We start from the raw sequence: 43,107 nt of genomic DNA on the forward strand, positions 1-43,107 counted from the left end.
TGATCATCGTGATATCGACGGTCCCGCCCGCCACACCGAGTTCGTCGAGCCGCCGGGCCGCCGCGAGCGCCGCCCACAGACCCGCGAACCCGGACCCGAGGACCACGACACGCGACGGATCGGTCACTGCAGCGCGCTGCACATCGTCATTCTAAACTTCGTGATCGTTGCTGCCGCTGGTCAGGACGCTGGACGTCCCGAGGTGACGGAGGCGCCCGAGCAGGCGGCGCAACGACTGGTCGGGTCCCTCGCCAGCCGTGTCGAGGATGATGTGGTCCCGATCCCACGGCTGATATTCGCGGTCGAGCACCTGCTGCCATTCCGGCAGCGGCAGGTCAGCGATGTCGACCGATCGCGAAACGACACGGTGCCGATGCTCGGCCGGATCCGAGCAGATCACCTCGATTTCCACCGCGGCGACACCGGCATCTCGGGCAGCGCCCAGCCAGCTGTCGCGAGTGATCGGCAGTGGGTTCACGGATTCGGCGATCACGGTCAACCCCTGCCGAAGATGCTCCCCGGCCAGCGCGTACCCCACTACATAACCGGCAGGCCCCACGGGATGCTCGGCCAGACCTGATCGAACGATCGCCTGCTCGATGGTGTCGACCCGCAGATGCACGCCACCGATCCGCGCCGCCAATAGGCGCGCCAACGTGGTCTTACCTGCCCCCGGAAGTCCGCCGATGACGATGAGCATGCGACCTATCCTGCCAGCGCCCCACAGCCGACCAGAGCTGCCGGCAATCGCTGCCGATCCACACTCGGGAGAACCCCGATCAATCGAGGAACGGTATCGGTTGTGCGGCGGATCGGTGGAGATGCTGGTCGTCGGTCTCACGGGCGGCGCGTAGCTGTCGCATGCTGGCGGACAGAGGTCGGCCCCAGCACCCCGGAGAAGGGAGATAGACGGTGGCATTGGGACGTCGTCGGCTGTTGATCGGCTTCGCCGGTGCGGGTGGTCTCGCCTTGGCCGGATGGGGGTGGGCGCGAGAACTCGCGCCGCCACCCACACCTGCCACAATCCGCTTCGACCCCACCCCCGGCACCCAGGATGTCGAACCGCGCAGTCTCGGCACGGTCACCGTCACCGACGGGACGCTGCGATCGGTCGAATGGATCGATGAAACGGGCAGATCGCTGCCGGGCGTATCGGCACCCGATCATCGAACCTGGACCAGTGCCGAACCACTCGGCTACGGACACACCTACACCGCGAAAGCCGTCGCTCAGGGCGAAACCGGCGACGTCGCCGCGACGACAACCTGCGCCACGGTGCGACCGCAACAGATCATCGACGTCTCACTACGCTCGTCCAATCTCGTCGAGCTGGCCGAAAACGACACCTACGGAGTAGGTTTCGTGCTCGTCGCCCATTTCGACGAACCCGTGGACCGGACCGCCGCGGAACGCTACCTGAAGGTCACCACCCAGCCTGCCGTCGCCGGCGCCTGGTACTGGCTCGACGATCAGAACGCACACTGGCGGCCGGAGCACTATCACGCACCGGGAACCAGGATCACGATCGCGGCCGAGTTCTTCGGCCGCGCGCTCGGCGACGGCCGTTACGGCTCGCGTGACCAACAAGTTTCAGTGACCATCGGACCTGCGCACGTCGCGGTCGCCGACGACGACACCAAACAGATCGAGGTCTTCGACAACGGAAACCTCGTGCGCACCATGCCCACATCGATGGGCATGGGCGGCACCGCGGTCGTCGGCGGCAGAGTCATGTCGTTCTGGACTCGCCCCGGCATCTACACCGTGCTGGACCGAAACGATCCGGTGATCATGGACTCCGCTACCTACGGCCTGCCCACCAACTCCGCGCTCGGCTACCGCACGAGCATCAACCACGCGGTCCGCATCAGCCACGACGGAATCTTCGTGCACGAATTGGCCGCGAGCATGTGGGCGCAAGGAAACACCAACGTCTCACACGGCTGCCTGAACCTCTCCCCCGCCGACGCCACATGGTTCTACGACTTCGTCATCCCCGGCGACGTGGTCGAGGTCCGCAACACCGGCGGCGAACCCCTCGATATCTGGCACAACGGCGATTGGAGCATCCCGTGGACCGACTGGCTCCGCGGTGGCGGCCACACGTGACCCGAACGAGAAAAGGCGGCTGATCCAGCGCACGACACTCGAGCAGGTGTCCCGGCCGGATCGCCGACGGTGATTCATCCGATGCGGACGACACTCTTGCCGCGGGTCACTCCGCCGGCCAGGTTCGCGATCGCGGTCTCGACGTCGGCGAGGGCGTATTCGGCGGTGATATCGATGCGCACCGACCCGTCGGCGACCAGCGCCATCGCGCGAGTGGCGCTGTCGGCGAGTCGCTGCGGGTGGGTGTGGCTGCCCAGATTGCTGTTGTAGGTCATCAGCGACTGGCCGTGCATCAGCAGGTCGTTGGCCGAGACGGTGACCGGTTCGAAGGTGGCGATGTTGCCGTAGACCACGATCCGGCCATGGGCAGCCAGCCGGGCCAGGCTCGCGACCCGCGTCGCTCCTCCGATCGGGTCGAGGATCACGTCGAAGGTTTCCGCACCGATGCCATCGGGGAACTGTTCTCGCGTCAGCACCTCGTGGTAACCGAACTGACGCGCGTAATCGAGCTGACCGGAGTTGCCGACCACGCCGACTATCCGTTCCGCGCCGGCGGCAGCGGCGAACTGCCCGGCCAGTGATCCGACACCACCGGCTGCGGCGTGGATCAGCACACGGTCCCCGGCCCGGACCCCGCCGACGGAATCGATCAGGTCGTAGGCGGTCGGAGTCACCCATCCGAACCCTGCCGCGGTGCGTGCGTCGACGCGCGAGGCATTGATCGCCAGCACCGAAGGCGCGGTCGCGACCTCGGCGTAACCGCCCCCGCCGACCAGCGCGACGACCTGCTCACCGATCCGGCCTTCGTCCACGCCCTCGCCCACCGCGATGATCTGGCCTGCGGCTTCGAAGCCCGGCACGAACGGGCGCGGCACCGGAAAGTGCCCGCCACGCACCAGCACGTCACCGTACTGCACCCCCGCATAGGCGACGCGGATCGCGACCTCGCCCGGCCCGGCCACGGGCTCGTCGATCTCCGAGATCCGGAAGGTGTCATCGGTGTCCAGCACAACAGCCTTCATCACATACAACTTTCTGTGTTGACTCAGTATCCTGATACAGAGCACTTAAGCAGTATCAGGATGCTGAGTCAACTTAGGGAGTTGTGACATGGTCGACGTGCCCGTCGAGGAATACGTGTGCACGCGCATTCGCCGAGCCGAGCAGGCGCTCATGGCCCACCATGAGGCGGTGCTACGCGGTTACGGACTGACCATGACCCAATACACGGTGTTGCTGATCTTGTCCCGCGACGACGCCATGTCCGGTGCCCAACTGGCCCGCGCGTGCGGGGTCACGCAGCAGAGCATGGCGACTGTCTTGACCGGCATGCAGAACAAAGAGCTCATCGACCGGCAACCGTCGCCCGTCCACGCCAAAGTCATGATCGCCACCCTCACCCCGACCGGCCGCGACCTGCTCGACCGCGCCTATCAGGAAGTCATCGTGCTCGAACGCGCCCTCACCGATCGATTCACCCCCGACGAGCACAAACAGTTCTGCGAATTCCTCGACCGCGCCACCGCGACCCTCATCGAGCAGACCCACACCACCTGAACATCCGCTCCCGCCGCCCCTGGAGGGACTGCGGATCCAACGTGCGAGATAGACCAAGAATCCGGACCCGGCCATGGATGTCGGTGGCTCATGGCAGCGTCAGCCGCTATGACTGCTTCAGCTGATGACGACGCCTGGGTTGATGATCATGGACTGCGTTTCCCGACCTCGATCGGGATCAACGAACCGGGGGCGTCGTGAACGCCATGACCGGTGGCCTTGGGTGGATGTACGGCCGGGATCTGCCGCTGCTCAGCATCACCTTCGCGCGTCAGATCAACGCCCGGGAGCTATTGGAGCGGATGGGCGTCGACCAGAACACCGTGGCAGTGCGCGAGCAGGATGACTTCCACTACGAGCTGGGCGGCCATCTCTACGCATCCGACGGATATGTGGTCAGCGCAGGGCATTACGGAAGCTGGGCCTGGGTGTGGGAGCACGGTAGTTGGAAATGCATCGAAGACCGAGGACTGGTGCTGCGCGCCTCAGTCGGAACCGCGGCATTGGTGCTGAACGCCAGCGAGAAACCGGGAGTGGTGTTCCGGTACGCCGAGAACGGCCGCCTCATCACCGGACTCGACACCATGACCAGCCTCGTCCCAGCCGACCGGACAGGCAGCGACATGCACCGCTTCGACACCGAGATGCAGGCCCTCGGCGCCCGACCCGAAGAACACGAATACGGTCCCTTGGGGTCCCGCGGAATGTTCTACAGGCTGGCAGAGAACCTCGGCGTCGGGGTGCCTCTGGACGACCTCAACGAACGTCCCGTTCTCAGCGGCCGGCTCCTGTCCCCAGCCTCGCGGTAGCTGCCGAGTCGCTCAACACGCGCGCCGCCGTTCCTCGCCTCGGAAGCACAGGACGGTCAGCAGGCGCCGATGACCAGGTCCCACAGGTCACCGATCGTGATCTTGGCGGGAATCCCATTGCCGCCGACCGGCATGTCGGCGGGCAAGCGATCACTGTTTGCGCACAACCAATTCCAGCGCGATGTTGTCCGGATCGCGGAATTCCAGAATGTACATGGGGCCCAGGTCTTTCACTCCCGCGTGCGCGATACCGAGTTCGTCGAGCAAGGCAGCCGCCGAATCGAGATCCGACCGAGTGGCGAGGGCGAAGGCGAGGTGGTCGAGTCCTACTCGATCTTCGTCGAACTCGTCACTGGCGACCGGGCGAAGTCCGAGCAGTGCATCACCCATCTGGTAGATCACACCGCCGAAGAGGAACCCATATCGTGCACGGGTGGCCTCGTCCGCGTCCGCGGGACACTCCCAAGCGATCGGCCATCCGAAGACAGCGTCATAGAAGGCCCGGGATCTGTCGATGTCGGTCACTGTCAAGCGGACATGGTCGAACGAACTGGTGGAGATCGGCATGATCGAGATCATGTCATGATCACCCGGCTCGGTTCAGGCGACCAGACCGCGCGATCTTGTCACTCCGCCGCTGGCGATCTCGCGCATCCACCGTGACGCCCCGAGCGAGGTCCGCAGCCGGCAGGCGAGCGGTCTACGGCTGAGGTATCGGCAGCCGGCTCGCGCCCGGCCGCCGATACCTGTCCCGTCAGGCCGGTGACGTGTCGACCTGGCCGAGATGCCGCGCGAAGAACCGTGCCGCGCTGTCGACCTCGAACCTCGGTACCTCGAAATGACCGCCCGCGTTGGCGTGCAACGTCTTTTCCTTCGAGGCGAAGGCGTCGAACAACGCGAGACCGGATCGACGGTCGAGCAGCTCATCGTCCCACTGGAGCAGGAACTCGATCGGGACGGTGATCTGTGCCGCCGCCTCGACCAGGGATTCATGCCCCAGGCAGCCGAAGACCGCCGCGATGATCCTGGGTTCGACGGCCGTCAACGGCACCCCGATCCCGGTGCCCTGCATGATGCCCCAGAACCCGACCCGCCCGTCCGCGCCGATCTGCGGCAGTTCCTGCAGGGCGTCCAGCGTCACCTGCCATTCCGGCACGGCGCGCTCGGCCAGGTAGGTGTGCAATTCGACGATGATAGGGCCGATCGGCTCGCCCGCAGCCTGAGCACGCCGGAGGACTGCGATCCGCTGCTCGTCCTCCGTCGTTCGCGGCCGGTCGCCGTGTCCGGGTGCGTCGATGGCGGCGGCGTGGAAACCGTAGCCGGTCACGAAGTGGTGCGCCCGGCCCACGATGCCCGGCGCCCTCTTATGCTGGCCGCCGCTGTGCGCCATGAGCACCAAGGGTGCGGGGCCGGAGCCGGATCGGGGCGAGAAGAGCACGCCGGGTACCTCACCCACAGTGAAGTCGCGTTCGATGACACCGTTCAACGATGTCTCCGCAGTGAAATTCACAGAACGCATAGGTTATTGCCTTTCGGGATTGCCATGTTCGCGGCGCTCCCGGCGACACCTACGTCAAATCGCCCAACCGTGAAGAAGATGTGGAGCACCCACTGGATACAGCGTTGATGGGTCTCACCTCCTCATGCGATGTCACGGGCTCCCGGACGCTATCAGCTCGAGAGTCATGTCGGCCAACCCATTTCCAGTACCGCGAGGCCGGTCTCCCCGCGGCGACGCCACTCACCGGCGTGGGCTGAGAAGGACCAAGGGTATCTGGCGGGTGGTCCGCTTCTGGTAGGTCTGGTACCCCGGGTACGCTGCGACGACCTCTGGCCACCGCCGGTCGCGTTCCTGCGGGGGGAGCACGCGGGCAGTCATCGGTTGCTTCGGGCCGTGCTGGAACGACACCTCGACCGCGGGATCGGCACACAGGTTGTGGAACCAATCCGGGGAGATGTCGTCTCCGCCCCGCGAAGCGACGATCAGATAACTGTCGTCGCCCTCCACGACGGGAACGGTGAGGATCACGATGCGCGGCATCCCTGTTCGCCGTCCGGTCGTGGTGAGAGCCAGGGTGGGCATCTTCTTGAATCGAGTGCCGGCACGGCCGCCGCTGATGTCGAGCAGCTTGCGGTGCGCGGTGGTCACGGTCTTGAGGTACAGATCGGTGGCCGCGCGAAAGCGGCGGGTATTCGGCATCGGGGTACTCCTCGGTCGGTCCGGATCGTCGGGAACGATGGTCCGGGTCCGACTTGTGAGCGACCAGTGAAGCGTCAGCGCTCGATGCGTTCGGCCGCGGCCGCGATCCAAGTGGGGTTGCCGCAGCGTTGGGCGACGTGGAGCGCGGCCCGGTAGTGCGCGGCGGCGAGTTCGGCATCGCCGCGCCGGGCCGCCAGGTCACCGAGAACGGTGTCGACCGGACCGACCGCGTAGGAACCGGTGTCGGCGCCACCGAGCCGGTCACGGTAGGGAAGCAGATCGCGGTAGAGCGCGGCGGCCTCGGTGGGCGTGCCCAGTGTCGCGACCGCCATGCCGCGCAGTGTGAGGAACAGCGATCGGAACACGTCGTCGCGGATCGGCCGGGCCCGGCGCCGGATCCGCGCCGCTTCCGCCCGATCGCCGGCCGAGAGCAGGGCCAGCACCATGAAATCCACCATGGCGTCGACGGTCGCGGGGACGGCGCTATCGGCGAATGCGCCGGCCATCTCGGCCAGTTCACCGGCGCGGCCCTGGTGCAGCCGCACCACGAACAGCGCCATGGCCAGGATTCCGCCCGCATTGAAAATGCCCGCGCGGGTCAGCAGTTCGTTGGCTCGCAGATAGTGCTGCTCGGCCGTGTCGGGATCACCGGTCATGAGCGCCACCAGCCCGCACGCCATCGCGTTCGCCACCTGCGCCTGCCGCCACTGATAGCGGTCTGCCAGCGCGGTGGCCGCCTGGAGATGCTCCCGGACGGCGGCGATGTCAGCCGCGGACGCGGCGGCCTGAACCGCGACCGTGTGGCCGAGGAGCAGGTAATCGCTCCGGTCGGTGCGTCGCCCGACCTCGATCAACTCGGCTCCGAGCGGGCCGCGCTCCGGCGAGTCGTACAGCGAGGCCTGGGCTTGCAGCGCGGGAGCGAGCAGGGCGTCGTCGCCGAGCTCGCGGGCCAGAGTTTCGGCCTCGGCGGCGGCCACCGCCGCGCGTTCGCCGGCCTCGCCGCCGATCTCGTCGACAAGCGTCACCAGCAGTCGGCACCGGTCGGCGGGAGCGAGGCCGGGGGAATGCAGTGCGTCCTCTATCCAACCGACGACCCGGTGCTCGACCACGCCGTACTGTCGATTCATCCACGGGGTGGGTGTGTCCCACGCGGTGAACGCCCGTACCAGCAGATCGACTCGGCCGGCCTCCTCGGCCAGCGCCGCGGCCCGGTGCCGAGCGGTTCGAGCGGCGAGCCCGGCGCCACCGGCGAGATGACTGCGACCCGCCCGGCACAGCATCGCGACCCGTTCCTCGACGGTGTCGGCGCCGGTGTGACGCTCGAGCGCGGCGGCCGCGCGTTCATACCCGGCCGCGGCGACGTCGTGGGCGTAGCGCCGCTCGGCCCGTTCGGCTGCCGCCACGGCGTAGTCGGCGGCCCGTCGTGCCGTCTCCGGGTTCACCGACTCGCCGTAGTGGTGGGCCAAAGCCGCGAGATCGCCCGGATCGATCTCCTCGATCGCGGCGGCGACCCGCCGATGCCATCGGTCACGGCGGATCCGGGAGAGGTCGCCGAGCAGCGTGTCCCGCACCAAAACGTGCGTGAAACGCGCTCGGCCGCTGGCCGGTTCATCCAGGAGCCCGGAGAGCACCCCCGCTTCCACCGCGTCGAGCACGTCGTCCTCGGGCACCTCGGCCGCGCGCACCAGCACCGCGACATCGAACTCCCGGCCGATCACCGCAGCCAGACGCAGCAGCGCCACCCCGGTCTCGGGAAGCCGGGAAAGCCTGCGGCGCAGTACGTCCCGCACACCCTCCGGAACGTCCGACGCGGCGACCAGCTCGCCCTCGCTCTGCAGCAGACGTGCGACCTCGATGAGATAGAACGGATTCCCGCCGGTGCGCTCGTGCAACGTCCGGACCACAGCGGCCGCCGGTGTGCTGCCGGTCAGGGCGGTGATCAGGCGACCGCTGTCCTCGACGCCGAGGCCGCGCAGGCGAACCCGAGCGCGCACGGTGGTGGCAAAGGCCGCGAGCGCGTCTGCCAACGCAGGCGGCACCTCGTCGGGGCGGTAGCCGATCACGACGAGCCCGGGTACCTGCGTCGCCACCGCGGTGAGCAGCGCCGCTGTCTCGGTGTCGCCCCGATGTACGTCATCGAGCAGGATCGCCAACGGGGCGACGGCGGCGACGGCGCTCAGGTAGCCGCACACCGCCCGATGTAGCAGGAAACGGCCATGGTCGCGGTCGGCGTCCTGTGCACCGGCACCGTCGGTGAGCAGCGGCGCCAGGGCGGGCGCGAAGCCGCCGGGATCGTGCTCGCGGGCCAGGGCGCGCAGGATCTCGACCCATGGCCAAGCCGACGGAGCGGCGTCGTCCTCCGGGCAGCGTCCGATCACCACCCGGTGCCCGTTCGCGCGCAAAGCGGCGCCGAAGTGCTGCAGCAGAGTCGATTTCCCACTGCCGGCTTCACCCGCCACAGTCGCCGATCGAGGGCCGGCACCGGCGGCCGCGTCGCGCAGCGCGGCGAGTTCTCCGGTTCGGCCGAACAATCCCGGATTCGGCTCGGCCTGCGGTGCGCTCGCGGCCGCTGCGGACGTGGACGGTGTCTGCGGGAGTGGAATCGCCCGCTCGCGCAGCGGGATTCGTTGCGCGAGGATGTCCGCCTCCAGCCGGGTCAAAGCCGGACCCGGATCGATTCCGAGCTCGTCCGCGAGAACGTTGCGGGCCTGGCGCAGGGCGCTCAGCGCGTCGGCTTGGCGGCCCGCCCGATATCGAGCCAGCGCTGTCAGCCGCCACGCCTCTTCCCGCAGCGGGTGCTCCCTGCTCAAGACCTCGGCCTCGGCAGCGGCGAGCGCCGGCTCGTCGAGCTCGAGCAGGGCTGCCGCGAGTTGCTCGCGTGCGCCCAGCCGTAATTCCTCCAGCCGCGCCGCTTCCGCGGTCGCCCACGGCTCCGCCGCGTAGGCGGCGTAGGCGGGGCCCTGCCAGCGGGCGAGCGCGCGGTCCAGCGTGCGCCGTCGCTCGCGCGGATCGCCCTGCTGCCCAGCGGCGTCGAGTTCCGCGCCGAAGCGCCACGCGTCCACGTCCTCGGTGGCGAATCGGACCGCGTAGCCGGGGGTCCGGCTGATCAGAACGGTGGCGGGTGTGCGCGGCGCCCGCTGCGGCTCCAGCAACCGCCGCAGGTTGGAGACGTAGGCCTGCAGTGCGCCGAGTGCCCGCGGCGGCGGTTCACCCCGCCACAGGTCATCGATGAGCCGATCGACCGGCACGACCTCGCCCCGTGCGACCAGCAGCCGCGCCAGCACGCCACGTTGCCGCGGACCGCCGAGATCGAGTTCGCCCTGCTCGTCCGCCGCGGTCAGCGCGCCGAGCACCCGGATCCGAACCATGACGCGCCAAGTCTAAGACCGACCCCCATGCAGTGCCTTACAAGTGGGCTGCAAGCGGCGGGCCGCACAGTCGCTACAGTTCACCACTGCGACAGGAGCACCGCATGAACACCACCCGCACCGCGCCCGGCCGCCCCGACACCTACGACATGGTCGTCCTGCACAACGCCTTCCGCAGACACTTCAGCGCTCTGCCCGGCCTCGTCGCTGCGGTGGCGCCCGGAGACGTCGAGCGCGCCCGGCGCCTGATCACCTTCCTCGGCGAACTCGGCGACGGCCTGCACCACCATCACACCGGCGAGGACGAGCTCATGTGGCCGATCCTGCTCGAGCGCGCCTCCGCGGACGCCGCTCTGGTGCTGCGCATGGAGGAACAGCACGAGCGGATCGCCGAACTCACCGAGCGCGCCCACCGCGACGGGACCGAGTTCGCCACCGCCGCCGACCCGTCGGTTCGGGACCGGCTCGCGGCCACGCTGCGGGCGCTGTCCGATACCCTCGACGAGCACATGGCCGAGGAGGAGCGGCACATCCTGCCCGTGGTCGAGAACGTCATGACCGCGCTCGAATGGCAGGCTCTCGGCGAACGCGGACGCGAGCACATGCCGAAGGACCGCCAGCTGGTCTTCCTCGGCTTCATTCTGCAGGGCGTCTCCGACGACGACCGCCGGAAAACTCTCGCCGAGATGCCACTTCCCGCCCGGCTCGCGTGGCGTCTGCTCGGCCGCCGCGTCTTCGCCAAGGAATACCGCGAGATCTACCACGCCGATCCGGAGTGGTGACCGCGAAACGACAATCGAAGTCGCTGCACCTCGTCGCGGAAATGCCCAGCCGCCGAGATTCGGCGCATTCGCATGCCGCACACAGCGTCATGAGTGACAGAAATGGTGCTTCGTCACCTGGGCAGTGAGATGATCAGTGGTGCGACACGGTCGGTCACGTGCGCGTTGACTGAGCACCGACGTAATCGTGTTCCGGAATGCGGGGAGGGAAAGAATGTTCGCTCGGCGAATGATGGTCGTGGGTGGGGCGGCGCTCGCGTTATCGGCATGCGCCACGTCGATACCCGACCCGCAAGCGGGCACTGCGACGACGACCCAACTGTTGTCCGGAACCGATGCCCCGCCGGGTGATGAAGCGCCGGGGCGACCAGGCAAAACCGATGCCGGTAAGGCGGCCGGGGCGCCCTTCCGGATTCCGGCGTTCACCGAACTCCAGGGCGCACCAATCGTCGCGGTCAAAGAGTTGGCAGTGCAGCGCATAGCCGCGGCGTGCGGCGGCTGCGCGAGCGTTGCCGTCGCACAAGACAAGGCCGACACCTACCGCAGCATTTGCCAGTACTCCGGATTCTCCGGCGCGAAGCAGGATTCGACCCCGACCGGAGAGTCGGTGAACGGGTCGTTGATTCTGATGTCCGGCTCGACACTGACGCTGCTCACGGGAACACTGTCCCCGCAGAAACTTCCCTGCGGCACAGAAGGCTTCGAACCGAAGACATCCGACACCACCTCCCCCACGAGAACCGTCTCCCCTACCGGAACCGACTCGACCACCCGAACCCAAACGCCCACCGAGACGGCGACGAGCAAGCCACGTGTCACCACCACCAGATGAGCAGGCGTCGACACCCGCAACGGGTTCGGCGTTCGACGGGTTCGGTCACGTCGCACGATCCATCGGGCAACTGGTCGCGCCGACTACGTTGCTCACCGCCGTCCTGTTCTACTTCGGATGGGCGCATGTCTACTGGTACTTCAACTACTTCGGTGTCGACTCGACGACGCTGAATCCGAGCATCCGTGAGTACCTGATGCGCACCGTCGACGCACTGTTCGTGCCGCTGACACTCGTCGGTCTCATCGGTATGGCGGTGCTGTGGGGATACGTCGCGCTTCCGGATTCGATCCGCACCCGTCGACCGGGGCGGTGGGCCACCGCCGCGATCGTGCTGATCGCCGGGGCGGTCCTCGTCAACGGGCTGTCCCGGATATACGTAGTGACCCCGATCAACAAGGGTTTGTGCGTGGCACCGGTGTCGATCATCGCTGGGGTGCTGGTGTTCTGGCTGCTGGTCGTGCTGCGTCGTAAGCGTCTGCGTGAAAGCCTGCCTGCGACAGTGCCGCCACCGTCGCAGGCGGCAGCGGTCGCGGAGTGGGTGATCCTGTTTCTCATGGTCGGCATCAATTTGTTCTGGATCGCCACCGATTACTCGGTCGCGGTCGGTCAGACCCGAGCTCGGGAATGGGCCGCGCAACTGCCCACCAGTTCCCAAGTCATCATCTACAGCGAAAAGGAATTGCACCTTTCCGGGCCGGATGTCCGAACGACGCCCTGCGACCCCGACCCCGACACCGGATCCGCCTACCGGTTCCGCTACGACGGGCTGGCGCCACTGAGCCGCATCGGTGACCACTACGTCCTGGTCCCCCGGACCTGGAGGCCCGGGCACGGCGCGGCCATCGTCCTGCCCGCGCAGAGCCCGGGCGCGATCCGGTTCGAGTTCCGCCTGGCGGGCGACACGGTACCGGCCAAATGCTGAATATGAGGCTGCGGTCGAGGGGAGGGTGGATCGCGGCGGGGGTTGTCGTGGTGGTGGCGGTGGGCGTGGCGGTTTGGGTGTGGTGGCCGGCTCAACGTTCGAACCGGGACATGTGGGGCTGGGCGGCGCAAACCGAGCTGCCGATGCCGGTTTCGGGGCCGAGTGGCATCGCGGTCTCCGCGAGCGGAGACGTCTACGTGTCCGAGAACGAGGGCATCCAGCGGCTGCCCTCCGGGCGATACACTCCGGAGCGCATCGGTCTGCCGGATCTGCACTGGCCCTCGGGTTTCGCCATCGGACAGGACGCTCAGCTCTATGTCTGCGACTATCAGCACGGTCAGGTGCTTAAGGTGGCGGCCGACACGAAAAATGTCGCGCTGTTGCCGCTAGTGGGGTTCGGCGCGGCCGACCTGAATAGTTCCGAACGTGCGAACGGAGCCGGCGTCGCGGTCGACCGTACGGGGAATGTGTACATCACCGACCCGGACAACGCCCGAATCCTGAAGTTCCCGGCAGGCTCCAGTACGCAGGTTGTGCTGTTGACGGTCGATCACCTCGGTGCGCCGATCACGGTTTCCGACGCCGGCGAGTTGGTGGTGACGAGCACCGCCCCGGTCAATCGACTGCTGCGTATCCCGCCGGGTTCGGTGACGCCCACCGAAACTCCGCTGCCTGCCGGCGAAGCGGTCGCCGCGCTCGCCTTCGATCACGACGGAGCGCTGCTGCTGGCCGACAACGCCTGGATTCCGGACACGGCCAGTATGGTCGGCGCGTCCACACAGGACGGGAGATTGTGGCGGATTCCGGCCGGATCGACGACGCCGATTCGGTTGCCGTACGCCGAACTCGGCGCGATCAGCGGAATCGCCGTCGAACCGCACGGCGAGATCCTCATCACCGACGAAAGCGGGGGCCGAGCGGTACGGCTGACGCGCAAGCCGTGAACGTCACGGGCAGGTCCGGCGGTATTCGATCGTCGGGATGTATTGCTGCCAGCCAGCGAGATCGAGTCCCGTACCCACTGTCGCGCACGCGATTTCGACGGTCCGCCGACGTAATTCGTTCAGCGCGCTCAAATCCCAGATGACCGCTGGGCCGTCGCTGTACACCGCGACCAGTGTGTCACCGTCGGTGCTCAATTGAGCACCGGCCACCGCATCGGCCCTGGCGTCGATCGGGTCGCCGACTTGTACTGGACGTGCTGGATCAGTGATATCCCACAGAAGGATCCTTCCATCCAACCCCAGTTCCGCGAGCAGGCGGCCGGTCTGATCGAAGATCACGTCGACATCGCCGCCCATGGTGTCCCGCAGCGGGTCGCCGAGCCGACGCGGATGTGCGAGATCCTGCATGTCCCAGAGCTGTATGGTCTTGTCCGTGCTGCTCGTGACCAGGACTCGTGCGGCGGGCGAGTATGCGAGCCTACCGACCATCACTCTGGTGGGTGCCGTGCCGGCCAACGACGGTTCATCGGGATTCGTGAGGTCCCATAACGCGGCATCCCCGCCGTTCCAGCCGAGGGCGAGTAGGCGGCCATCGGTAAATGTCAGTCCTGTTATCTGACGGTCGCGCAAGCCGCGTCCGATCCGGCGCGGCGTTTCCCGCTTGCTGATGTCCCACACCAGTGAGTTCTTGTCGGAGCCCGCGGCGAGGCGATTGCCGTCAGGTGTGAACACGATCGCCCGCACGATTCCGCCGAGCCCGGTCAGAGGTGGTCCGAGACGACGAGGATGGGCGCGATCGCTGATGTCCCACAGCGATACCGTCCGGTCCGGCCCGCCTGTGGCCACCGTCTTGCCGTCAGCGGACAAGGCGACCGCCGACAGTCGGTGATCGTTCCTCGAGAAATCGACGTGCTCGGCATTCCAGGTGGCGAGTCGGAGCGGGACTCGCGAGTTCGAGATATCCCAGAGGTCGACGTTGCCGTTGGCGCCGCCGATCGCCATCAAGTCACCGACCGTGGTGACACAGCAGGGTGGCCTCTTCCTATCGAAACTTCCGTACAACGACGGACCGGCAGGCTTGGGCTGAACGCGAAATTCGCTGTCCCACAGCGTGACGCGACCATCCCGAGCACCGGTGGCAACTCGGCCGGTGCTGGCGACCCCTACGGCGCTGACATCGCTCGGCTGGCCGACCCACGCCCCGCGCCACTGTCGCGGGTTTGCTGGATCGTCGAGATCGTAAAGGTATGCCGCGTTGCCATACGCTACGGCGAGTCGACCCGTCGCCGGTGCGAATGCGAAATGGCGGGTCGCTCGCATAGCCGCACCCAGCTGTTGCGGGCGGGTGGGATCGCCCACGTCCCAGCGGGTGAGCCCGGCGAGGTCCAGATAAACCGCCAAGATTCCCCCGCCTGGTGAGAAGGCAAGTGCGTCGGGGCCGAGTGGCGATCGTCCGGGCAGTTGGGCTTCGATTCTCCCGATCTGGTGTGGTGTGCCGAGGTCCGAAACGTCCCATAGGAATACACCTCCGGGAACACCGGTGGCGATTGTCCGCCGATCGGGCGAAATCGCGACCGCATCGGCGTGTTGTTCCTGCGGCGCCAGCGTTACCGCTCGCGGCGGACCAGTGAAGTCCCACAGCCGCGTCGGCTGGGTCCAGCCGAAAGTGACTGCGAAGGCCCCACCGGAGTCGAGCACCATTTGCGTCTTCTCGTCGATATCCGGCAGCAGGCGTTTGCCGACCAGCCGATGGCTCGGATCGCTGACATCCCACTCCAGCACGCCTTCCAGGCCGTTTCCGTCGAAGGTGTGATCGTGCGAGACCATACCGAGTCTGGCGTTCCTGGCATCGATATCGATCCCCGCACCGGTCAGTAGTCGGCGTCCGTCCGGTGAAAACACAGGCTCCGCGAGGGTACTCGGGCCGGTCAACGGATCGCCGTACCGGCGCGGTCCGCGCGGATCTGTGAGATCCCACAGCGCGATGACGCCGTCATAGGTCTGTACCGCGAGCATGTGACCGTCCGGGGAGAACACGGTATGGCTCACCTCTCGTCCGTTGCCGTCGAGCGTTCCGCCGTAGTCGGTGGTGGCGAGCCAGTCCACAAGCCAGTTGCGGGTTTCGACACTTGGGTGAATAGTGTCGGCCGCCAGCGCGAGACGGATCGAGGTGCGCGGTTCGGCTTGAAACAGGCCTTGCGCATCCGTGAGCAGCGCGCGTGCGACAGTTGTGCGTTGCTGGTCGACAGCCTTGCGCTGCTGGATCACCGCGATTGTCGCGGCGACCAGCGCCGCGACGAGCAGAGTGGACAGCACGGCCGTCGCGCGCCCACGCCGGAAGCGATCTCTGCGATAGCTACGCTCGAGAAATTCCTTCGCGCTGGAGCTGAGGTCGACACGGTTGGTCGCCAGTCGACGTAGGCGCGGTGGCCACGTGCGCAGATTCGGCCTCCGTTGGACGCGCATGCGTGCGCCGGTGTCGTCCATCGCCGACTCCAGTCGTCCACGCTCCCAGAGCCTGGTCGCCGCGCGGTCCTGCTTCCAGTCAGCGGCGGCTTCCTCGATCGCGCGGCGGGCGCGCAGCGCCTTGCCCTCCTTCTCGATCGCGTCTCGCAGTAGCGGCCAGTGTTGCAGAAACGCTTCGTGTGCCGCCGAGACGACGATTCGTCTGTCTTCTTCATCGATGGTGAGCAGTCGTTGCGTGACGAACGCGTCGACGACCGTGGCGTCGGTTTCGGTCAGCTCGTCGCGCGGTATCCGGGCGCGGGTGGGCACACCCCGTTCGTCGACGGTCACCAGGCGCAGCATCACGTCGATGATCTGGTTGTCGGTGAGGGTGGTGGCCGCGCGGGCTTCCGCCAGCGCCACTTCGGCCTGACGTACCAGCGCGCCTCGTACACCGCCGGTTTCGTCGTAGCGTTGTAATGAGAGCGTCCCACCGCGGTGCACACCGTCGGCCAGTCGCTCCAGTGCGAATGCCAGCAAGGGCAGCGCCTCACCGCTGTCGGTGTCGGCGAGCAGCTCGGTGACGAGGCCGTCGTCGATGCGGAAACCGGCCACCCGCGCAGGTCGTTCGATGACCTCGCGAAGTCCGCCTTTCCGCAGTGGGCGCAAAGGATACGTTTCGGTCGACAATGAGCTCATCGCAGGATCGACGATCATTTGGTCGAGGAATTCCGTCCGCAAGGTGGCCAGCACTTGCACGGGCCCGCCGATCGCCGGGGCGAGCAGTTCGGTGAACTCCGCGCGCTGCGCGGGCTCGGCGCGTCGGAACAATTCCTCGAATTGGTCGACCACCAACAGCAGTTTGCGCCGGCGGCTCGACTCGTCCGCGATCAATATCTCATCCGAGACTTCTCGCAAGCCGTCTTTCGCCAGGCGGTCGCGCACCGATGACAGTTGCCAATCGAGTCCGGTCCGTCGTCTGGCGATCGCCAGCGTCCGGGCAAGCGCACCCACAGGGTCCACGCCGGGCGTCATCGGTTCCATTGGCAGCCAGTAGTTTTCCTCCGCGATCAACGGGATGACACCGGCGCGCACCAGGGAGGATTTGCCGCATCCTGATGGTCCGATGACCAGCAAGACCGAGGGGGTGGATCGGAAGGCGGGGGCGCGCAATCGCTCAGCGATCGCGCTCGCCTCCCGTGCGCGCCCGAAGAAGACCCGGTGCTGGGCGGTCTCGAACGACGCCAAGCCGGGGTACGGCGACTGGTCGTCCGGCCAGCCCGATCCTCCGCCCGCGTCCAGCGCGCGCAACGATCGCGCCAGTCCAGCCCGCGCCGCGTCGGCATCGGCCACGGCGTCGGGCTGCTGGATCGATTTCAGCAGCGGATGTGTCGCGCCCGCCGCCGCACGCACTGGAAGCAATCTGCTGCCGAGGGTTTTCGCGATGCCGATTTCGATTGCGCACCAGGTAGATCGAAGGTAGGTCGGGGTGATGACGCAGACCACCGCGTCGGCCCATCGCAAACGCTCGTAGAGCCGCTGCTCCCATTCCTCCCCTGCGGCAAGGCCGTCGACCGGATGCTGGTCCAGGAACACCTCGTGCCGCTCCGCGACCAGCCAACCGTGGATCTCGTCGGCCCACGCCCGGTCTGTGCCGGCGTGGCTGATGAATACCCGGGCCACCACTCCTCCAGCGATCGCCATACCGTCGTCCCGGCGAAAGCCGGACGCAGACACAAAGCCGAGTGCTGGAACAACGCTACCGGTCCAGCTGAGCCGCACAGCGGTTTTACCGGTTCGTCACCGGATCCGATCAGCGCACCCTTCGGGCCCGCGACAAGAGCGAAGCGAGTCGACCTCCCTCAGACGAAACCGGGCGGCGGGCTGAATCCGCCGAACTCCTGCTCGATCAACTCCGCGAACCGCAACGTGGTGTGGTCTTCGAGATAGGGGCCGATGATCTGCATGCCGTAGGGCAGCCCCTCGGGCGAGCGCCCGATCGGCGTTGCGGTAGACGGTAGCCCGAGCAGTGTCGCGATACTCGCCCACACCAGGTGGTAGTTATAGGGGTGCGTGGTGCCGTCGATATCGATAGTGCGAGTGTCCATGTCCGAATGGTCATGCGGGAAGGCAGGCGTCGGCGTGATCGGGCACAGCACCACGTCGAATTCGTCGAACAGGCGTCGCCACTGGTCGGCCAGGACCATACGGACACGGTCCGCCCTGATCCAGTCGCCGTGGCCGGCCACGAACGCGCGGCGGATGACATCCTCCGGACGGTCGGAGTTCGGCGGAATGTCGGCAACGGCGGCTTGGAGCGCTCGGTAGGTATCGACCGGCGCATCCGCGCCGAACTGCGACATCAGCAGTGTCAGATAGGTGTTCGCCGTCAATGTGAGGTCGGGCAGCAGCGCGCTGTGCCGGGCGACCGCGGCACCAGCCTTTTCGAGCCCTCGAGCGATCCGGTCGAACCCGTCGCGGATGACGGTCGACGTCGGCAACAACGGATGAGTGTCGATGACCAGCACCCGGAAGTCGTCGAACTCGGCGCTGCGCGGCGGTGGCAGCGCGAGCTTGTATGCGACCGCCTCCACCTCGTCGGGACCGGCGAGCAACAGGGTCGCCAACGTCAGGTCGGCGGCACTGCGCGTCATGGGCCCGACCACGGCGAGGTCTTGCGGGGCCGGCAGCGCAGGCGTCCGAGGCGGCGTATTCCCCCGACCCGGCAGCAGCGTCCGAGACGGCTTGTGGGCGTATATGCCGCAGAAATGCGCTGGTACCCGCAGCGAGCCGCCGATGTCGGAGCCGAGTGCCAGCGAGACATACCCTGCCGCGAGCGCGGCGGACGAGCCGCCCGAGGAGCCGCCGGGCGAGCGTGTCAGGTCCCACGGGTTGTTGGTGGTGCCATAGATGTCGTTGTAGGACTGCCAGTCGTGCAGGGCGCGCGGCACATTGGTCTTGCCGATGACAACACCGCCCACACCCTTCACCCGCGTCACCAACGCCGCGTCCTCGGCAGGCTGCCAATCCTTCGCATCGGGAAATCCCCACGTCGTCGGCAGACCCGCGACATTGAACGATTCCTTCACCGCCACCGGCACGCCCAGTAACGGTGCGTACTCACCGCGCGCCAGCGCCGCGTCCGCCTGCTTCGCTGCGGCGCGGGCGCGGTCGAAATCCCGCACCACAACGGCGTTGACCTTGTCGTCGAACTTTTCGATCCGCGCGATGGTCAGCTCGAGCAGTTCGGTGGCCGAGATGGTTTTCGTCCGCAGCGCGGCCACCTGATCACGGAGAGTCGCGAACTCCAGTCCGGACATGCTGTCTCCTTTTCACCCCTAGGGTTCGCGCTCGGTGGTTCCTCACCGAAGTTCAGCCGGGACTCGCTGTACCGGATCGGATTCTATACATGCTTCGGCGAGGTTCGAAAATCGTTCCGACAGAAGGTGATTCATGCACGAAGCAGGCCAAATCGGGCAACTTTCGCCAACAGGACGCAATGTCGAAACACCATGAATCAAGATGGCAATGGATGGTCCACACGACGCAGCCAGACCCGCCATGTCGGGGGGGCATGACAGTGACCATCGTGGGCACTCCTACGACGGGACTACGCAAGGACGTCGTGCTGAGCACGGCGGGTGAGCCACGCATCCAGTGACCAGCGGCCGGGCCCAGCCCAGATCAGGAAGATCAACCCGAGCAACATCGCGACATCGGTGCGCGCGTCGTGGACCATTCCCCAGAAGCCTTCCACTCCCTGGAACCCGCCCGGGCGCAGCTCACGCAACTTCGTGAAGACGATCGCCAAGCTGATATCCACCAGCAACGGCAGCGCGGCGAAGCGGGTCAGCAGTCCGATGACGATCAAGACGCCGCAGACGATTTCGATGACACCGTCGAAGTTCGCGAAGAACGTCGGTGCGGGGATGCCGATCTTCTCGAACCGGCCCGGCCCCAGTTTGTCCGGATACAGGTACTTCTGAATCCCCTCACTGAGGAACACCAGCCCCACCGCCAACCGGATACAGATCACTGCCGCCGGGCCGTCCGCGCCGAGGATGCGCGGCCACGACCACCGATCCGTCGCCGCCATCGGCACTCGCCTCCCGATATCACATGGTCCGCCGACGAGCAGCACCGTGGCGGCTACCGCCGCGTACGTCGAAGTTACACCGCCCTGTGCCCGATCTCGGTCATCACGGGTGGACGACCATGACCGGGCACGAGGCATGCTGTACCAGAGTGTTCGCGGTGGAACCGAGCAACATGCCCGCGAAACCGCCCCGCCCGCGACTGCCAACGACCAGCAACTGCGCCACGTTCGACCAGGACAGCAGGTGCGACGCCGGCGCGGAAACCTCGACTTTCCGTGCGACGCGAACCTCGGGGAACTTCTCCTGCCACCCCGCGACACGCTCGGCGAGAACCGCCCGCTCGATGTTGTCGAGTTCGGCCTCGGCCCGGTGGGCGTGACCGGCGAAGCGCCCGGAGTCCCAGTCGCTCCACACATGGACAGCGACGAGTTCGACATCGCGTTCGGCCGCTTCCGTGAAGGCTGCCTCGATAGCCGCGTCGCCGACGGGGCTACCGTCCACGCCGACCACCACCGGGCCGGATGTGTGGACCGCGCCGTCGGCATCAGGGTCGGGGCGCACGACGACCACGGCGCCGCGCGCGTGGGCGGTCACGGCCAGCAGCGTGGAGCCCAGATGGGTGAACGTCCCCGAGTTTCCGGTCGCACCGAGCACGACCGCGTACGCCTCCGCGCTGTGCTCGATCAGCAATTGCTTCCCGGTATCGGTGGTCGCGCGAGACGAGATGCGCAACTCGGGTGCGACCGATCGGGCCACGCGTTCGGCCCGGGCGACCACATCCTGTCCCTGTTGCCGGATGACGTCGAGGACCGAGGGAATCACGACCTCGTAGTCGCCGAGTACCCAGTCGTTGCCCACCGCGTCCATGCCGTGGAGGATCTCGAGTTCGCGTCCGCGATCGGCCGCGAACCGCGCCGCCCACCGGAGGGCGGTCCACGACCCGTCCGAACCATCCACGCCGACAACGATTTTCGCCGTGGCGAGGTGATGCGGGTCGTCGAATCGCTGCTCTGTCATGGGGACCTCCCGAGCCTGTGGTCGCGTAGCACCCAGCCGGGTGCCGACCTCAACGGTATGAGCCGCGGCACAGGCTCGAATGCGGCTGATCGTCCCCGGGAGAAGTGACCAAAGACCACTCGAGCGAGGCAGGCCGGTCCTCTGGACCGTCGCCGCTGGGCCCGATGCCGTCGGCAATCGCGATTCGGGACCTTGGTCCCTCGCGGCGCATCTCCCGGTTGACCGGACTGGACGATCCGCGGCGCGTCGTCTCCGACCACCTCGACCTCGATGACGCCGCGCTGGCCACGATGTGCGAACGCGCGGTCCGGAACTACGATCCGTGCATACCCTGCTCGGCCCACTTCCTGGACCGCGACATGGTGTGCGCCGATGACCGCGCCGTGGGCCGTGGCCGTCGGCGTGGGCAATGAATACCGCGGAGACGACGGGAGCCGTCGTAGTGGCGGTGGATGTGGTGCGCCTCGAGCCGGGCGTCGGTCTGTCCGGGGTTCCGGTAGAAACGGCGCGTAAACAACGGATTTGGCGTAACACCCTGGTGGGAGCGAGTTTTCGCGTTCTGGGTGCGGGTGTGCGTGGTTGATGCTCGGCTTGGCTGCCGATGATGTTGGTCGGCGCGGGTGGAGGTTGAGGGTTCGTGGCGACGCGGGTGTTCGCGGACGAGGAGTTGGAGCGTCTGCGGGGGTTCCCGGAGATCAGTCGCGAGGAGTTGTTCCGGTATTTCACGTTGACTCCGGCAGATCTGGCGTTTGTTGACCCGGGCCGGGGCCGGGGTCCGGCGGATCGGTTGGGTCTGGCGATTGCGTTGTGCACGTTGCCGTGGCTGGGCTTCGTGCCGCATCGGGTGGTGACTGCGCCGCCGGTGGCGGTGGCACGACTGGCCGAGCAGTTGAAGGTGGATGCGACCCATATCGGTTCCTACGGCCGGCGGGCGCAGACCCGGCCGGATGAGTCGGTGTCCTCGATCGCGCGGCTGCTGGGGATATCGCGGACCACGCTCTATAAGTACCTTCCGGAACTGACCGCGAAGAACCAACCGCGGCACCGCGCCGCGGATCCCGGTCCGAGCCCCACCATGTCGCCGACCTGGGGTTCGCGCTTACCCCGGGACTCGCGCAAACCCCTCTGGTGTCACTTATAGGACTCGTGCATAACTGCTGTGTGGCGTGGTCTAGGCTGCTGTCCGCTCGACGGATCTTTTCCACCACCTACCGACACCGAAAGGCGCACATAGTGGTTCGTGGAAGACTTTTCGCTTCGATACTCGCGTTGACCGCCGCTGTACTGGTCAACGCGGCCGGACCGGCCAGCGCAACGACCAGCATATGGATCGGGAGAGCGTTCCCAGACGCACACGGCGACTACAGCTGGTGGGTCGTCGCCGAGATCACCTACGTCTGCGAACCCGGCCAGGCCAACGCCCTGTGGGTCAAGGTCGAGTCCGAACGGTTCAAAAGCCCGGAAGGCCGACCCGTCCGCATGAAAGACGAGGCCCTGGATCGGGTGACCTGTGACGGCGAATCTCGGCAGACGAAGGTCAGGGTGCCATTGGGCTACGACTACGGCGAGGGCCCGAATCGCGCAGATGCTCGCGACGGCGACGGCATTGAACTCATGACGTATTACTACGATGACCGTGCGGTCGAGATCACCGCCGCGTTCGCCTACCTGCCGCCTGACGCCGAGGACATGAGCCAAGTCGAGATCCAGAAGGACACCACCGAGAACCGGACCCTGACTCTGACTCTGGAATAGTCCTCGGCCCGCAGCGGTCCGCACCGGACCGCTGCGCAGCGTGCGAGCCTGGAACGTGAGAACCGGCCAGATACTCTGGCCGGTTCTCGTTGTGTTCAAGAGCCTCAGGCGTTGAGCTCCCAGAACCAGGGTGCGTCTTCGCGCCAGAGTGCGTCGAGCGGTCGCCCGCTGCCCACCAGGATGTCGTCGACCCGGCGACTCACATCGAGGTCGCCCGGTTCGGACCACACGGCAAGGTGCGACCGTGAACCGGCCATCGAGTGCGAACCACAGGCACACATCCATGTACGGTGCAGGCCTCGTGCGTCCAGGAGCCGGTACGCGGCGGCGACACCGTCACCGCCGGCGCCCATGTTCACCTCCAGCACCCCCTGATCCCCGGGGTAGCCGTAGTATCGGCGAGTCCGGCGCGAGCCTGCTCGAACTCATGGCGAAGTCGCGGCACCGCAAGGCCGAGAACCTCCGCCGCTACTTCAAACCGTCCCCCAAGCCATGCGCGAGCTGACCTCGATACTGAGGCCGGGAGCCGACCGCCGCCGCTGACCAGCAGCTTCGCCATATCCGTTGGTTTTTCGACGGTTACTACCGGGACCCCTGTCCGAGCCCGTCGCGGCAGCCGTCCCACGCGCGGCGGAGGCGGTTGTGCGGGAAGCGCGACGAACCGAACAGAGGTGACCTGGTTCTAGCGGGACGCGGGACCGACCGCGCAGTCAGACACCACGGCTCGCGGAGTTCAGCGAGTCGATGGCCGCCTGCAGTTTGGCGGCAGCCCGAGTGGCGATGGGTTGCAACGCCGGTTCGTTCGACACCTGAACCATCAGTCGCGGATTCATCGCTTCCACGATGACCTCACTGTCGGAGTCGGGGTTGCGGCGCACGACGACATTACAGGGCAGCAGGAGCCCGATCTGCCGATCGATGCCGACCGCTTCGTGCGCCAGGGGCGGATTGCAGGCCCCGAGGATGAGGTAATCCTCCATGTGCGCGTCGAGTTTGGCTTCGAGTGTGGCTCGCACGTCGATCTCGGTCAGAACGCCGAATCCCTGCTCGCTCAGAGCGGCCCGGGTCCGGTCGACGGCATCGCCGAAATCGGTGTGCAAAGTGGTGGACAGTCCCAGGTTCATCATGCGGTCCTTCCGTGCGGGGCGATCGTAGTCAGGCCAGAGCGAGGAACAGCTTCTCCAGCTCTTCGACGGTCATCGGCTGCTGACCGTCGCCGGAGCTCCCGCTCAGGCATTCGCGCAATCCGGTCGCGACGATCTTGAATCCGGCGCGGTCGAGCGCGCGAGAGACTGCGGCGAGCTGGGTGACCACGTCTTTGCAGTCCCGGCCCTGCTCGATCATGGCGATGACGCCGGCGAGCTGACCGTGTGCGCGCCGCAGCCTGTTGAGTGTTTCGGTGATAGCGGTTTCGTCGCCGACCATGGGTGCGCCCTTTCTCTTTCAGTGCCAGTTCATAATACCCCTAGGGGTATCCATCGGATCGTCGTGATGCATACCCCCTTGCGTATAGTGATTGATGTGTAATATACCCCCTTGGGTATTGGAGCCTAGCGATAGGAGGATCTCGTGGCCGATATCGCCCTGTATGTGGACCCTGTATGCCCATTCGCCTGAGTGGCCGCACAGTGGCTGCTCGACAGCGCTGCCGACGAGCATGTGGTGACCTTGCGGCAGATGAGTCTGGCCGTGCCGTGGACAAGAAACGTCTCATGATCGGCGGCAACGACCTCACCCAGCTGATGCACGGCGTGGACCGCGACTCCGCCACCTGCGCCGAGCTGTTCGACGAATCCGATCCCGCCTCGACGCGATCGGCAGGATCGTCGAGACGGCGCGACGGCTGAAGATCACCGCTTCGCTGTGTGAGCAGGCCCCTCGACACGCCCCGAATTCGCCGAACACCTGGTACGGATGGGCATCACCTCGATCTCGGTGACGCCGGACGCGGTGCCCGCGGCCCGTCGGGCGATCGCCGCCGCCGAACGGCGCGTGCTGCTCGAGCAGGCGCTCTCGGTGCGAAACGACGCCCGCGTCAGCTCTGACGCACCACGATGACGGGGCACTCCGCCGTATGCAGCAACGCCGCGCTGGTGGAACCGAGCAGCATGCCGGTGAACCCGCCGCGGCCGTGGCTACCCACCACGAGCAATTGGGCCTCGTCCGATTGATCGACGAGAGAACGAACCGGCCGGTCACGCACCAGCACACGCCGCACCGGCACCTCCGGGTAGCGCTCGCCGAATCCGGCGAGATTCTCGGCGAGCAACGCGTCCTCCCGTTCCCCCACCGCATCCCAGCCGGGCACGAGATCGATACCGCTCGAATCGCTCCACGCGTGCAGCGCGATCAGCCCGACCTTACGTCGCGCGGCCTCCTCGAAGGCGACTTCGATAGCGGGCACGCTGTTGTCGGTTCCGTCCACCCCGACCAGCACGGGCTTTCCCGCGGAGAAGGCGTCGGTCGCCGAAGTCGAGCGCACGACCGCGACCGGGCAGTGTGCGTGCCGCGTCATCGCCGTGCTCACCGATCCGAGCAACTCGCGCCGATACGCACCGAGCCCGCGGCTGCCGACGACAAGCATTCTCGCGTGCTCGGACCGGGCCAGTAGGTCCGGGATTATCGGCTCGAGCGTCGACTCGGTACTGATCGCCAGCGCCTCCCCCGTTGCCGTGGTCCTGGCGACGCGGGCAGCCTCGGTGAGCACCCGTTCCCCGTCCTTGCGCAGCCATTCGATATCGGATTCGGTCAGTGTGGCGCCGAGGCCGAACCCGGGCGGCACAGCGACGGACGTCACGATGTGCAGTCGGGAACGATGCAGCGCGGCGTCGGCCGCGGCCCACGCCGCAGCGTGACACGAGCTGGCCGAACCATCGACGGCGACGACGATCGGCCGATCCGGCGGTTCCACGTGCGCGGTCGAGTTCTCCGTCATGGCGCTCTCCTCGATCCCAGGTCCGTCATTCCATGTCCGTTCCGATCGGTCCGCTCAGACGCCGCCATTCGGCCGCCAAGCGAGCGCCACGCATTCGGTCGAGCAACCGTGCGGTAGATGAAGCCGAAACCATCGCACCGAAACACATTCCGACAAAGGTGACCGAGCCGAGCGCGACTCCGGCCCACAGCGCGTCCGAGTACGGCCGCGGCGGTGTGGTTGTCTTCCCGGCCGAATCGAACCACACCGTGACGTGGCTGCCGGGTTCCGCCGCGCCGGGGACCGGGACGGTCGCGCTGCCTTCGCGGCCGTCCCGGCTCCACCGCACCGGCGCTTGGAACCGTGCCCGTGCGTCGTCCTGTCCAGCGACTGTCAGCACCGGTTCCGGTGCGCCTGCCACCGTCGCCGTCACGGCCACCTTGGCGGAGTTCTCCACCCGGATCCGCTGCGCGGCCTTCATGCTGCCTGCCGTGCCCGCGACGACGGCGAGCGGCACGGCGATCAGCACTGCCATCGCGGCGAACAGCCGCACCAGTGCCTCCCACCGGTCCGAAGCGCGCATCAGTGGATTGCCGTTCCACGGCCGGCATCGCCACAGGCGAACCGTCCGCGACGGATACCGCGCCACCTTGGATCACCCCTCCAGGGCACGCCTCGTCATGAACCCGAACGATCCAGCGGATGCACCACCTCGTCGAGCGGGCGGCGCGGCGTGGGCGGGACCGGATCCGCGCTCGGAACCGCCCAACCGATCCGCACGATCATCTGCGGATGCGCGCTGTCGTCGAGAACGTGGGCACGGATGCGTTCCCTGGTGTCGGCCAACTCCATCGGCTCCGTCAACGGGCAAGTGGCCAGCCCGAGCGACGTGGCGGTCAACAGCACCGCGCTCGTGGCCTCACCGGCCCGCAGCTGGGACAACCGATCGTCACTGCTGGTGCTCAGCAGGATCATCCGGTCGGCGGCATCGATGTCACGCACCACCGCCTGCGGCAATCCCGGGTTCGAGAACGGACGCACCGTGGGGTCGGCCTCGGTCGACACCGCGTTGCGCGCCGGCACCCCTTGCGGCGCCGCGTGCCTGCCGCTCCACTGGGCGAGTTCGGCGCCGTACGAGACGTCACGGGCGTGCTGCCAGGCCGCCTGTTCGAACGCTCGCAGCAGCTGGGTCCGCGCCGGTTCGGCCTCGACATCGCGCACGAGCACTCCGGTCGCCACCCCGGCGGCGACAATGGCCTCGATATACGCGGGCGGCACCTCCCACGAGCTGAAGCGGCGGCGATCCGTGCTGCGTTTGCCGATGGCGCGCGCCAACTCGACGTGCTCGGGCGTGCATGTGGTCGGACGGAATTCCACGACAGCGAGATGCTCGGGCGCGGCGGGGTTCGGTAGCCGATGGATCACCGTCTCCCACCCCTCCGCACGAGCGGCGACGCGCAGATGATGCAACGCCGCACCACAACTCAGCAGCAGGTCACGTCCGTCAGGGTCCGTGTGCGGGAGTCTTCGGCTCTCGTCGGCGTACAGGTGGACGGTCTCGCGCCCCAGCCGCCACCGCCAGGGCTGGGTGTTGTGCACCGATGGCGCACGAGATGCCAGCGCCAACGCGGATCGAAGTGTCTCGGAATCGGGGTGTGTTCTCGGCATCGCTTGCCTCTCATCGAGATTCGTCCGGCAGGCGCGAAACCCGGAGCCGCGGCCTCGCCACCGTCCAGGACGAACTCTGAGCCGGTCCGGCAAGTGGCCTCGGTGACCAGGAACCGGTAGGCCCGCTTTCGCCTGGATTCAGCATCGCGCGAACCAGTGGCGCAGGTGACGGCCGAAGGTCACCGAACAGCGGGCACTCTGGCACGTCACCGGCTACCCAGAACCTGGGCGTGCGGCGTCGTGGGCCTACCACTCAGCACTGAAGAGGACCTATGTCCTTACGCGCGACTGCCAACGTCCATCGCCGCATCGATGCGCCGCGGACCATACTCGGTAGTGCGCGGCTCACCTAGGTCGAGCGCATCGTGCGCCCTCCGGCAGCGCCGAGGAGGACCGATCATGCGGGAATTCGGACTGCCGGCTCTGTACCAGGTGCCCGCCGAGGCGAACCTCACCGACTTGATCGAACGTAACGCCGAGCGGTACCCCGATCTGACCGTCATCTCCCGCAAGGTAGGCGGCCGCTGGCAGGATGTGACCGCCGCCCAGTTCCGCGCCGCGGCGTGGGCGACGGCGAAAGGACTGATCGCCAACGGCATCCAGGCAGGCGATCGCGTGGCCATCATGTCCCGCACGCGGTACGAGTGGACGTTGCTGGACTTCGCGATCTGGTACGCGGGCGCGATTTCGGTCCCCGTCTATGAAACTTCTTCGTCCGAACAAGTGCAGTGGATCGTGTCCGACTCCGGCGCGTCCGCCATCGTCACAGAGACCGATCACCACACGGCCGTGGTCGCCGCAGTACGCGACCAATTGCCGAAATTGACGCACAGCTGGCAGATCGAGGCCGACGCCATAGCGAACCTGACGGCGGAGGGCGCACGGATCAGCGACGCCACCGTCGTGGAGCGCCGGGCCGCCGTAGCGGCCGACGTGCCTGCGACGATCGTGTACACCTCCGGTACCACCGGCCGCCCGAAAGGGTGTCAGCTGACCCACGGCAACTTCCTCGCCGAACTCGGCAACATCACCGCCCGGATGCCGACGCTGTTCCGCACCGGAGAGTCCTCGGTGCTGTTGTTCCTGCCGCTGGCACATGTGCTCGGCCGAATCGCCGAAGTCGCGGCGGCCTACGTCCCGGTCGATATCGCGAACGTCAGCGATGTCAAAGATGTCACCGCCGAACTCGGCGCATTCCGGCCGACGTTGATCCTGGGCGTGCCACGAGTCTTCGAGAAGGTGTACAACACCGCACGCGCTCGAGCGGAACTCGCCCACCGCGAGCGCGTCTTCGATCTGGCAGCCACGACCGCCATCGACTACGGCCGGGCCCGGGGCGCCGGGCACATACCGCTCTCGCTGCGGATCCGGCATGCGCTGTTCGACCGGCTGGTCTACCGGCGGCTGCGCGCCGCGCTGGGCGGCCGCGCCACGCACGCCATATCCGGCGGAGCGCCACTCGGGGAACGCCTCGGCAATTTCTACCGTGGAGTGGGATTCACCGTGTTGGAGGGCTACGGGCTGACCGAGACATGCGCGGCCGCCACGTTCAATCCGGACGACCGGCCGAAGATAGGCACGGTCGGCCAACCGCTCCCGGGCTCCTCGGTCCGGATCGATGAGGACGGCGAGATCCTGTTGCGCGGACCGAACGTGTTCACCGGGTATTGGAACAATCCGCGTGCCACCGCCGAGTCGTTCCGCGAGGGTTGGTTCGCCACAGGCGACCTCGGCACTCTCGATGACGACGGGTACCTCACCATCATCGGGCGCAAGAAGGAGATCATCGTGACCGCCGCCGGTAAGAACGTGGCTCCCGCGGTGATCGAAGACCGCATCCGCGCCCACGCCATCATCGGTGAGGTGATCGTCGTAGGCGACGGCAAACCGTTCGTCGGTTGCCTGGTGACCATCGACGATGAGCACTTCCCCCTGTGGAAACAGCTGCATGACAAACCCCAGGACGCCAGTGTCGACGATCTCGCCGCGGACCCCGATCTACTGGCCGCTGTCCAGGCCGCTGTCGACGACGGCAACCGAGCCGTGTCGCGCGCCGAGGCCGTCCGCAAATTCCGCCTGCTGCACACCCAGCTGACCGAGGACAGCGGATATGTCACCCCATCGTTGAAGCTCAAACGCAACCTCGTACTCCGCGACTTCGCCGCAGAGGTCAGCGCGATATACAGCGAGTGATCGCGGACTGACGCAACACCCGCTCCAACTTCTCGCCAGAGGTAAACTTTGGTTTGCTCGTAGGTGTCCAAATGGTGAACGCAACGGAGTGACCCATGAAGATTTCCGAAGGCGTGGTGGACATGATCGCCCGGACGGCCGGCGCGACGACGGCCGCGGCAGGCGCCGTGGGCGGCGCCGCTGTCAACGGTGTGATCGGCGGCATCCAAGGTGCCGCGATCGGCGTGAAGAAGGGGCTCGGCAGCGGCAGCCACTCGACACCGGCGGCGGCACTGACTTTGGTGGCGATCGGTGCCACGGGTCTGGTGGACTGGCCGGTGCTGCTGGGTGTCGGCGGCGCTACCTTGGTGGTTCAGAAGCTCGGGCAGCGATCGGGCAGGCTGCCGCCGCCCGAGGCCGGTGATCGCGCCGGGCGCCCCGAGCCGCACGCGCAGAGCGGCCAGTCGGCCCGCCGAGACGACGAGCGTGCGATTCCCGCGCCGGAGAGCGCGGGCCGGACGCAGCGCTCGCCGAGCATGCATTAGTCGTGGCACGTGGACCTGCGGTACGCCCCGGTGGGTCGGCGGCAGGCGTTGTCGACCGCTGTCGCCGACATGCCCCGTGGCTGTTCGCCGCGGGCGGTCGGCAACGGAGTGATCAGTCGACGATCTCGACGACCCCGAGGCGCCACAGCACTGCGTACAGCTCACGCAACGGCACGGCCAGAACCTGCGTCAGCGCGCCCGTCAGCTGATCGGAGCCGCCGCCTGCACCATTTGTCATCACACTGGACACCGTGCGGATGCCAGGCATCGACCTATCCAACACACTCTTACCGGAAGGTAAAAAATGGCCGAAAAATCGCATACCGGCCACCGGAATGCCGTAGATCGCGTGCTGGCCGCGCAGGGTTTCGCGGTGGAACTGCCGGTAGTGGGCCGGGTCCGCATCCCTCGACCCGAACAGTTGGCGTACTACGGTGCGCTCGGCGCGCTGGCTGCGGCGGAGATCATCGAATGGCCCGTTGCGGTGGTCCTCGCGGCCGGTCACTGGCTGGCGCAGGACCAGCACAATCGCGTCGCTCACCAAATCGGCGAAGCCCTCGAAGAGGCCTAGATCCAGCGCTCGGGCCTGGGGCTGTCCGGTCGAGCGTGGCGTACGGCACTAACGTGGCCCGGCGGCTTCGGCTATGAGTGTGTTGGCCCTCGACCCCGGATTCTCCTTGAAGGCCGAGAGCGCAGGAAGAGGGCGCCAATCGGCGTCGAAGAGGGCGTGGGCGCGAAAGTAGTCGACGGACCGCTCGACGCTGTCGTCGATGAAACATGCTCCCCACCAGAACAGTCCGCATCCTGTCGACAGGTTTCCAATGGTTCGCAGAGCGGATCTGAGGTATTCGTGCTGGCCGCGCGCGTCGAAGGAGAACTCCCGCTCGATGTCGGTGTAGGTACGGTCGTTCCCCGCGATCGGTCTGAAGGGATACGCAGTCTCGCCGATCAACACGCTCTTGTGCGGTCGCGATGCGCAGAGGGATTCGATTCGGCGCAGCCGCGAAATCGTAGCGTCGTGATGTGCCAGTGGATAGAACGACAGCGACACGGCGTCGTAGTCGACGTCGAAATGGTCCGCGTACCGCAACCACCACTCGGCGCCCTCGACGTCGGCGCCGCGGTCGAGATGAACAGAGATGAGGGTGGAATCGGCGGTTTCCCGCACGCCCATCGTCGCCGCGCGCAAGAGTTCGGACAGAATCACCCATTGATCGGCTGAATTCCAGTCGCTCTCGACGCCGTCTTCCGGGTGTAGCCGCGCGCCGCTGCGTGGATCCTGGCCCGGCTCCGCCCACAACATCCCGTTGGTGATTTCGTTGCCGACTTGCACCATGGCCGGCTGGATGTCATGACGGCGGAACTCGGTGAGGGTGTGTGCGGTGTAGCGGCGAACTTCCTCGATCAGCGTCCGGATCGGCAGCGATGCCCACGCCCGTGGCTTGCACTGTTTACCCGGATCCGCCCAGGTGTCGGAATAGTGCAGAGTGAGACATATCGCGAGTCCGGCGGATCGAGCGGCCTGAGCCAAGCCGATGGCGTGCTCGAGGTTCATCGGCGAGTTGTCGTCGACCCATACGCTCAGGCGAACGCTGTTCACTCCGTGGTCGGCGAGTGTCGTCGCGACCTCGTACGCGCGCCCACCCGGGCAATGCGACAAGTCGACTCCGTGAAAGAAGTCGGTGACGTGCCGGGATGGTCGTCGTGCGGCGAAATCGCCAGTGTGCCGGGCCGACTCGGCTCGAATGTTCGTGTAGCCGCCCGATCCGTATCCTCCGTCGGCGAAGTCCAGCCCGAGAAGCAGCCGACAGTAGAATCTGGCTCTGGGATGGCGGCTGTTCCCGATACTGGATTCCGCTCCGGTATGGCGTACGACATCGGGAACGAGGCGGTAGGCGTCGAGCCGCACATGCGCCGCGGCCGGATTGATGGGCAGTTTCCAGAAGTAAGGGAACGCATCGTGTCGCTGTACGGACTCCGCATGGGCGTACATCTGGAAGTCGAGCGGATCCTTGAGTGGAGTCATGATCTGCAGGAGTTTGACCGCACCCGCGAGTCCGACGAGATACCCCTCGGTACCGGCCCCGCCGATCAGGTCAGCGTAGGAGAACCTGCCGCTGGTCGAACGAATCCGGCCCGGTGTGGCCCTGCTGCTCAGAAAGACGAGATCACAGTCCGGAGGGAGTCCCCACTCGTCGACGTCGTGGGGTAGCGGAGAGATCAGCTCGGCGTCGTCCTCGAGCACGATCGCCCACGGAATCCCGTGGTCGACGATATGGCGCCAGAGCCTGATATGACTGATCCCGCAGGCAGCCTCCAGCGACGCCCAGCGGCCGAAGTCCTGGACAACTTCGCCCTGCTCCGGACGATCGAAATCCAGCGTCCGCCCGTCGGTGGCAGGCCACCGCTCGAAGAGCATCCCGTGGCGCGCCAGATTCTCGGAGATCACGGTCAGTCGCTCGGTGTCACGATCGAGATTGACGACAAATGTTCGCATACATTCCCCCGGCAAACTTGCGCGCGCTTCCGGTGCAGCGTGCTTCCTGGTCCGCTTCCCGGGCGAACCATCCTTCGATGCGGCCGACGCCGTGTCGATCCAAAGGGGCGGTCCGCCGGATACTTACGGAGACCAACGATAATTTCGGTGCTCCAAGGCGGATATACGAAGAACTTCGTATATCGTTCTCAGCTCGAGCCGATCTCCGGGAACCGGTGCTGCACAATGCTGGAATGGACGCTGTGCCAGGGGGAGACGCCAAACGCATCCACGATCTCGCATTGCAGATCATCACCGAGAAGGAGCCGGTGCGGGTCTGGCCGCTGCTGATGGAACGCTTGACCGCCGATCTACCGTGCGACTTGGCGGTTCTCATCGACCTGAACTGGCGGGCAGGAACCGGCCATGCGCTCACCGGATCGCCGGACTGGCTACACGAGGCACCGCTCGACGCACTGATCCACGCGCATATGCGGTCTCACCCCCTGCTTCGGCATTATGCGCTGACGCGAGACAAAACCCCGCTGACGATGGATGAGGTAGCCGACGATCGCTGGTGGAAGGGTGAGGCATACCGGGCAGGAAAGGATGCCATCGGCATCGACCGCCAGCTGGCGTTGCCGTTGAGTTCCGAACCCGGCCGGATCCGCGGCGTCATCATGAGCCGCAGCGGTGGCGGGTTCAGCGACCGGGATCTCGAATACGCCGTGCTCGCCAGGTCGCTGCTCGACACGGTCGAAGCGCACGAGGCGGCAGCCTTCGCGCACCACACGATGCGCGCGGATCCCGCGGAGTACAAGATCACTCTCCGGGAGTCGGCGGTGCTCGCGCTCCTGTGCGACGGCCTTACCGCGCATGCCATCGGCACCCGACTCGGGATCAAGGCGGCGACGGTGACGAAACATACCGAGAACCTCTACCGCAAGCTCGGTGTGCACGATCGCATCGCAGCGCTGCGAAAGGCCCAAGCCCTCAACCTTATTCCCCCTACGCCCGGACAGCAGCGATAGCGGTAGGACACCCTTCGAAGGCCGTCGCGGCCATACGGGTCACTTTCTCTCGCGGTGCTCGGACGGCTGTGGGAAGCCTCCCGCGGGACCGGGGGCTGAATTGCCCGGTAGGCTGAAACAGATTTCAGTGTGTGTGGAAACTTGGTCGCACGCAGTCGGGAAGTGCGGAACCGGCAGAGGAGACGGTGGAACATGGTGGCACGAGCGGGGCGGGGGCCTCGGGGCGAACGTGGCGCGCAGGCGGACCGCATCCTCGCAACGGCGCGTAAGTCCTTCGCCGAGCGAGGTTACAGCGGAACCTCGTTGCGAGCCGTGGCGAAGGCAGCCGAAGTGGACCCCACCCTGGTGAACTACTACTTCTCCAACAAGATGGGACTGCTGAAGGCGGCGCTGGAGCCGCCGGAATCCTTTGGTGCGGCAATCGGGGAGGCCGCTCGAGTGCCACTGGAGGAGCGCGGACGAGCCTTTGTCGAGGCGGCGCTGCGCATGTGGGACGATCCGGCGACCTCGGAGATTCTGCGGTCGATCATCCTCGCCGCGAGTCACGAGCCCTTCGCCATGGAGCGCCTCCGCGCCGTCTTCTCCGATCTTGTCTTGCAGGTGGTGTCGGCGAGCCTTCCCGACGACGAGGCCGGCCTGCGGGCGGACTTGGTGGCCACTCAGATCGTGGGACTGGCCATGACGCGTTACGTCTGGGCCCTCGACAGCATCGCCGATCTGCACACGGAGCAGGTCGTCCGCCTGATCGGGCCGACCGTGCAGCACTACCTCACCGGTCCCCTGGGCGTGGATGTTTCGGAAACCGTCTGAGCGGCGGATGACCCCGCAGGGATGAGTCGGTCGGCGCCGCGGTCGAGTACGCCGGCGGCCGCACCATGCTCATCACCGTTCGCCCCGCCGAGCGCGGCGCGCGGGCCGCCGACGACAGATATTTCAGCATGTATGGAAATTGCTCTTGCCTGTAGCGGGGCGCCGGGCGTACCGTGAGCCCGTTAATTTCTGTATATGTGGAAATGAGGATGCCGTGGCTCGGGTAAGAGCAGCCGGTGCGGAGCCCGGTCAGCGTCAGTTGAACGGACCGCAGACCACAGGTCGCGAGTATCGCGACCTGTCCCCCGCTCTCCACGGGACGACCCGCGAGAACAATGTGCCTGTCCTGGTCCGTGACGGCACCAGGCTGCTGGCCGACATTCACCGCCCCGACGCCGACGGGAGATTTCCCGCGCTCATCGCGGCGGCACCCTATCCCCGCCAACTCCAGGACCTCGGCGCCCCTGCGGCGGTCATCGAGGCAGGCACCACCGACTTCTGGGTTCCACGCGGCTACGCCCATGTCATCGCCAACCTTCGTGGCACTGTGGGCTCGGACGGCACCTACACCTTTTTCGACGAGCAGGAGCGCCAGGACCTGTTCGACCTGGTCGAGTGGGTCGCGGGGCAGCCGTGGTGCGACGGCAACGTGGGCATGATCGGCATCAGCTACTACGCCATGACCCAGATGGCGGCGGCCACCCAGCGCCCACCTCATCTCGAGGCCCTGTTCCCGTTCAATGTCACCGTTCAGGCCTGGGAAGCCTCTTACCACAACGGCCTGTTGAGCCAGGCTTTCATCACCCCGTGGTTCCGTGCGCTAGGCGTCCTGTCCGCCCACGGCGACTCTCTCTACCGCAAGGGCCTGTCCCGCCTCCTGCGCAGAATTCTCGCGATTCCCGCCGTCCACCGCCGGTTCAGGCACACCGACGGCGTCCAGGCGACTCTCGGCCTGCGGCTGGTCAGCCGCTTCCGCCACGATGCCCACCCATGGGAGGCCCTGTTGAACGCGGTGACCGCCGAACACCCCACCCGGGATGCGTGGTGGGACGACCGCGACCTGACCGAACTGTTGTCCCGCGTCGACATCCCCGTCTACCTCGGCGGCGAGTGGTCCAACGTCCCCCTGCATCTACCCGGCCTCTTCCAAGCCTGGAAGGCCCTCGCCCACAACCCGCACGTGCGCATGACCATGCTCGGGGAGCACAGCTTGCCCTGGCCATGGGAGAGCATGCACATCGAGGCCCTCGCCTGGTTCGACCACTGGCTCAAGGGGCGGGACACCGGCATTCTCGAAGGCCCCGCCATCCGCTACTGGCTGCCCGGGGCCGAACGGTGGCTCACCGCCGACTCCTGGCCCCCGCCTGCGACGCACATGGCCTTGTCGCTCAACTCCGACGGCTCCCTCACCGGCGACGAGCAACCGGGCGAGCGCAGCTACGCCACGGACGGCGCGAACGCCATGCCCGCAGAACTGAGTTGGACCAGCGATCCCCTTCTCGGCGACCTCGACATGGTCGGTCACCCCGAGCTACGGCTCACCGCCACCAGCAGTGCGGCCGACACGGGATGGATCCTGCTCCTGCAAGACGTCGGACCGGACGGCAAAGCCATCGACGTCACCCAAGGCTGGCTGCGAGCCGGCATGCGCTATGTCGACGAGGACGCGAGCGCGACGGGCAGGCCCGTCCTCCCGATGAGGACGTGGGAGCCCGTCCCTGCGGGGGAGCCGGTCGACTACCGCATCCCGCTGGTGGCCAACGCCCGCCGATTCCGCCGCGGGCACCGCATCCGGCTCATCCTCACAAGCGACGACAGCCGCGAGGACTTCCGCCCCATGCTGCTGTTCAGTCACGCCCCCGTCGGCAGCCCGAGCGTCAATACGGTGCACTCCAGATCACGTCTGCTCCTGCCGATCCTGGAAGGAGAGTGAACAGGGACGGCCCGACAATTCGCCCCGCGCTCCCCTCGTCTACGACCGGACTCGGCAAGAGCACACCTGTACCGGGTGGCATCTCGAGCCACCCATATCACCTGCGGCTGGCGGCCCCGGACCTGAGGGCAGGCCCGCGCCGAACCGCTGGACGGAGCCGTCGACATCGGCGAGATCCAGATCGTCGGCGTCAGCCCCACCCCCGAACCGCGGGGCTGCATTCGAGCCTCATATGAGGCAGACAGCACTCAGCTATGCCCACCGCCCTGACATCCAGGGACCAATTCTCGACATCGAAAACAGGAGATCGCCATGACCGCAACAACCATCCTCGCAGCTTTGCTCGCGATCGTTCTGCTAGGGGCCGGTACAACCATGACCCTGGCCGTCAGCTTCCAACGCGACACCGCGGCGCACCTCGGATTCAGCGTCAACGCCTTCCGCGGTATCGGGGCCTTGGAGTTGCTCGGTGCGATCGGAGTACTTCTGGGGCTGACGATCCCCGCCGTCGGCGCCCTCGCCGCAGTGGGCATCGTGGCGCTGATGGTCGGCGCCGCTATCGGCCACCTCCGCGTTCGCGACCGGTTCGCGCAGCTGATCCCAGCGATAGCGATCGCTGCCGTCGCGGTCGCGTATCTGATTTTGGTTGGGCAACAGGCAGTTTCGTGAGGCGCGTACCCGACGCTGGACTACGAGCGGACCGTCGCGGCCGTTCGACGTGACGCAGCGCCCGCACTCCACCGCCATTGCGCACGGGCTCCGGAGTAGCGAGCCTGTCGAGCGGCCCGGCTTGACATCCGCCGCAAAAGTGTGTGCACTTTAGCGAGTTCTTGATTCCTAAGGGGTTTTCATGTCGTCGCGCCAGTGGTGTCTAGTCCAGTTCGTCGGGAGCAACCGAGCGCAGCCGAGTGTCGGCGTGCTCGCCGACGGCGAAGTCGGCCGGGCGCCGGAGCCGCTATCGGGTCTCACTTTGTTGGAAGTTGTCGATCGGTGGGCCGAGTTCACGCCCCTGCTCCGGAACTTCCAGCCCTCGGCGCTCGAGGTCATACCGGATGTCGAACTCGTCGCACCTCTCACCTACCCCCGCAAGGTCATCTGTGCCGGGGCGAACTACTACGGACACGCGGAGGAGATGGGCACGCAGCGTCCGGATCCGGACGGTGAGCCCTTCTTCTTCCTCAAGCCACCCACCACGACGGTCCTGGGCGCGCACGACGACGTGCGTCTGCCGGAACGCGCCGACGTGGACTGGGAGGTCGAGTTGGCCGTCGTCATCGGCGCGGGCGGTCACGATATCGATGAGCGCGCGGCCCTCGATCACGTGGCGGGCTACACGGTCGCCAACGACCTGTCCGCTCGGGGACTTTTCCCGAGGAAAGACGCGGTCCTCGCACCATTCGGCTGGGACTGGTTTCAGCACAAGGCATTCGACGGGTCGTGCCCATTGGGGCCCGGACTCGTGCCCAGCTGGCAAATCGGCGATCCGCACGACCTCACGCTTCGGCTGACGGTCAACGGGGAGATCAAGCAGGAAGCGTCCACCGCCGACATGGTGATCACGGTGCCGCGGTTGATCGCCGCCGCGAGCCGCGTGCTGACCCTCGAGCCGGGTGACGTCATCCTGACCGGTACGCCGGCCGGTGTCGGCCTGCCGCGCAAGACTTTCCTCAACGCCGGCGACCTGGTCGTCAGCGAGATCGACGGCCTCGGTCGACTCGAGAACAGAATGGTCGCGGCATGACCGGGAGCGTCCATCGTCGATGAGGGCAGGGACCATGCCATCCCACGAGTCGATCTCTTCGGCCGAGAACGTGCTCACGCTCCTCGTCGCTCTGCGCGAGAACGGTAGGTTGCGCGGCTGTTGTCCACCCTCAAGCGGCACCGGTTCGCCGAACAGGACCGCAAACGCGCCTACCTGCCGGGACCACGGCTGACGCAATTCCGGTGGGGCGCCGAGCCACCACACGACCTCGGCGTCCTCGGCCATCCCTATCTGGCCGACCTTTCGCGGCGGTCGGGCTGTACGACTTTCCTGGTGACTCTGGAGGGCAACGGCTGCCGGTTCATCGACGGCGTCGAGAGCAGCCGTGCCCACCGCGTCCGGAGTCGTGTCGGGCACTTGCTGCCCGCACACACCACATCGGGCGGCAAGGTGCTCCTGGCCCAGCTTCCCGACAGCGAACTGGTCGCGCTCTACCCCGACCGCCACGTCCGAATGCGTGATGGTTCGACGCGTGAGCTCGTCGCGCTCCGTCGTGAACTCGGTGTCGTCCGCAGGCAGGGTTATGCCCTCTGCCTGGAGACGAACGAGCAGTGCGTGAACGCCGTCGGCGTCCCGGTCACCACCCGGCCCGGCATGGTCATCGCCGCGGTCGTGTTGGCGTGCCCTTCGGCGGGCTCCAGCCGCAGGCACCTCGTCGACCTCGTACCCGACGTCCGGGCGACCGCGTCCGCGATCGCCGAGAACTTCGCCTGAGAGTCGGGGCTCGCCTCGCGCTGGTCACTCCAGCGTTGACGCACTCCCCCGGCCGCAGTCCTATCGGCTGACCGACCGCGGCCAGGCCTTGCGCCCCGCCATGAACCCGGCGGTCCGGACCGGCCCATAGTCGGTCGCGGCGGTGCGGTCGGCACCGGTCGGCGGCGCCTCCGGTGACGACCGCGACACGTCCTGGTCACGTCGGCTTGGTCACGCGAAAACCGGGGCCACGTCGAAGAAGACACGATAGCTATCGATCAGGCCGCTGTCACCGACAGTCCAGATCGACACCACCGGGATGGAGACCTCTCGGCCATCTTTACGCGCATAGGTGACAACCAGCTCGACGATGGTGTCGTTGCCCACGACCCACTCGTGGACGATCTCGTGGTGCATCCCACTGAGCATGCCGAAGAAGCCGACAGTACCCGCCTCGACCGCCTCGCGGCCCTCGAGAACGGGGCCGTTGCCGAAGGTGGTCTTGCCATCATGGGCGAAAAGCCCCGCAAAGGCCTTCGAGTCGAGAGTGTCGACCGCGTGGAACACGGCGGCGGTCAAAGCGCTGGCCATAATTGGATCCTTTCGAGATGAACTGCATACACATTGACCCGATCCAGTCACGTCCGGCCATCTCCCTGAGCACAAATTCCGCTTTGCGGAATGAACTCCCCGAAGCGTCGATTTTCGCCCCGCGCTTGGCGCTCAGGCTAAAAAGTGCATACAGTTATCCGGTGAGCTTTTCCACCACCCAACCCATCGAAGTCCAGGTTTCCGACGCGGCGCGCGCCATGGCCACCATGGGGCTGGTCGACGCGTTCGGGCATGTATCCGCCAGGGAGTTCGGCCACATGGTGATCACACCTGCCGCGGATCTCGAGACCGTCGAGGCGTCGAACTGCATCCGTGTCCCGTTGAACGCGACGTCTTTGCCACCCGGATGCCCGGCCGAGGCGTGGGCCCATTTGGCCCTCTACCACCGTTTCCCGGCGACCGGAGCGATCGCGCGGGCCCAGCCGGCGGCATCGCTGGCTGTCGGCATGCTCGCCGACCGCATCGCCCCGACCCACGGCCAGGCGTGCTGGCTGGGCGATTCCGTGCCGGTGTACCCCTCCGCGCTACTGGTCCGCGAAGCCGACCGCGGCCTGCGACTCGCCGAGGCGATCGGCGCGTCGGACGCGCTCATTCTGCGCGGCAACGGCGCGATCACGATGGCAGCCGACCCCGCCACCGCAGTCGCCACCATGTCGGTGCTTGCCGCCGCGTGCACCGTCTGGCTCGAGACGAGGGACGCACCAGTCGCCGCCATGTCGGCGGAAGAGGTTCGCTCATGGCAAGCCGTCAAACACGAGCTACTGCCCAGACTGGGGGCACACCTGCTGCGCAAAGCGGCGACGACGCGCGCCGCCCGATGATCCCACGCGCGTATGCCACCCAAGGCTCGACGCCGCTGAACTCCGTCGCCATGCCGACCGGACTGGATCAGGTTGCGGTGGAAGCGAATTCGGGCGTGTGCGTACCCCGACCAGGCGCACGGCCCCGCGCCGGAACGCGGGGCTCGTCGCCCACGGTCCGGACGTCAGCTTATGGGCAGCGTGACGGACGCTTCTCCACCGGCGACCCGACGGATGGCCGCGAGCGTTGCGCCGACCGCCGCTATGTACTGCGTCGTCATTTCCTCGGCGTACGCCGCCTCCTCGGGAGAACCACTGTGTAAGCCTTCGAGCACCAGCGCGAAGCTGAACCGGAGGAACAGCTCCCCCTCGTCTTCCTCGATGTCGTTGACGATCGTGCCGAGGACCGGCCCCGAGATGCGCGTGAAAATCACCCGCTGCTGCGGCTGGAGGCTGACTCGCTCGGAATAGCGGTCGCCGAACAGCTCGATCTCGCGCTCGAACGTCACGTCATCGAGGCGAGCGGTGACGAGGCAGTGGGACATGGCCGGCACGAAGGGCAGCGCGTTGTCGGCCTTCATGACCAGGCCCTGCCACACGGCGGTCCGATCGAGCGTCGGCTCGCCGGTCTCGTTGACCGGGAGACGGTGAGTGACGTAGATCATTTGGTGACGTCCTGTGCGAGTGCGTTCTGGGCGGAGATCTGGTCGTGCACGCTGGCTATATCGAGTTCTCCCCAACCGTCGGCCAAGGCCTGGTCGAAGACCGCTTTGGCCGCCTCGAACACCGGCCGATGCTCGCCGACCTCGTGCAGGTGCGCCTCGATCTGGTCGAGGATCTCGTGCAGCGTCGCGATGGGCCCGGGAGCGGGCAGCCATGAGCGTTGCGCCATCACGGGACCTCGCTGCTCGAGCAGCGCCGAGCCCGCGATGGACGTCTCCAGGGCGCACTGGACCATCTCGAGGTCCAAGTTGTCGCGGCGGGCCAGCGCGATCGCTTCCGCGGCCGCGACCGTATGGGTCGCCACCAGCATGGAGGAGATGTACTTCAGGTGGGTGCCGGTCCCGAAGTCGCCGGTTCTGACCCAGGGCCCCGAGATGGCGTCCAAGACGTCGGCGACTCGATCGATCGCCTCCGCCGCTCCGGAGGCGAAGATCCTGGCCAGCCGCGGGCCGACCATTCCGGGGCTGCCGCTGATCGGACAGTCGAGCATGGTGGCCCCGACATGCTGGAGCTGACGCATCAATGCGAGCTTGCGCGTCACCGGAATCGTGCTCATCTCGAGGTGGATCGCTCCGGGGCGCATCGTCGACAGCGTGCCCTCGGGTCCGCTGACCACGCGCTCGACGTCATCCGCGGTCGGCAGGATCGACACGATGACCTCGCACGAGGTGGCCAGTTCCGCCGGCGACGACGCGACGGTGCCGCCCGCGGCCTCGAGCTCGGGACACTCGATGCTGCGCCGGTACCCCACGACGTCGAACCCCCGGGCCAGCAAGTTCTCAGCGATCGGCAGGCCCATCTTGCCCAGTCCGATGACTCCGATAATTCTCACACTGGTCACGTCCTCACGGGTTTCGCGCGGGGGAGGGGACGCCTTCGTCGACGCCACGACTCCGAAATACTGTATGCAGTTTACGCGGCCGACATCCGAAAGAGAAGGAATATGTATACACATCGCTTACGCTAGGGGTATGAGTCGCAAAGTGCTCGTCCCGCACATCACCAGGGTGGAACTACCCGAGGCACGCCAAGCTATCCCGTATGTACACGCCTACCTGCGCGAAAGGATTCTCGACGGCACGCTGCGGCCTGGGACGAAGCTCTCTCAGGTGTCGCTGGCCGAGCAGCTCGGTGTCAGTCGCACGCCGTTGCGCGAGGTGCTGCGGATGCTGCAGGAGGAGGGCCTGGTCCAGATCGAACCGAACCAGCGCACCCGCGTCTCCATGCTCGACCCGCGTGAACTCGACGAGATCTATGCCAGCCGAGTCGTGCTCGAGTCGCTGGCCGTCGCCATGACAGTGGACAGCTTCGACGACGCCGCCCGGGATCACGCGACCGAGCAACTGGCGGCCATGCGGGTGGCCGCGGAGGAAGGTGAGACCGAGCGCTGGTTCGTCATCCACTCGGCGTTCCACCGCACGATCACCTGCGGCGCCGGTGACACCATGCAGAAGCAGTTGCGTCAACTGGCCGACCGGTGTGTCCGGTACATCCGGATCTACCAGGGTGGCGAGCCCAACAGCTGGCACAAGGCCGGCGATCATGAACACGCGCAGATTCTGTCCGCGCTGGTGGAGGGCGCCAAGGCCACGGCCCAAGCCCGCATGGCGAGTCACTTGGCCCACACCGCTTTCAAAGTATTGAGCGACACCTCGCCCGACTACCAGCCGACCGCTGTGCCATTGGCCCTGGAGATGGTCGGCGTTCCGGACTGACGGGTGAGCAACCGCCGTGCGGCCGATGGTCTTCGATGAGGTCGAGGCCCGGCTCGCGCCGTGGCACCGGCAGCCCGCGCGGCGGATGCGTAGTCACCCCGCGTCACCACTGCCGATGCTGAAGTGGTGACGCGGGGCAGCAGGGTCAGGACAGGGTGGTGACCTCCAGGTCGCCGTCGGCGTACTGGGCGCGTAGCCGCTTCTTGTCGAACTTGCCCACACTGGTCTTGGGGACCTCGGCGATGAACGTCCACCGTTCGGGCAGCTGCCATTTGGCGAACTTGTCGGCCAAGAACTCCCGCAGTTCTTCGGGTTCGGCTTCGGCGCCCTCGGCCAGCACGATCGCCACCAACGGACGCTCGTCCCACTTCTGGTCCGGCACACCGATCACCGCGGCCTCGGCGACCGCCGGA

Annotated in this window: 43 protein-coding genes and 2 pseudogenes (1 of these 45 running past the window's edge); 22 read left to right on the top strand and 23 right to left on the bottom strand. The window is 66.7% G+C overall.

Annotated elements, in window-relative coordinates; translation table 11 throughout:
- Window positions 1-127: the beginning of an FAD-dependent oxidoreductase gene (locus ABZW96_RS25580; protein ID WP_355078199.1), read on the bottom strand. The gene continues 1,091 nt to the left of window position 1, outside the view; the window shows 127 of its 1,218 coding nt (coding positions 1-127); it begins with the start codon at window positions 125-127; its stop codon lies beyond the left edge, outside the window.
- A 24-nt stretch (window positions 128-151) separates the two neighbouring features.
- Window positions 152-700 (bottom strand): AAA family ATPase, encoded by a 549-nt coding sequence (locus ABZW96_RS25585; RefSeq protein WP_355078157.1) that lies wholly within the window; start codon window positions 698-700, stop codon window positions 152-154.
- 212 nt (window positions 701-912) lie between these two features.
- Here ABZW96_RS25585 and ABZW96_RS25590 point away from each other — a divergent pair, with 212 nt between their 5' ends.
- The gene (locus ABZW96_RS25590) at window positions 913-2,109 is read left to right on the top strand and encodes an Ig-like domain-containing protein (protein WP_355078158.1); all 1,197 of its coding nucleotides are present in this window, start codon (window positions 913-915) and stop codon (window positions 2,107-2,109) included.
- 74 nt (window positions 2,110-2,183) lie between these two features.
- Here ABZW96_RS25590 and ABZW96_RS25595 read toward each other — a convergent pair whose 3' ends face one another.
- A complete protein-coding gene (locus tag ABZW96_RS25595; RefSeq protein WP_355078159.1) occupies window positions 2,184-3,131 on the bottom strand; it encodes a zinc-binding dehydrogenase in 948 nt (315 codons plus the stop codon).
- 88 nt (window positions 3,132-3,219) lie between these two features.
- On the opposite strand from ABZW96_RS25595, the gene ABZW96_RS25600 reads away from it, so the two are divergent.
- Together ABZW96_RS25600 and ABZW96_RS25605 are read left to right on the top strand one after the other, a co-directional pair.
- On the top strand, window positions 3,220-3,666 hold the full coding sequence (locus tag ABZW96_RS25600; RefSeq protein ID WP_355078160.1) for a MarR family transcriptional regulator: 447 nt from the start codon (window positions 3,220-3,222) through the stop codon (window positions 3,664-3,666).
- Between the two features lie 206 nt (window positions 3,667-3,872).
- Window positions 3,873-4,475 (top strand): DUF6461 domain-containing protein, encoded by a 603-nt coding sequence (locus ABZW96_RS25605; protein WP_355078200.1) that lies wholly within the window; start codon window positions 3,873-3,875, stop codon window positions 4,473-4,475.
- A gap of 150 nt (window positions 4,476-4,625) precedes the next feature.
- Here the strand turns inward: ABZW96_RS25605 and ABZW96_RS25610 are convergent, their stop codons facing one another.
- From ABZW96_RS25610 to ABZW96_RS25625, 4 genes are all read right to left on the bottom strand, one after another.
- The gene (locus tag ABZW96_RS25610; protein ID WP_355078161.1) at window positions 4,626-5,042 is read right to left on the bottom strand and encodes a VOC family protein; all 417 of its coding nucleotides are present in this window, start codon (window positions 5,040-5,042) and stop codon (window positions 4,626-4,628) included.
- Between the two features lie 187 nt (window positions 5,043-5,229).
- Complete coding sequence (locus ABZW96_RS25615; protein ID WP_355078201.1) at window positions 5,230-5,985, bottom strand: alpha/beta hydrolase; 756 nt, start codon at window positions 5,983-5,985, stop codon at window positions 5,230-5,232.
- Window positions 5,986-6,216: 231 nt separating this feature from the next.
- Window positions 6,217-6,675, bottom strand: a complete 459-nt coding sequence (locus ABZW96_RS25620) for a nitroreductase/quinone reductase family protein (protein WP_355078162.1) — start codon at window positions 6,673-6,675, stop codon at window positions 6,217-6,219.
- A gap of 74 nt (window positions 6,676-6,749) precedes the next feature.
- Window positions 6,750-10,043, bottom strand: a complete 3,294-nt coding sequence (locus tag ABZW96_RS25625) for a BTAD domain-containing putative transcriptional regulator (protein WP_355078163.1) — start codon at window positions 10,041-10,043, stop codon at window positions 6,750-6,752.
- Window positions 10,044-10,147: 104 nt separating this feature from the next.
- Here ABZW96_RS25625 and ABZW96_RS25630 point away from each other — a divergent pair, with 104 nt between their 5' ends.
- The 4 genes from ABZW96_RS25630 to ABZW96_RS25645 all read left to right on the top strand — a co-directional run bounded on the left by ABZW96_RS25630 (window position 10,148) and on the right by ABZW96_RS25645 (window position 13,526).
- A complete protein-coding gene (locus tag ABZW96_RS25630; RefSeq protein ID WP_355078164.1) occupies window positions 10,148-10,825 on the top strand; it encodes a hemerythrin domain-containing protein in 678 nt (225 codons plus the stop codon).
- Window positions 10,826-11,063: 238 nt separating this feature from the next.
- Window positions 11,064-11,657 carry a hypothetical protein gene (locus ABZW96_RS25635; RefSeq protein WP_355078165.1) on the top strand — a complete coding sequence of 198 codons (594 nt, stop codon included), beginning with the start codon at window positions 11,064-11,066 and terminating at the stop codon, window positions 11,655-11,657.
- Window positions 11,638-12,582, top strand: a complete 945-nt coding sequence (locus ABZW96_RS25640) for a hypothetical protein (protein WP_355078166.1) — start codon at window positions 11,638-11,640, stop codon at window positions 12,580-12,582. Before ABZW96_RS25635 ends, ABZW96_RS25640 begins: the two co-directional genes overlap by 20 nt.
- Window positions 12,583-12,725: 143 nt before the next feature.
- Window positions 12,726-13,526, top strand: coding sequence for a hypothetical protein (locus tag ABZW96_RS25645; RefSeq protein ID WP_355078167.1), 801 nt, complete (start codon window positions 12,726-12,728; stop codon window positions 13,524-13,526).
- Between the two features lie 3 nt (window positions 13,527-13,529).
- On the opposite strand, the gene ABZW96_RS25650 is transcribed toward ABZW96_RS25645, so the two are convergent.
- The 4 genes from ABZW96_RS25650 to ABZW96_RS25665 all read right to left on the bottom strand — a co-directional run bounded on the left by ABZW96_RS25650 (window position 13,530) and on the right by ABZW96_RS25665 (window position 21,085).
- Window positions 13,530-17,675 carry a TIR domain-containing protein gene (locus tag ABZW96_RS25650; protein ID WP_355078168.1) on the bottom strand — a complete coding sequence of 1,382 codons (4,146 nt, stop codon included), beginning with the start codon at window positions 17,673-17,675 and terminating at the stop codon, window positions 13,530-13,532.
- A 158-nt stretch (window positions 17,676-17,833) separates the two neighbouring features.
- Entirely contained in the window at window positions 17,834-19,291 is a 1,458-nt protein-coding gene (locus ABZW96_RS25655; RefSeq protein WP_355078169.1) for an amidase, read from the bottom strand.
- A 290-nt stretch (window positions 19,292-19,581) separates the two neighbouring features.
- A complete protein-coding gene (locus tag ABZW96_RS25660; RefSeq protein ID WP_355078170.1) occupies window positions 19,582-20,067 on the bottom strand; it encodes a DoxX family protein in 486 nt (161 codons plus the stop codon).
- 103 nt (window positions 20,068-20,170) lie between these two features.
- Window positions 20,171-21,085 carry a universal stress protein gene (locus ABZW96_RS25665; protein WP_355078171.1) on the bottom strand — a complete coding sequence of 305 codons (915 nt, stop codon included), beginning with the start codon at window positions 21,083-21,085 and terminating at the stop codon, window positions 20,171-20,173.
- A gap of 164 nt (window positions 21,086-21,249) precedes the next feature.
- Between ABZW96_RS25665 and ABZW96_RS25670 the strand changes: the two genes are divergently transcribed.
- From ABZW96_RS25670 to ABZW96_RS25680, 3 genes are all read left to right on the top strand, one after another.
- Entirely contained in the window at window positions 21,250-21,498 is a 249-nt protein-coding gene (locus ABZW96_RS25670; RefSeq protein ID WP_355078172.1) for a hypothetical protein, read from the top strand.
- Window positions 21,499-21,722: 224 nt separating this feature from the next.
- Window positions 21,723-22,226 (top strand): DUF4158 domain-containing protein, encoded by a 504-nt coding sequence (locus ABZW96_RS25675; RefSeq protein ID WP_355078173.1) that lies wholly within the window; start codon window positions 21,723-21,725, stop codon window positions 22,224-22,226.
- 128 nt (window positions 22,227-22,354) lie between these two features.
- Entirely contained in the window at window positions 22,355-22,840 is a 486-nt protein-coding gene (locus tag ABZW96_RS25680) for a hypothetical protein (protein WP_355078174.1), read from the top strand.
- 104 nt (window positions 22,841-22,944) lie between these two features.
- Here the strand turns inward: ABZW96_RS25680 and ABZW96_RS25685 are convergent, their stop codons facing one another.
- From ABZW96_RS25685 to ABZW96_RS25695, 3 genes are all read right to left on the bottom strand, one after another.
- Window positions 22,945-23,208: a hypothetical protein gene (locus ABZW96_RS25685; protein WP_355078175.1), complete on the bottom strand. Its 264-nt coding sequence runs from the start codon at window positions 23,206-23,208 to the stop codon at window positions 22,945-22,947.
- Between the two features lie 342 nt (window positions 23,209-23,550).
- Window positions 23,551-23,964, bottom strand: a complete 414-nt coding sequence (locus ABZW96_RS25690; RefSeq protein WP_355078202.1) for a DUF302 domain-containing protein — start codon at window positions 23,962-23,964, stop codon at window positions 23,551-23,553.
- Between the two features lie 31 nt (window positions 23,965-23,995).
- Window positions 23,996-24,265, bottom strand: a complete 270-nt coding sequence (locus tag ABZW96_RS25695; RefSeq protein ID WP_355078176.1) for a metal-sensitive transcriptional regulator — start codon at window positions 24,263-24,265, stop codon at window positions 23,996-23,998.
- Window positions 24,266-24,549: 284 nt separating this feature from the next.
- On the opposite strand from ABZW96_RS25695, the pseudogene ABZW96_RS25700 reads away from it, so the two are divergent.
- Window positions 24,550-24,898, top strand: a pseudogene (locus ABZW96_RS25700) (putative PEP-binding protein); the annotation flags it as partial.
- Here ABZW96_RS25700 and ABZW96_RS25705 read toward each other — a convergent pair.
- The 3 genes from ABZW96_RS25705 to ABZW96_RS25715 all read right to left on the bottom strand — a co-directional run bounded on the left by ABZW96_RS25705 (window position 24,876) and on the right by ABZW96_RS25715 (window position 27,422).
- Complete coding sequence (locus ABZW96_RS25705) at window positions 24,876-25,775, bottom strand: universal stress protein (RefSeq protein WP_355078177.1); 900 nt, start codon at window positions 25,773-25,775, stop codon at window positions 24,876-24,878. The pseudogene ABZW96_RS25700 and the gene ABZW96_RS25705 overlap by 23 nt on opposite strands.
- A gap of 25 nt (window positions 25,776-25,800) precedes the next feature.
- Window positions 25,801-26,337 (bottom strand): hypothetical protein, encoded by a 537-nt coding sequence (locus ABZW96_RS25710; protein WP_355078178.1) that lies wholly within the window; start codon window positions 26,335-26,337, stop codon window positions 25,801-25,803.
- Between the two features lie 95 nt (window positions 26,338-26,432).
- Window positions 26,433-27,422: a nitroreductase family protein gene (locus tag ABZW96_RS25715; RefSeq protein WP_355078179.1), complete on the bottom strand. Its 990-nt coding sequence runs from the start codon at window positions 27,420-27,422 to the stop codon at window positions 26,433-26,435.
- 399 nt (window positions 27,423-27,821) lie between these two features.
- On the opposite strand from ABZW96_RS25715, the gene ABZW96_RS25720 reads away from it, so the two are divergent.
- Both ABZW96_RS25720 and ABZW96_RS25725 read left to right on the top strand, forming a co-directional pair.
- The gene (locus tag ABZW96_RS25720; RefSeq protein ID WP_355078180.1) at window positions 27,822-29,615 is read left to right on the top strand and encodes a long-chain fatty acid--CoA ligase; all 1,794 of its coding nucleotides are present in this window, start codon (window positions 27,822-27,824) and stop codon (window positions 29,613-29,615) included.
- A gap of 95 nt (window positions 29,616-29,710) precedes the next feature.
- Complete coding sequence (locus tag ABZW96_RS25725) at window positions 29,711-30,139, top strand: hypothetical protein (protein ID WP_355078181.1); 429 nt, start codon at window positions 29,711-29,713, stop codon at window positions 30,137-30,139.
- Window positions 30,140-30,251: 112 nt separating this feature from the next.
- Here ABZW96_RS25725 and ABZW96_RS25730 read toward each other — a convergent pair whose 3' ends face one another.
- On the bottom strand, window positions 30,252-30,461 hold the full coding sequence (locus tag ABZW96_RS25730; protein ID WP_355078182.1) for an Rv1535 domain-containing protein: 210 nt from the start codon (window positions 30,459-30,461) through the stop codon (window positions 30,252-30,254).
- On the opposite strand from ABZW96_RS25730, the gene ABZW96_RS25735 reads away from it, so the two are divergent.
- A complete protein-coding gene (locus ABZW96_RS25735) occupies window positions 30,444-30,710 on the top strand; it encodes a hypothetical protein (RefSeq protein ID WP_355078183.1) in 267 nt (88 codons plus the stop codon). The two genes, ABZW96_RS25730 and ABZW96_RS25735, sit on opposite strands and share 18 nt — an antisense overlap.
- A 48-nt stretch (window positions 30,711-30,758) precedes the next feature.
- Here the strand turns inward: ABZW96_RS25735 and ABZW96_RS25740 are convergent, their stop codons facing one another.
- Window positions 30,759-32,636 carry a glycosyl hydrolase 53 family protein gene (locus tag ABZW96_RS25740; RefSeq protein WP_355078184.1) on the bottom strand — a complete coding sequence of 626 codons (1,878 nt, stop codon included), beginning with the start codon at window positions 32,634-32,636 and terminating at the stop codon, window positions 30,759-30,761.
- A 233-nt stretch (window positions 32,637-32,869) separates the two neighbouring features.
- Here ABZW96_RS25740 and ABZW96_RS25745 point away from each other — a divergent pair, with 233 nt between their 5' ends.
- The 6 genes from ABZW96_RS25745 to ABZW96_RS25770 all read left to right on the top strand — a co-directional run bounded on the left by ABZW96_RS25745 (window position 32,870) and on the right by ABZW96_RS25770 (window position 38,865).
- Entirely contained in the window at window positions 32,870-33,646 is a 777-nt protein-coding gene (locus tag ABZW96_RS25745; RefSeq protein WP_355078185.1) for a helix-turn-helix transcriptional regulator, read from the top strand.
- A gap of 192 nt (window positions 33,647-33,838) precedes the next feature.
- Window positions 33,839-34,456 carry a TetR family transcriptional regulator gene (locus ABZW96_RS25750; protein ID WP_355078186.1) on the top strand — a complete coding sequence of 206 codons (618 nt, stop codon included), beginning with the start codon at window positions 33,839-33,841 and terminating at the stop codon, window positions 34,454-34,456.
- A gap of 214 nt (window positions 34,457-34,670) precedes the next feature.
- Window positions 34,671-36,389, top strand: a complete 1,719-nt coding sequence (locus ABZW96_RS25755) for a CocE/NonD family hydrolase (RefSeq protein ID WP_355078187.1) — start codon at window positions 34,671-34,673, stop codon at window positions 36,387-36,389.
- Window positions 36,390-36,701: 312 nt separating this feature from the next.
- On the top strand, window positions 36,702-37,058 hold the full coding sequence (locus tag ABZW96_RS25760) for a DoxX family protein (protein WP_355078188.1): 357 nt from the start codon (window positions 36,702-36,704) through the stop codon (window positions 37,056-37,058).
- 181 nt (window positions 37,059-37,239) lie between these two features.
- Window positions 37,240-38,130 carry a fumarylacetoacetate hydrolase family protein gene (locus tag ABZW96_RS25765; RefSeq protein WP_355078189.1) on the top strand — a complete coding sequence of 297 codons (891 nt, stop codon included), beginning with the start codon at window positions 37,240-37,242 and terminating at the stop codon, window positions 38,128-38,130.
- 120 nt (window positions 38,131-38,250) lie between these two features.
- Window positions 38,251-38,865 carry an IclR family transcriptional regulator gene (locus ABZW96_RS25770; protein WP_355078190.1) on the top strand — a complete coding sequence of 205 codons (615 nt, stop codon included), beginning with the start codon at window positions 38,251-38,253 and terminating at the stop codon, window positions 38,863-38,865.
- Between the two features lie 210 nt (window positions 38,866-39,075).
- On the opposite strand, the gene ABZW96_RS25775 is transcribed toward ABZW96_RS25770, so the two are convergent.
- Window positions 39,076-39,435 carry a nuclear transport factor 2 family protein gene (locus ABZW96_RS25775; protein WP_355078191.1) on the bottom strand — a complete coding sequence of 120 codons (360 nt, stop codon included), beginning with the start codon at window positions 39,433-39,435 and terminating at the stop codon, window positions 39,076-39,078.
- Between the two features lie 161 nt (window positions 39,436-39,596).
- Between ABZW96_RS25775 and ABZW96_RS25780 the strand changes: the two genes are divergently transcribed.
- On the top strand, window positions 39,597-40,277 hold the full coding sequence (locus ABZW96_RS25780; protein WP_355078192.1) for a class II aldolase/adducin family protein: 681 nt from the start codon (window positions 39,597-39,599) through the stop codon (window positions 40,275-40,277).
- Between the two features lie 164 nt (window positions 40,278-40,441).
- Here the strand turns inward: ABZW96_RS25780 and ABZW96_RS25785 are convergent, their stop codons facing one another.
- Window positions 40,442-40,921 (bottom strand): SRPBCC family protein, encoded by a 480-nt coding sequence (locus ABZW96_RS25785; protein ID WP_355078193.1) that lies wholly within the window; start codon window positions 40,919-40,921, stop codon window positions 40,442-40,444.
- Window positions 40,918-41,811, bottom strand: a complete 894-nt coding sequence (locus ABZW96_RS25790; protein ID WP_355078194.1) for an NAD(P)-dependent oxidoreductase — start codon at window positions 41,809-41,811, stop codon at window positions 40,918-40,920. Before ABZW96_RS25790 ends, ABZW96_RS25785 begins: the two co-directional genes overlap by 4 nt.
- A gap of 139 nt (window positions 41,812-41,950) precedes the next feature.
- Between ABZW96_RS25790 and ABZW96_RS25795 the strand changes: the two genes are divergently transcribed.
- Entirely contained in the window at window positions 41,951-42,694 is a 744-nt protein-coding gene (locus ABZW96_RS25795; RefSeq protein WP_355078195.1) for a GntR family transcriptional regulator, read from the top strand.
- A gap of 145 nt (window positions 42,695-42,839) precedes the next feature.
- Here ABZW96_RS25795 and ABZW96_RS25800 read toward each other — a convergent pair.
- Window positions 42,840-43,107: pseudogene (locus tag ABZW96_RS25800) on the bottom strand (fatty acid--CoA ligase); the annotation flags it as partial.

It is taken from the genome of Nocardia sp. NPDC004168, assembly GCF_040610355.1.
Classification (GTDB): Bacteria; Actinomycetota; Actinomycetes; order Mycobacteriales; family Mycobacteriaceae; genus Nocardia; species Nocardia sichangensis.

Bases quoted from the DNA above. Each gene is read 5' to 3' on its own strand.
- ABZW96_RS25585 (WP_355078157.1), bottom strand. From the start codon at position 700: ATGCTCATCGTCATCGGCGGACTTCCGGGGGCAGGTAAGACCACGTTG.
- ABZW96_RS25595 (WP_355078159.1), bottom strand. From the start codon at position 3,131: ATGAAGGCTGTTGTGCTGGACACCGATGACACCTTCCGGATCTCGGAG.
- ABZW96_RS25600 (WP_355078160.1), top strand. From the start codon at position 3,220: ATGGTCGACGTGCCCGTCGAGGAATACGTGTGCACGCGCATTCGCCGA.
- ABZW96_RS25605 (WP_355078200.1), top strand. From the start codon at position 3,873: ATGACCGGTGGCCTTGGGTGGATGTACGGCCGGGATCTGCCGCTGCTC.
- ABZW96_RS25610 (WP_355078161.1), bottom strand. From the start codon at position 5,042: ATGCCGATCTCCACCAGTTCGTTCGACCATGTCCGCTTGACAGTGACC.
- ABZW96_RS25620 (WP_355078162.1), bottom strand. From the start codon at position 6,675: ATGCCGAATACCCGCCGCTTTCGCGCGGCCACCGATCTGTACCTCAAG.
- ABZW96_RS25625 (WP_355078163.1), bottom strand. From the start codon at position 10,043: ATGGTTCGGATCCGGGTGCTCGGCGCGCTGACCGCGGCGGACGAGCAG.
- ABZW96_RS25630 (WP_355078164.1), top strand. From the start codon at position 10,148: ATGAACACCACCCGCACCGCGCCCGGCCGCCCCGACACCTACGACATG.
- ABZW96_RS25645 (WP_355078167.1), top strand. From the start codon at position 12,726: ATGCCGGTTTCGGGGCCGAGTGGCATCGCGGTCTCCGCGAGCGGAGAC.
- ABZW96_RS25650 (WP_355078168.1), bottom strand. From the start codon at position 17,675: ATGGCGATCGCTGGAGGAGTGGTGGCCCGGGTATTCATCAGCCACGCC.
- ABZW96_RS25655 (WP_355078169.1), bottom strand. From the start codon at position 19,291: ATGTCCGGACTGGAGTTCGCGACTCTCCGTGATCAGGTGGCCGCGCTG.
- ABZW96_RS25660 (WP_355078170.1), bottom strand. From the start codon at position 20,067: ATGGCGGCGACGGATCGGTGGTCGTGGCCGCGCATCCTCGGCGCGGAC.
- ABZW96_RS25665 (WP_355078171.1), bottom strand. From the start codon at position 21,085: ATGACAGAGCAGCGATTCGACGACCCGCATCACCTCGCCACGGCGAAA.
- ABZW96_RS25670 (WP_355078172.1), top strand. From the start codon at position 21,250: ATGCCGTCGGCAATCGCGATTCGGGACCTTGGTCCCTCGCGGCGCATC.
- ABZW96_RS25690 (WP_355078202.1), bottom strand. From the start codon at position 23,964: ATGAACCTGGGACTGTCCACCACTTTGCACACCGATTTCGGCGATGCC.
- ABZW96_RS25695 (WP_355078176.1), bottom strand. From the start codon at position 24,265: ATGGTCGGCGACGAAACCGCTATCACCGAAACACTCAACAGGCTGCGG.
- ABZW96_RS25705 (WP_355078177.1), bottom strand. From the start codon at position 25,775: ATGACGGAGAACTCGACCGCGCACGTGGAACCGCCGGATCGGCCGATC.
- ABZW96_RS25710 (WP_355078178.1), bottom strand. From the start codon at position 26,337: ATGCGCGCTTCGGACCGGTGGGAGGCACTGGTGCGGCTGTTCGCCGCG.
- ABZW96_RS25715 (WP_355078179.1), bottom strand. From the start codon at position 27,422: ATGCCGAGAACACACCCCGATTCCGAGACACTTCGATCCGCGTTGGCG.
- ABZW96_RS25720 (WP_355078180.1), top strand. From the start codon at position 27,822: ATGCGGGAATTCGGACTGCCGGCTCTGTACCAGGTGCCCGCCGAGGCG.
- ABZW96_RS25725 (WP_355078181.1), top strand. From the start codon at position 29,711: ATGAAGATTTCCGAAGGCGTGGTGGACATGATCGCCCGGACGGCCGGC.
- ABZW96_RS25735 (WP_355078183.1), top strand. From the start codon at position 30,444: ATGGCCGAAAAATCGCATACCGGCCACCGGAATGCCGTAGATCGCGTG.
- ABZW96_RS25730 (WP_355078182.1), bottom strand. From the start codon at position 30,461: ATGCGATTTTTCGGCCATTTTTTACCTTCCGGTAAGAGTGTGTTGGAT.
- ABZW96_RS25740 (WP_355078184.1), bottom strand. From the start codon at position 32,636: ATGCGAACATTTGTCGTCAATCTCGATCGTGACACCGAGCGACTGACC.
- ABZW96_RS25745 (WP_355078185.1), top strand. From the start codon at position 32,870: ATGGACGCTGTGCCAGGGGGAGACGCCAAACGCATCCACGATCTCGCA.
- ABZW96_RS25750 (WP_355078186.1), top strand. From the start codon at position 33,839: ATGGTGGCACGAGCGGGGCGGGGGCCTCGGGGCGAACGTGGCGCGCAG.
- ABZW96_RS25760 (WP_355078188.1), top strand. From the start codon at position 36,702: ATGACCGCAACAACCATCCTCGCAGCTTTGCTCGCGATCGTTCTGCTA.
- ABZW96_RS25765 (WP_355078189.1), top strand. From the start codon at position 37,240: ATGTCGTCGCGCCAGTGGTGTCTAGTCCAGTTCGTCGGGAGCAACCGA.
- ABZW96_RS25775 (WP_355078191.1), bottom strand. From the start codon at position 39,435: ATGGCCAGCGCTTTGACCGCCGCCGTGTTCCACGCGGTCGACACTCTC.
- ABZW96_RS25785 (WP_355078193.1), bottom strand. From the start codon at position 40,921: ATGATCTACGTCACTCACCGTCTCCCGGTCAACGAGACCGGCGAGCCG.
- ABZW96_RS25795 (WP_355078195.1), top strand. From the start codon at position 41,951: ATGAGTCGCAAAGTGCTCGTCCCGCACATCACCAGGGTGGAACTACCC.